63 protein-coding genes and 2 tRNA genes (2 of these 65 cut by a window edge) are annotated in these 56481 nt (G+C 38.0%); 35 read left to right on the top strand and 30 right to left on the bottom strand.

The features are described 5' to 3' along the window. The 3 genes from CSP5_RS02840 to CSP5_RS02850 form a co-directional block, all read right to left on the bottom strand. Positions 1-723 carry the 5' portion of a UbiA-like polyprenyltransferase gene (locus tag CSP5_RS02840; RefSeq protein WP_083705209.1) on the bottom strand. Its footprint begins 213 nt before the window's first position, so 723 of the gene's 936 nt are visible here — the first part of the coding sequence; the start codon lies at positions 721-723; its stop codon lies beyond the left edge, outside the window. Then, positions 642-2087: a menaquinone biosynthesis decarboxylase gene (locus CSP5_RS02845; RefSeq protein ID WP_077076014.1), complete on the bottom strand. Its 1446-nt coding sequence runs from the start codon at positions 2085-2087 to the stop codon at positions 642-644. Before CSP5_RS02845 ends, CSP5_RS02840 begins: the two co-directional genes overlap by 82 nt. Before the next feature lie 72 nt (positions 2088-2159). Then, complete coding sequence (locus CSP5_RS02850) at positions 2160-2729, bottom strand: ribbon-helix-helix domain-containing protein (protein WP_145983923.1); 570 nt, start codon at positions 2727-2729, stop codon at positions 2160-2162. A 178-nt stretch (positions 2730-2907) separates the two neighbouring features. Between CSP5_RS02850 and CSP5_RS02855 the strand changes: the two genes are divergently transcribed. The 3 genes from CSP5_RS02855 to CSP5_RS02865 are packed head-to-tail and all read left to right on the top strand — an operon-like array spanning position 2908 to position 5882. Next, a complete protein-coding gene (locus CSP5_RS02855) occupies positions 2908-3576 on the top strand; it encodes a hypothetical protein (protein WP_021789857.1) in 669 nt (222 codons plus the stop codon). Further along, positions 3563-4930, top strand: coding sequence for a cytochrome ubiquinol oxidase subunit I (locus CSP5_RS02860; protein WP_021789856.1), 1368 nt, complete (start codon positions 3563-3565; stop codon positions 4928-4930). The genes CSP5_RS02855 and CSP5_RS02860 overlap by 14 nt, the downstream gene beginning before the upstream one ends. Position 4931: 1 nt before the next feature. Next, a complete protein-coding gene (locus CSP5_RS02865; protein WP_021789855.1) occupies positions 4932-5882 on the top strand; it encodes a hypothetical protein in 951 nt (316 codons plus the stop codon). A 52-nt stretch (positions 5883-5934) separates the two neighbouring features. Here the strand turns inward: CSP5_RS02865 and CSP5_RS02870 are convergent, their stop codons facing one another. After that, positions 5935-6801, bottom strand: a complete 867-nt coding sequence (locus CSP5_RS02870) for a DMT family transporter (protein WP_172399381.1) — start codon at positions 6799-6801, stop codon at positions 5935-5937. Between the two features lie 111 nt (positions 6802-6912). Between CSP5_RS02870 and CSP5_RS02875 the strand changes: the two genes are divergently transcribed. Further along, on the top strand, positions 6913-8358 hold the full coding sequence (locus tag CSP5_RS02875) for a DNA-directed DNA polymerase II small subunit (protein ID WP_148689589.1): 1446 nt from the start codon (positions 6913-6915) through the stop codon (positions 8356-8358). On the opposite strand, the gene CSP5_RS02880 is transcribed toward CSP5_RS02875, so the two are convergent. Then, the gene (locus tag CSP5_RS02880) at positions 8339-8680 is read right to left on the bottom strand and encodes a hypothetical protein (RefSeq protein WP_021789852.1); all 342 of its coding nucleotides are present in this window, start codon (positions 8678-8680) and stop codon (positions 8339-8341) included. The two genes, CSP5_RS02875 and CSP5_RS02880, sit on opposite strands and share 20 nt — an antisense overlap. Before the next feature lie 318 nt (positions 8681-8998). Then, the gene (locus CSP5_RS02885; protein WP_077076020.1) at positions 8999-9409 is read right to left on the bottom strand and encodes a hypothetical protein; all 411 of its coding nucleotides are present in this window, start codon (positions 9407-9409) and stop codon (positions 8999-9001) included. Between the two features lie 161 nt (positions 9410-9570). Here CSP5_RS02885 and CSP5_RS02890 point away from each other — a divergent pair. Next, positions 9571-9711: transfer RNA gene (locus CSP5_RS02890), tRNA-Trp, on the top strand. Positions 9712-9794: 83 nt separating this feature from the next. Here the strand turns inward: CSP5_RS02890 and CSP5_RS02895 are convergent. Together CSP5_RS02895 and CSP5_RS09680 are read right to left on the bottom strand one after the other, a co-directional pair. After that, entirely contained in the window at positions 9795-10490 is a 696-nt protein-coding gene (locus CSP5_RS02895; RefSeq protein WP_148689590.1) for a hypothetical protein, read from the bottom strand. A 289-nt stretch (positions 10491-10779) separates the two neighbouring features. After that, positions 10780-10935, bottom strand: a complete 156-nt coding sequence (locus tag CSP5_RS09680) for a hypothetical protein (RefSeq protein WP_172399382.1) — start codon at positions 10933-10935, stop codon at positions 10780-10782. Positions 10936-11048: 113 nt separating this feature from the next. Here CSP5_RS09680 and CSP5_RS09685 point away from each other — a divergent pair, with 113 nt between their 5' ends. The 8 genes from CSP5_RS09685 to CSP5_RS02925 all read left to right on the top strand — a co-directional run bounded on the left by CSP5_RS09685 (position 11049) and on the right by CSP5_RS02925 (position 15647). Then, on the top strand, positions 11049-11213 hold the full coding sequence (locus CSP5_RS09685; RefSeq protein WP_172399383.1) for a hypothetical protein: 165 nt from the start codon (positions 11049-11051) through the stop codon (positions 11211-11213). Continuing rightward, positions 11210-12217 carry a bifunctional DNA primase/polymerase gene (locus tag CSP5_RS02900; protein WP_148689591.1) on the top strand — a complete coding sequence of 336 codons (1008 nt, stop codon included), beginning with the start codon at positions 11210-11212 and terminating at the stop codon, positions 12215-12217. Before CSP5_RS09685 ends, CSP5_RS02900 begins: the two co-directional genes overlap by 4 nt. Positions 12218-12395: 178 nt before the next feature. Then, on the top strand, positions 12396-14186 hold the full coding sequence (locus CSP5_RS02905) for a hypothetical protein (protein WP_148689592.1): 1791 nt from the start codon (positions 12396-12398) through the stop codon (positions 14184-14186). 2 nt (positions 14187-14188) lie between these two features. Next, a complete protein-coding gene (locus CSP5_RS02910) occupies positions 14189-14470 on the top strand; it encodes a hypothetical protein (RefSeq protein WP_148689593.1) in 282 nt (93 codons plus the stop codon). Continuing rightward, entirely contained in the window at positions 14463-14762 is a 300-nt protein-coding gene (locus CSP5_RS02915; RefSeq protein ID WP_148689594.1) for a hypothetical protein, read from the top strand. Before CSP5_RS02910 ends, CSP5_RS02915 begins: the two co-directional genes overlap by 8 nt. Position 14763: 1 nt before the next feature. Next, positions 14764-14898: a hypothetical protein gene (locus tag CSP5_RS09950; protein ID WP_277868667.1), complete on the top strand. Its 135-nt coding sequence runs from the start codon at positions 14764-14766 to the stop codon at positions 14896-14898. A gap of 42 nt (positions 14899-14940) precedes the next feature. Beyond that, positions 14941-15180 carry a hypothetical protein gene (locus CSP5_RS02920; protein WP_148689595.1) on the top strand — a complete coding sequence of 80 codons (240 nt, stop codon included), beginning with the start codon at positions 14941-14943 and terminating at the stop codon, positions 15178-15180. Continuing rightward, on the top strand, positions 15177-15647 hold the full coding sequence (locus tag CSP5_RS02925) for a hypothetical protein (protein WP_148689596.1): 471 nt from the start codon (positions 15177-15179) through the stop codon (positions 15645-15647). The genes CSP5_RS02920 and CSP5_RS02925 overlap by 4 nt, the downstream gene beginning before the upstream one ends. A gap of 834 nt (positions 15648-16481) precedes the next feature. Here the strand turns inward: CSP5_RS02925 and CSP5_RS02930 are convergent. After that, entirely contained in the window at positions 16482-17810 is a 1329-nt protein-coding gene (locus tag CSP5_RS02930; protein ID WP_148689597.1) for a site-specific integrase, read from the bottom strand. A 329-nt stretch (positions 17811-18139) separates the two neighbouring features. Here CSP5_RS02930 and CSP5_RS02935 point away from each other — a divergent pair, with 329 nt between their 5' ends. The 3 genes from CSP5_RS02935 (at position 18140) to CSP5_RS02945 (ending at position 20733) form a co-directional block, all read left to right on the top strand. Continuing rightward, positions 18140-18658: a hypothetical protein gene (locus CSP5_RS02935; RefSeq protein WP_077076021.1), complete on the top strand. Its 519-nt coding sequence runs from the start codon at positions 18140-18142 to the stop codon at positions 18656-18658. A gap of 61 nt (positions 18659-18719) precedes the next feature. Continuing rightward, a complete protein-coding gene (locus CSP5_RS02940; protein WP_077076022.1) occupies positions 18720-19685 on the top strand; it encodes a hypothetical protein in 966 nt (321 codons plus the stop codon). Between the two features lie 97 nt (positions 19686-19782). Then, positions 19783-20733 carry a Kiwa anti-phage protein KwaB-like domain-containing protein gene (locus CSP5_RS02945; RefSeq protein WP_077076023.1) on the top strand — a complete coding sequence of 317 codons (951 nt, stop codon included), beginning with the start codon at positions 19783-19785 and terminating at the stop codon, positions 20731-20733. Positions 20734-20753: 20 nt separating this feature from the next. Here the strand turns inward: CSP5_RS02945 and CSP5_RS02950 are convergent, their stop codons facing one another. Together CSP5_RS02950 and CSP5_RS02955 are read right to left on the bottom strand one after the other, a co-directional pair. Then, a complete protein-coding gene (locus tag CSP5_RS02950; RefSeq protein WP_148689598.1) occupies positions 20754-21323 on the bottom strand; it encodes a hypothetical protein in 570 nt (189 codons plus the stop codon). An 84-nt stretch (positions 21324-21407) separates the two neighbouring features. After that, positions 21408-21614 carry a hypothetical protein gene (locus CSP5_RS02955; protein WP_077076025.1) on the bottom strand — a complete coding sequence of 69 codons (207 nt, stop codon included), beginning with the start codon at positions 21612-21614 and terminating at the stop codon, positions 21408-21410. A 277-nt stretch (positions 21615-21891) separates the two neighbouring features. Here CSP5_RS02955 and CSP5_RS02960 point away from each other — a divergent pair, with 277 nt between their 5' ends. Beyond that, the gene (locus CSP5_RS02960; RefSeq protein ID WP_148689599.1) at positions 21892-22485 is read left to right on the top strand and encodes a hypothetical protein; all 594 of its coding nucleotides are present in this window, start codon (positions 21892-21894) and stop codon (positions 22483-22485) included. 466 nt (positions 22486-22951) lie between these two features. On the opposite strand, the gene CSP5_RS02965 is transcribed toward CSP5_RS02960, so the two are convergent. Both CSP5_RS02965 and CSP5_RS02970 read right to left on the bottom strand, forming a co-directional pair. Continuing rightward, positions 22952-23827: an IS3 family transposase gene (locus tag CSP5_RS02965; protein WP_148689600.1), complete on the bottom strand. Its 876-nt coding sequence runs from the start codon at positions 23825-23827 to the stop codon at positions 22952-22954. 1 nt (position 23828) lies between these two features. After that, positions 23829-24098: a transposase gene (locus CSP5_RS02970; protein ID WP_148689601.1), complete on the bottom strand. Its 270-nt coding sequence runs from the start codon at positions 24096-24098 to the stop codon at positions 23829-23831. A gap of 93 nt (positions 24099-24191) precedes the next feature. Here CSP5_RS02970 and CSP5_RS02975 point away from each other — a divergent pair, with 93 nt between their 5' ends. Together CSP5_RS02975 and CSP5_RS02980 are read left to right on the top strand one after the other, a co-directional pair. After that, positions 24192-24386 carry a hypothetical protein gene (locus CSP5_RS02975; RefSeq protein WP_148689602.1) on the top strand — a complete coding sequence of 65 codons (195 nt, stop codon included), beginning with the start codon at positions 24192-24194 and terminating at the stop codon, positions 24384-24386. Positions 24387-24425: 39 nt separating this feature from the next. After that, positions 24426-25217 (top strand): PEGA domain-containing protein, encoded by a 792-nt coding sequence (locus CSP5_RS02980; RefSeq protein ID WP_077076030.1) that lies wholly within the window; start codon positions 24426-24428, stop codon positions 25215-25217. A 593-nt stretch (positions 25218-25810) separates the two neighbouring features. On the opposite strand, the gene CSP5_RS09955 is transcribed toward CSP5_RS02980, so the two are convergent. Further along, positions 25811-25945, bottom strand: a complete 135-nt coding sequence (locus CSP5_RS09955; protein WP_277868668.1) for a hypothetical protein — start codon at positions 25943-25945, stop codon at positions 25811-25813. A 141-nt stretch (positions 25946-26086) separates the two neighbouring features. Then, a complete protein-coding gene (locus CSP5_RS02985) occupies positions 26087-26236 on the bottom strand; it encodes a transposase (protein ID WP_277868674.1) in 150 nt (49 codons plus the stop codon). A gap of 191 nt (positions 26237-26427) precedes the next feature. Here CSP5_RS02985 and CSP5_RS10035 point away from each other — a divergent pair, with 191 nt between their 5' ends. The 3 genes from CSP5_RS10035 to CSP5_RS02995 all read left to right on the top strand — a co-directional run bounded on the left by CSP5_RS10035 (position 26428) and on the right by CSP5_RS02995 (position 29692). After that, positions 26428-26700, top strand: a complete 273-nt coding sequence (locus tag CSP5_RS10035) for a plasmid mobilization protein (RefSeq protein ID WP_077076031.1) — start codon at positions 26428-26430, stop codon at positions 26698-26700. Between the two features lie 181 nt (positions 26701-26881). Then, positions 26882-28264 (top strand): APC family permease, encoded by a 1383-nt coding sequence (locus tag CSP5_RS02990; protein ID WP_077076800.1) that lies wholly within the window; start codon positions 26882-26884, stop codon positions 28262-28264. A 120-nt stretch (positions 28265-28384) separates the two neighbouring features. After that, entirely contained in the window at positions 28385-29692 is a 1308-nt protein-coding gene (locus CSP5_RS02995) for an APC family permease (protein WP_077076032.1), read from the top strand. Between the two features lie 47 nt (positions 29693-29739). Here the strand turns inward: CSP5_RS02995 and CSP5_RS03000 are convergent, their stop codons facing one another. From CSP5_RS03000 to CSP5_RS03010, 3 genes are all read right to left on the bottom strand, one after another. Then, the gene (locus CSP5_RS03000; protein ID WP_077076033.1) at positions 29740-30102 is read right to left on the bottom strand and encodes a hypothetical protein; all 363 of its coding nucleotides are present in this window, start codon (positions 30100-30102) and stop codon (positions 29740-29742) included. A 15-nt stretch (positions 30103-30117) separates the two neighbouring features. Then, positions 30118-30480, bottom strand: a complete 363-nt coding sequence (locus tag CSP5_RS03005; protein ID WP_171970422.1) for an MFS transporter — start codon at positions 30478-30480, stop codon at positions 30118-30120. A 124-nt stretch (positions 30481-30604) separates the two neighbouring features. Next, positions 30605-31546 (bottom strand): hypothetical protein, encoded by a 942-nt coding sequence (locus CSP5_RS03010; protein ID WP_148689603.1) that lies wholly within the window; start codon positions 31544-31546, stop codon positions 30605-30607. A gap of 86 nt (positions 31547-31632) precedes the next feature. On the opposite strand from CSP5_RS03010, the gene CSP5_RS03015 reads away from it, so the two are divergent. After that, positions 31633-32556: an acetamidase/formamidase family protein gene (locus tag CSP5_RS03015; RefSeq protein ID WP_148689604.1), complete on the top strand. Its 924-nt coding sequence runs from the start codon at positions 31633-31635 to the stop codon at positions 32554-32556. Positions 32557-32593: 37 nt separating this feature from the next. Here the strand turns inward: CSP5_RS03015 and CSP5_RS03020 are convergent, their stop codons facing one another. The 8 genes from CSP5_RS03020 to CSP5_RS03055 form a co-directional block, all read right to left on the bottom strand. Next, on the bottom strand, positions 32594-34069 hold the full coding sequence (locus tag CSP5_RS03020) for an APC family permease (protein ID WP_148689605.1): 1476 nt from the start codon (positions 34067-34069) through the stop codon (positions 32594-32596). Positions 34070-34311: 242 nt separating this feature from the next. Continuing rightward, positions 34312-35853, bottom strand: a complete 1542-nt coding sequence (locus CSP5_RS03025) for an aldehyde dehydrogenase family protein (protein ID WP_021789828.1) — start codon at positions 35851-35853, stop codon at positions 34312-34314. A gap of 48 nt (positions 35854-35901) precedes the next feature. Next, positions 35902-36102, bottom strand: coding sequence for a hypothetical protein (locus tag CSP5_RS03030; protein ID WP_021789827.1), 201 nt, complete (start codon positions 36100-36102; stop codon positions 35902-35904). Then, positions 36103-37266, bottom strand: coding sequence for an ArsA family ATPase (locus CSP5_RS03035; RefSeq protein WP_021789826.1), 1164 nt, complete (start codon positions 37264-37266; stop codon positions 36103-36105). It lies immediately after the preceding gene. 1 nt (position 37267) lies between these two features. After that, entirely contained in the window at positions 37268-38248 is a 981-nt protein-coding gene (locus CSP5_RS03040; protein WP_077076037.1) for a polyprenyl synthetase family protein, read from the bottom strand. Between the two features lie 88 nt (positions 38249-38336). After that, complete coding sequence (gene albA, locus CSP5_RS03045) at positions 38337-38612, bottom strand: DNA-binding protein Alba (RefSeq protein ID WP_021789824.1); 276 nt, start codon at positions 38610-38612, stop codon at positions 38337-38339. A gap of 80 nt (positions 38613-38692) precedes the next feature. Continuing rightward, on the bottom strand, positions 38693-39115 hold the full coding sequence (locus CSP5_RS03050; protein ID WP_021789823.1) for an Lrp/AsnC family transcriptional regulator: 423 nt from the start codon (positions 39113-39115) through the stop codon (positions 38693-38695). After that, the gene (locus CSP5_RS03055) at positions 39096-39374 is read right to left on the bottom strand and encodes a hypothetical protein (RefSeq protein WP_021789822.1); all 279 of its coding nucleotides are present in this window, start codon (positions 39372-39374) and stop codon (positions 39096-39098) included. The genes CSP5_RS03050 and CSP5_RS03055 overlap by 20 nt, the downstream gene beginning before the upstream one ends. Positions 39375-39471: 97 nt before the next feature. On the opposite strand from CSP5_RS03055, the gene CSP5_RS03060 reads away from it, so the two are divergent. Further along, a tRNA-Leu gene (locus CSP5_RS03060) sits at positions 39472-39556 on the top strand. 323 nt (positions 39557-39879) lie between these two features. Here the strand turns inward: CSP5_RS03060 and CSP5_RS03065 are convergent. Then, positions 39880-40356 carry a hypothetical protein gene (locus tag CSP5_RS03065; RefSeq protein WP_021789821.1) on the bottom strand — a complete coding sequence of 159 codons (477 nt, stop codon included), beginning with the start codon at positions 40354-40356 and terminating at the stop codon, positions 39880-39882. 296 nt (positions 40357-40652) lie between these two features. Between CSP5_RS03065 and CSP5_RS03070 the strand changes: the two genes are divergently transcribed. The 4 genes from CSP5_RS03070 to CSP5_RS03085 all read left to right on the top strand — a co-directional run bounded on the left by CSP5_RS03070 (position 40653) and on the right by CSP5_RS03085 (position 45288). Then, on the top strand, positions 40653-41798 hold the full coding sequence (locus CSP5_RS03070; RefSeq protein WP_241810774.1) for an acyl-CoA dehydrogenase family protein: 1146 nt from the start codon (positions 40653-40655) through the stop codon (positions 41796-41798). 3 nt (positions 41799-41801) lie between these two features. Then, positions 41802-42818, top strand: coding sequence for a 60S ribosomal export protein NMD3 (locus CSP5_RS03075; RefSeq protein WP_021789819.1), 1017 nt, complete (start codon positions 41802-41804; stop codon positions 42816-42818). Continuing rightward, a complete protein-coding gene (locus CSP5_RS03080; protein ID WP_021789818.1) occupies positions 42818-44074 on the top strand; it encodes an arginine deiminase family protein in 1257 nt (418 codons plus the stop codon). The genes CSP5_RS03075 and CSP5_RS03080 overlap by 1 nt, the downstream gene beginning before the upstream one ends. Positions 44075-44343: 269 nt before the next feature. Further along, on the top strand, positions 44344-45288 hold the full coding sequence (locus tag CSP5_RS03085) for a bifunctional phosphoglucose/phosphomannose isomerase (RefSeq protein ID WP_171970423.1): 945 nt from the start codon (positions 44344-44346) through the stop codon (positions 45286-45288). Here CSP5_RS03085 and rqcH read toward each other — a convergent pair. Beyond that, the gene (gene rqcH / locus CSP5_RS03090) at positions 45281-47089 is read right to left on the bottom strand and encodes a ribosome rescue protein RqcH (RefSeq protein WP_077076804.1); all 1809 of its coding nucleotides are present in this window, start codon (positions 47087-47089) and stop codon (positions 45281-45283) included. The two genes, CSP5_RS03085 and rqcH, sit on opposite strands and share 8 nt — an antisense overlap. Positions 47090-47297: 208 nt before the next feature. On the opposite strand from rqcH, the gene CSP5_RS03095 reads away from it, so the two are divergent. Then, the gene (locus CSP5_RS03095) at positions 47298-47792 is read left to right on the top strand and encodes a hypothetical protein (protein WP_077076039.1); all 495 of its coding nucleotides are present in this window, start codon (positions 47298-47300) and stop codon (positions 47790-47792) included. A gap of 105 nt (positions 47793-47897) precedes the next feature. After that, on the top strand, positions 47898-48845 hold the full coding sequence (locus CSP5_RS03100; protein ID WP_077076040.1) for an NAD-dependent epimerase/dehydratase family protein: 948 nt from the start codon (positions 47898-47900) through the stop codon (positions 48843-48845). Here CSP5_RS03100 and CSP5_RS03105 read toward each other — a convergent pair. Next, positions 48833-49504, bottom strand: a complete 672-nt coding sequence (locus CSP5_RS03105; RefSeq protein ID WP_077076041.1) for a helix-turn-helix transcriptional regulator — start codon at positions 49502-49504, stop codon at positions 48833-48835. The genes CSP5_RS03100 and CSP5_RS03105 overlap by 13 nt on opposite strands. Positions 49505-49589: 85 nt before the next feature. Between CSP5_RS03105 and sufC the strand changes: the two genes are divergently transcribed. The 5 genes from sufC to CSP5_RS03130 are packed head-to-tail and all read left to right on the top strand — an operon-like array spanning position 49590 to position 54673. After that, complete coding sequence (gene sufC / locus CSP5_RS03110; RefSeq protein WP_021789812.1) at positions 49590-50327, top strand: Fe-S cluster assembly ATPase SufC; 738 nt, start codon at positions 49590-49592, stop codon at positions 50325-50327. A 5-nt stretch (positions 50328-50332) separates the two neighbouring features. After that, the gene (gene sufB, locus CSP5_RS03115; protein ID WP_021789811.1) at positions 50333-51775 is read left to right on the top strand and encodes a Fe-S cluster assembly protein SufB; all 1443 of its coding nucleotides are present in this window, start codon (positions 50333-50335) and stop codon (positions 51773-51775) included. A 6-nt stretch (positions 51776-51781) separates the two neighbouring features. Continuing rightward, on the top strand, positions 51782-52993 hold the full coding sequence (locus CSP5_RS03120; protein ID WP_021789810.1) for a SufD family Fe-S cluster assembly protein: 1212 nt from the start codon (positions 51782-51784) through the stop codon (positions 52991-52993). A 31-nt stretch (positions 52994-53024) separates the two neighbouring features. Beyond that, positions 53025-54287, top strand: coding sequence for an aminotransferase class V-fold PLP-dependent enzyme (locus CSP5_RS03125; RefSeq protein ID WP_021789809.1), 1263 nt, complete (start codon positions 53025-53027; stop codon positions 54285-54287). Beyond that, positions 54284-54673: an iron-sulfur cluster assembly scaffold protein gene (locus tag CSP5_RS03130; RefSeq protein WP_077076042.1), complete on the top strand. Its 390-nt coding sequence runs from the start codon at positions 54284-54286 to the stop codon at positions 54671-54673. The genes CSP5_RS03125 and CSP5_RS03130 overlap by 4 nt, the downstream gene beginning before the upstream one ends. Here the strand turns inward: CSP5_RS03130 and CSP5_RS03135 are convergent. Next, a protein-coding gene (locus tag CSP5_RS03135) for an AAA family ATPase (protein ID WP_077076043.1) crosses the window boundary here: on the bottom strand, positions 54667-56481 show its 3' portion. It continues 891 nt past the right edge of the window; the window shows 1815 of its 2706 coding nt (coding positions 892-2706); its start codon lies beyond the right edge, outside the window; the stop codon is at positions 54667-54669. The two genes, CSP5_RS03130 and CSP5_RS03135, sit on opposite strands and share 7 nt — an antisense overlap.

The raw sequence follows: 56481 nt of genomic DNA on the forward strand, positions 1-56481 counted from the left end.
AAGTAGTGTAAATGCATGGGTAATATCTGAAATGATCATTCCCTTTTTGACACCATAGGCAGTCATCACGGTTTTTAAATTATTCTCCCTGTCATAGTCTACATCCGGTATTGTATACACCATGTCAAAACCGCCTATCCAGGTTGCAGTTGTAACCACAAGAATATATATCTCTGGAGATGAAGGAAAGTGAGGTATAACCGCGAGATAACCGGCCATCACTCCCACGCCTATGGTCAATCCCATGAAGAAGTGCCTCCATCTTGTAACTCTCTTTAGCATTGGATCAATTATGAAGAGTGCCAAAACTATAGGAGAAAGAATAAGCACAAAGCGATTTAGAAGAAACGTACACAGCTCAAAGAGTGCTGCTGTTATAACTGTAAAGGTAATGGCACTGGTCATGGAAAGTGATCCTGTTACCAGTCCCCATTTCCTTTTACGTGGATTGATCACATCATATTTTCTTCCAAGCAGTCTGTTGATGGACATACCGGTGGCCCTTGCCAGTGTACCTGCCAGAATTACAAGAATGATGATCCTGGTGCCCGGATATTTTCCTGCCGCAATGAAGCTGCCTGCCACTATAAAGGGTATATCAAAAACAGTATGTTCCAGTTTTATGTAATCTACGAATCCTTTTAATTTTGATTCGTGAACTTCTTTCTCAGTTGATCTACTCTCTCCTGAATATCCTGTTTCATTGAAAGCGTTTCTGGCCATGGCCTGTTAAATCCCTCCGATTTCCATTTCCTTGTGGCATCTATGCCCATCTTCGATCCATAGTTCAAAAGCGAAGAGGCATGATCAAGCGTATCCGTATGAGTTCCCGGGATAATAATAACATCTCTTGCAGGATCAATCCTCGTGCTCATGGCCCATATTACCTGTTTTCTGTCATGAACATTGATGTCATCATCAACAATGAGCACTATCTTGGAGAACATCAACTGACCGGTACCCCACACAGCGAACATAACCTTCTTGGCATGTCCCGGGAAGCGCTTCTTTATGGAAACCACGATCATATCATGGAACACTGCTTCCTCCATTGTATTCATGTCAACTATCTCTGGTATCTGTAACTTCACCAGAGGAAGGAATAGCCTTTCTATGGATTTTCCCATAATCACATCCTCGTGCCACAGCTTTCCAACAATGGTTGTTGGGTATACAGGATTCTTTTTCTCAACTATCTTCCTGATGTGAAAAATTGGAAACACTTCCTGCAGGGAATAATATCCTGTGTGATCTCCGAAGGGTCCTTCTATTCTTGATTCTGATGAGTCAATATATCCTTCAAGAACGATCTCGGAATTCATTGGGTAATGATGATCAACGCTCTGTCCTTTCACAAGATTTGGTCTTTCCTTGCTAATAAGACCCCAGAATGAGAATTCATCCAGAGGGTCCGGTAAGGGTGCAACTGCTGAGAATATTGTAAGTGGATCTGTTCCCAGTGTAACGGAAACATCCATGATCTTTCCCTTCTCCTTATACTCATCAAAATGTTTTGCACCATCCTTGTGTATCTGCCAGTGCATTCCCATGGTTTCTGAATCATATTTCTGCATCCTGTACATGCCTGCATTTTTTCTGCCTGTTTCAGGATCACTTGTAATTACAACTGGTAATGTAATAAAGGGTCCTGCATCATCCGGCCAGGTTGTGCATATGGGATATCTGTCCAGATCTACAGAATCGATTACGCTGTATGAGGACGGTAATCTGTCATGCAACTTTGGTCTGAGACCTCCAAGTTCCTTAAGCATCTCCATGCCCCTGCCGATGAGGGATTCACTTTCCTTTGGTGGCCTTATGAGATTTCGCATTGCATTTCCAATGTTTTCTGGCTTATCCCCAAGAATGGAATTCATTTTCTCCTGGGTTGAAAATATGTTTCCAACAACAGGTATGTCATAACCCTTTACATTATCAAAAAGAATTGTACGTCCCTTTCCAGCCCTTTCCTCCTCACTCAGTATCCATGTGAGTTCCAGTTCGGTGCTCACTTCATCATCAATCTGGATAAAATCATTCTTTTTCTTTCGATCTGAAATGAAGTCCTGAAGATCATCATAAGTCATGCACTCATATCCTTATTTTTGATTTATTGTTTTCTTTAATTTTTTTTGATAAAACATAAAATCCATTAGAATTTACTTTATTTGCTCTGCAATCACCTTTACAAAACCTTCTGATAACTCCTTGCTGACAGATCTGAAATTGAATGCCATAAGGAAACCGTCTATGCCTGCAACTGTGCACTTTGAGGCTTCAAGGCTGTAACCGGCGCCAGAGAGTGTTACAGTAACTGAATCACCATTAAATTCTATATCAAGCATGCTCGCCGGAATTACCTCTTTGTATTCTTTCAGAACATTCTCAAGGTCTTTCAGGTTGTCTGCATACTTCTTCATTATGTCACCGGCCACGAAGCCACGATCATACCATTTCTTCAGTGTAGATTCTTCGGAAAATGACATGGCATTCTTTATCATTCCATCAAGCAATATACTGGGTATTGGAACAGAATCTGTTTCCCTGAGGAATCCAAGCAGATACCCAGCCTTTTCAAGATCTTCAAGCCTAAGACCCATCTTATCTATTTTCATGTAGAATGAAATCGCCTCAGCCACAGTAGAACTAACGGTTTTCCGGCTCTTTTCGCACATATCGTTCAAATCCTTCACAAGTTCGGGTCTGAGGCTCACGTTAATTCTAGACATTGGTACAGTATCCAAGAACACAAAATAAATATTTATAACATATTTGCAATTTCAATTCTAATTTGCTGGATTACACAAATATCCACACTGATGCATAACTTCGTATCCAAATGCTAATTGTTGTGTATTATTATCCATTAACATAGATATATAATCCTCTCATATCTGAATGATCATCATGTTAAACGTATTATTTGGTACTACTGTATTCGTATCTGTTGCCAGTTTTATACTGGCACTTTTCATGACAAGGAATTTCACATCCACCCATGGAAAAAGTCAGCTCTTCTGGTCAATCGGATTATGGTTGTTCTTTATAGATGCACTTCTGGAGATTCTATTCGCCATTGGGGCCGCTGATCAGGTTCTTTTTGATATCTATCTGTTCACAGTGGCAATTCTCGTCCAGTCTTTATCTATAGGTTCTATTCTTCTGCTTAAAAAGCCTAACTATAACAGGACATACTCAATATTTTCCGTCATAGCCGATGTTCTCCTTGCCATAACACTGGTGATGTTTCCAACGGGAAATATTCTGGTTGGTGGTATAGTGGCTGGTGTACTTCCTCTGGCAGTCATAATAATGTCATCAATAATATCATTCCCTGCAGCACTAATACTTATTGCAACAGCCATAATATCATTCAGGAAAACCTCAAATAAGAAGATGATTAGCATAATCATAGGAACAATAATTGTAAGTGTTGCAGGATCACTTTATATTGTATCCTTCCCCGAAACACTTTATTATGCTGAACTTCTCGGAATCATTTTCCTCTGGTCCGGGTTTTTCAATTTCAATTCAATAATAAGGAAAAAGGAGGTAAAAAATTATGCTGTCAGCTAATTTTGATAGATTTTTATTTGCCTACACCATAGGTTCACACATTATCATAGTGAGTGCAAGCATTGCATTAAGCCTAATTCTTGCCATTCTGGAATTCATGATCACAAGGAAAAATGTACCTGAGTACAAAACCATGCTTTTCAAGCTCAAAAGAATGTTTATAGTTTCATTTGGGGTGGGAACCGCCAGTGGAATAGTACTTGCAGTGGAACTGGTGAATCTGTTTCCAGGTTTTATGACCTTTGTGTCGAGCACTGGAGCCATATCACTCTTCTATGCTGAGGTTTCTGCCTTCTTCCTGGAAACCATTGCCCTTGTGATTTACGTTTATTATCAGGACGTTTTCAAATGGAAGTATGCAAATTTTGGGTTATCCATACTGGTGGCACTGGGTGTAATAATGTCTGCCGTATTTATAACAATGGTAAACGCATGGATGAACACACCCAACGGCTTCAACAAATCTGTATATCTTAGCACTGGAAAAATCACCGATGTGAATCCTTTCGCCCCCTTTGATACTGTTTCCACATTTAACGAACTTGCACATGTTCTTACAACAACAATCTTTGTTGGATTTGTTATATTAGGAGCATTCTTTGCATACCAGTATATCAGATCGAAGGACAGTGAAACAAGATTCATAACAAAACTCGGAATAAGAATTTCAGGCTGGATGTCAGCTGTTTTCATACTTCTTGCCGGTATAACAGGAGGAAATGAGGTAATCAGTCTCCTCAAATATCAGCCAGTGAAGTACGCTGCCATTGAGCTTGATCCAAACCCCGGAAGTGGATTTGGTGAACATCTTCTTGGATCAATAGTTAATGGTAGAATCGTGGGCTCAATAACCATCCCTGGATTGCAGGCGTTCCTTGCAAACTTTGAGGCTGGAATAACAAAATTGCCTGGTCTCTCCTCCTATCCTCAATCTGACTGGCCTCCACTGTTTGTTCACACATCTTTTGATGTAATGGTTGGCGGAGGTCTTGTGCTTGGTTTATTCTTTTTCATATTCTTCATTTACGAAATATTCAGGAAGGACATGTTCAGAAACAGGATCATTATGTATTTGGAAATTGCAGTGGGCTTCTTTGCCCTCATCGTATATGACATGGGCTGGGTTACGGACGAGGTTGGAAGACAGCCATGGATCATCTATGATGTGATGACTGTGAATCAGGCTGCCAATTACTCTAATGCACTCATAGTTCCAGGTTATCTCATAATAGCTTTCTATCTCTTCCTTATACCATTCACATTCTATTTCTTCGCAAGGGTTTTCAAGGGTAAATCTGCAACTCATAAATCTACTGAAAGTAAGAGGATTCCAAACAAACAGGGAGGTGAGTGAGTTGAATTACACATTCTATCTGGTATTCGCAATCTTTTCTGCATTCATGGCACTATTTTTATCAGAAGCAATGGGTGCATTCCAGATGCTGTTTAACTGGGAGAAGAGCAACAGCAAGGTTATTTCATATATAACTCCAGTTTGGGAAATAACCGGAACGTTCGCAGCATTCTTTGTTGTAGCAGCTGACTTCGCATTCCCAAAAATAATAATTCCACTGGCATCAATCTATGCGGGAGAGATAATGGTCTTTCTGATCTTCTTTGTGGCAAGGAACGCTACATTTGTCGTGGGAGAATTTGTTAGTTCTAGAGGCTACATGACAAGAAAGAACATGTTCAAGGCATACTCAATAGTTACTCTTTTCATAGGATTTGTTGCACTTCTGGTAGTTGGAGGAATAATAGGAAGTGATGGTGTGAGCATCGCTTCCATGAGTTTCAGTCCTGTAGCATGGTTCCTTAATCCATCCTCATACATACTGATACTATCTGCAGTGTTCCTGATAGCCGGTCTATCCTATGTATTTTATGACACGGGGAATAGAAGCAAGAGTGCAATATTTTCCCTGCTGGGTATAGTTTTTGGAGGAATCGCATTTTATCTGCTGAATAGTGCTGTGTTCTCTGTATTAATCATAATTCCAGTGGTGATAATTGTTATACCGGTTATTCTTTCATACATCAGAAAAATCACTCCCATACTGAAAAACAAGGCATTTCTCGTATCATGGGTTGCACTTGACGTATTCACACTGAATTTTCTGGTATATCCAACAGCATTTAAGGGTGCAATAAATGTACAGAGTGTTACCACCTCAGGGCCTATGGATACAGCTTTCTTCATAATTACTGCATTTGGTCTTGTTCTATTGCTGGCACTTTTCGCAGTGTACGGAAAGGCAGTGAAGAATTCCAGAAATATGAAGAAAATGGAGAATATAACAGAATAAACTCTGTAAGTTTTCTCCATAATAATTTTTAAAATATTTTAAAATGAAACAGTTACTTTTTAATTCCTTTTGCCGAAAAGATAATGCCTATACTTACAAGTAACAGACCTGCTATCTCATAAACCGATGGAATTTCATTCAGTAAGAAAATGCTAAAAATTACAGAGAGTGCAGGAACAAGGAAGAGGAAGGATGAGATAGTAGAAACCCTGTATTCTCTATTAAGATGCAGGAAGGCATAATAGGCTATGGCCGTGCCTGGGAATCCTATAATAATAACAATGATCAGGAAAGTAAGATTTGGTTCAAACAGTGTAATGTTAGGCTGGAACACTCCCGCCACCATCAGAGCAGGAACTATGGCGAAGGCAAACTGATAGAAATTTGTTGTCTCCCGCTCCGTCCCACCGAGATATTTTTTGTAATATATGGTTCCTGAAGCCCAGCTGACAGAACCCAGAAAGGCAATTAACACACCAATTCCCAGACCTGAGATCAATCCATGGAAAAATATTACAATAACACCGGAAAATCCAAGGATAATTCCAAGAATAACGTACCTGTTATACGATTCCTTCAGAAATATAATAGAAAGAAGAGTTGAAATTACCGGATAGGTGTAAATCAGAATTGCAGAGAGTGAAGAGGAGATGGTAGTTTCAGCTATGAACCACAGCTCCATGAAGATGAAAACATTCAGCATTGAAAGGATGAATAGGGGAATAATCTCATTCCTCCTTATGTTGAATCTCAACTTTCTGTTAAATATGATTAAAACTCCAACCAGAGAAATGAGAATTCTGTAAAACAGAAGTGTAAAGGAATCAACATAGTTAAGTGCAAATTTCACCAGAGGATAATTCAAAGCCCAGAATGAAACCATAATCACAAATAGAACAATATCATTTTTCCTGCTCATTCTCATTCACAATTTCTTCAAGGTATTACAAACTACATCTTTAAATCATTCAAAAGTATGTATGGGATCGAAGACGGAAATCCCTTTATAAGACAGTGAAATAGTGTTAATATGGTGTCAGGAATCTTCACAGACAGGAACAAAATACTTGAATTCTTTAATTCCAGAGGTCTCATTGTGGATCCTGCCGCCTTGCAGATTATAATGGAAAAATCTCTGGGTACAATGATTACACACCTTATTGACAATGAAACAATGAAATCAGGCATAGTTGGAAGGCAAAATGTTCTAAATCTTATAGGTGGAAATCAGGTCAAAAACCCTGCCGTTATGAGAGAAATAGATGTAAATGATATCAAGGCAAACAGTTCCGTGGAAGATTTCAGAAAGATGTTTGTTAACAGGTATGAAACATTAAAAAGTATTATTGTCAATGCCGGAAAGTTCAGGGAGGTAGACTCCATTTCTTCCGTAAGGGAAAAGGATTCAAGAGAAGTTAAGATTGTAGGAATGATCAGTAATGTTACAGAAACAAGAAATGGTCATAAGAAATTCAGGATAGAAGATACAGAATCATACATAGATGTGATAATTCTGAAGAAAAACCCCATGGCAAAGGAGTTGCTTCTCAATGATGAGGTCGTAGGTGTAATAGGAAGCAGACCCAGGGCTAGCAATGACAGGGAGAATTCTGAGCCTGTGATATTTGCTAATGAGTTAATAAGACCGGATATTCCAGAAAGAATGATTGATGACACGGGCTTACCACCAGAATATGTATGTTCCATATCTGATATTCATGTGGGAAGCAAGACTTTTATCAAGAACGGTTTCTCAAGTTTTCTTAAATGGATCAACTCTTCAAGTGATGAATCTGCTAATCTGAAGCATCTCATACTGAGTGGGGATGTTGTTGATGGTATAGGTGTTTATCCAAACCAGGAAAATGATCTTGAAATTGTAAATCCAAAGGAGCAGTACGAATATCTGGCCGAATTTGTGAATCAGGTGCCATCAGACATTAACGTTTACATTATGCCTGGAAATCATGATACCGTAAGACTGGCGGAACCACAGCCTGAGCTAAGTCCTGCCATCAGGCAAATGTTCACTGAAAAGGTCACTTTCCTTCCAAATCCATATAACCTTAGAATAAAGAAGAAGCTCATAACACTTTATCACGGGATGTCCCTGAATGATCTAATAGAATTGATTCCAGGAGGTAACATGAACAGTGTTGGAAAGGCCATAGAACTGATGCTTAAGAGGAGGTATATGGGACCTGTATACGGTGGAAGGACACCCATAATTCCAAATCAGTTTGATCCACATATATTCAGGGATGTTCCAGATATATTCATAACAGGGCACATACATGGGCATTATCTTGGAAATTACAATGGCGTTAGATATGTGAATTCCTCAACATGGCAGTCTCAGACTGAATACCAGAAAATGATGAACTATTCTCCTGATCCATGCATAGCAACATTGTTTGATCTTAATTCAAAAACAGTGATTAAGAAAAATTTTCTCCCTAAAGCGTTCTCAGAATAATCTCTTCGATCTCTTTTCTAAAGGTATCCACTATATCCTTGGTTGCTGTGTCCCTCACTGATTGCGGAGCACTCATGAACCCTATTTTTGCCGTTATTTTTGCCATTTTAGCCATGGAATCATATTCCTTGATCTTTGCTTCTAGGTATCCTTCTATTATCCTTGCTAGCTCCTTCTTTAGCTCAGGATCCTCATTAAGTTTCTTCCTTACATATTCCTTAATCAGATCTTTCACTATGTCACGGACAGCTTCCAGATACATTTCTTCAGATGGAAGGGTGCTCATCATATCCTTGATATATTTTTGAATGTCTTCAGGCATATATTCAGAATGTAATGGAATAAATAAAGGTTCACAAAATAAATATTTATAAGAAGTCTTAATATCCTTATACTTTATGTGGGAAAAATAAGTATTGTCTCACGATTGGGGTGAAATATTGAAACGAAGTTCAAGAGATTGGAAAAAGAGAGGAAACATGCGCTGGAAATGGAAAAAGAAGAGAATTAGAAGACTGAAGAGGCAGAGAAGAGCCAACAAATCCTGATTTCACCTTTTTGATCGAATTTTTATATTAATATTACCCGTTTCATGTAAACGGGTGTATAATAGACATTTTTACCTTTTACATTAACCGTTTTAGATTTTATTCAAAATTTCCTCTTCCATAATTTCTTCCTTTTTGGAATTTACAATCTTTTCATTTTTATACACAAGGAATCCACCTACTATTGAAACCAGTGGACCAATATAAAATCCTCCTCTTATGACCAGAATTATCAAACTGGCCAGTATGGCTAGGATTCCTATACCGTAAAAACCCTTTCCCTTTCCGTAATAGCAAAAGATGATCACAATAAAGCTGAGAGCAATCACCGCAAGAGATGCATATGGATTTATTTCTATGGATTTCAGGAATGCGAGTGAACCTGTTGATCCAGGATCAAGACCGAGAATAAATACGATCAGAGCCAGAAAAACTCCGGAGATCATGCTTATCAGTGAACCGGAAAAAGTGAGCAAATATGAAAACCCCAGGGATATTTTCATAGAATTACATTGTTTTAAGTTTTTTAAGGTTTCTCAAACATATGCAACTGTTTGGAATGTTTAGAATTTATAAACAGGTTTCTTTATCACGCCTAAAAAATCCCACTTCAACTGACAGAACAGAGTCACTGTTAAATAGTTTTATCTAATTCAGAACCTACGGGGACATGGGGTAATCAGGCATCCTATTGGGCTCCAGTCAGGTTTTGATTAGAAACGGGTCAACTGATATGGTGATGATTGACTGGAACTATGAACCGGGAAGAGACCCGCAGATCTGGGTTCAAATCCCAGTGTCCCCACTCTATATTGGGTTTGAGTATTATTTTCAAGACTTACTTATTAATTTTTCTTTATATACTAAGGGATGCCATTCTGGAATATATTAATGAACGAATAATATTCTACTGTCTTTCAACTCGTCTTTTTTAAGTTTGTCCTTCCAACCCCCTGGCTTATATGATATTGCCACAGAAGGCCCATAAAAACCATTCTGAAGTTTTTCCATAGAGGAACCTTGCGTTATGGGATTTTCGAATAGGCGTGCCATCTGGGCAACTGCAAAGGCAAACTCGTGATAGTGACCTATTGCCCTTTGAGAAAGAATATCTTGATTAATTAGTTCGTCAGGGTCTTTAAGGATGTCACTTTCGGTTATATTTGTGTTAAAAAGAGTGTTGTACAGCTCCCTAATTGCTTTATCGGTTTTGCTCTCTTTTCTTTGTATGTCCCCCTCATTGAATCTGAATACAAGAGGACCATGCGGGTTAAATTGGTACCTTTCCTCATATTTCCCGGGAATTTTTATTATTTCATTACTCTCCATCAGGTCCTTCAGGGCTTCATTTATAGATTTAAAACGATCTTTCTTTGAAGTGATAAGGTCTTTACATACTTCCCAAAGGTCGTAAGCGTTGTAGGACTTCATCGGGGAGACCGCCATATTTGATAGATGCCAGGATTCCTCAAGGAGGATCCAGACCCTTGCTCGAACTGTTCTCCCAAACTCTTTAGCCATGTATTCAGGCGTAATATCAGGGGGATCCTTTGGCCATAATAATCTGTGTTCTGGGTTGTTCATTATGAATGTATTATGAGAGCATTAATAATAAAGGTTTGTCTTAATAAAAGTCGAGGTAAGATTAAAGATTTTTAAATAGTGCGTCACTAATAGTTGCTAAGTCTACTCATGATTATATGAAAAGGATCAGTAGAAAAGTAACGGACTTTAATGGTTCGAGATATGCTCTGATACCGTTCTTTGTCGCGGAGCTATACGGCATTGAACCTGGCAGTGCGGTAGAAATCGACACATCAGATCAGGACGTCCTCGTTCTGAAAATAAAGAAAGAGGCCTAGAAATGATCGGATCAGAGCTTTTCAACAAGAAGCGACCCGTCATCTCGCAGGGTGATTTTAAGTTGCTCGCCGTGAACAAAAGGCAGGTCCCCTGTAACGCCTTTGGGAACGTAAATCCTCCCGGCGCCGTCTCTGTCAACGTAAAACTTGCATGTGCCTTTCTTCATATTTACATAATCATTCAAACCTATATAAAAGTGTTCATATCCTTACATTTCCGTAAGTTTTATATCCTTATAATTCCTTACGGAAATATACAGAAATATAAGGTGATATTAAAATGACAACGATTAACCTGGCCCCTCTCAAGCAGAAAGCGTTAAACTTCCCTGAACCCGTAAAGTCCTTAATCTTGAGTGAACCTGACATGATCGATGCACAAGACTTCATCTCTAAACTGGGCACTTGGCTGAAACTCGTCAACATGGAGGAAAGGCAAAAATGAAAAAAGAAGAGATTGGTGATTCGCATGAGTACAATTGTCACAGCCTATTAAACTTTACGAAGTCGGTTAAAAAGCCCACTCAACAGGCCTTAGCCGTTGAATATGCAAAGATGGGATTCCCGGTTTTTCCATGTTATTCGAACAAGGCCCCAATAGTGGATCATTTTTTAGGTTTTATGCGTGGCCTAAAAGATGCCACGACTGACCCTAAGGTAATAGCAAAAACATGGCACAAATACCCGAATGCCGGGATCGGCTTTGCTCTCCCGAAAACCCTCATAGTTTTAGATTGCGACGTCGAAAAAAATTCGCAAAAAAATCCAGTACTGTATAATGGAGAACCTAACATTATCGGGCTGAAATCATTCCAGAAGCTTGTTTTGGATTGTAACATTTCTGGATATTATCTTAATACACTTTCGTTGAAGACCCAGTCAGGAGGGCGGCATTTCTATTATAGGATGCCAGATTGTATTAGTTCGTTCAGTCACACAAGAGCCATGGAAGGGCTCGACATCAAGGGTTATGGAGGCTATGTTATCCTTCCAAATTCCCAGGGTCAATACGGTAGGTATGAATTTCTAAACCTGACTGAGATAAAGCCCATACCTGAGGGTTTGCTGAAATGGGTGCTCCGAGTTGGAGGAAAAAAAGAGGCAATTAACAGGGTTTTTCATGAGACTCAGGAAATTGAGGATCCCAGAGTCGAAGAATTTGTTAATGAAATTCTGCCCGCATGGAATAGCGCCATAAGAGCGCACCTTGGAAACGACTTTCGAATGGCAATAGCGGGGACTCTATACCATTACGGATGGCCTAAAACCATGGCTAAACGTGCTATGCGAATGCTAATCGACCACTCTGAGATACCAGGACTTTCAGACAAAAACGCAGTCGAATACACTTATAAAAACGGTGCAGCGGGTAAGCCAATCCGAGGATTTAGCACACTGGAGAAATTAATAAACAAATTGGAAGGTGAAGAACATGACAGCAAAAACTGATACAAAGAAACTGAAAACGATAGCACAGGGCACCAATGATAATGGAAGCAAAGAAGAACGATTTGACCTTATCGCTGAACTTGGGGGAGGGTACTTTTCCACACCCCAAGGTTTAGCCTTTTACTTCGGAAACAATGCTCCGCCAATTGAGATAGAAAGCCCACAATTTGAAGGGTTGATGAGTGAGATAAAGTATAATCGCTTGGGACGTCCAGCAAACGGTGAGGAAATATTAGCAGTCAGGAGGCTAACCCGTTATTACGCAAGCAAGAACGTGAGAGAAGTTGGAGTAAGAGTAGCAAGGATGGATGATGCAATCATCTACGATCCGGTGTGCGAAGATGGGAAGATCTTCAAAATTAATAGCGATGGTATTGTCCTAACTGCGTTGGAAAAACCTGCAACTGTCAGATTTGTGGGAATGCTTCACGCTGAGGTTATGGATGGGATTAGAGAAGATTACCTCAGCCTCATTGACACATGGCGTATGGATGATAATACAAAATTGCTTTCTATTGGTCTTGATTTTTCCAGGTTTATCCCAGGCATTCCTCATGCTATTGAAGTGGTCACTGGGGACCATGGCGCCGGAAAAACAAGCTATACAGTGGCGAAAAGGGAATTAATTGATCCTAATGGAGCCCCCACACAGGCACTAAAGTTTGATGAACGGGACATAAGCATATCTGCACTTCATCAAGGCATACTGGCATTTGATAATGTGAATACCACCATGCCTGACTACATTTCAGATGTCATTTGTAGAATTTCAACTGGCCAGGGGTTCAGGACGCGTGAACTTTACTCTAACACGTCAGAGGTCATTTTAAAGCTCAAAAAGCCGATTTTGATGAATGGAATCAATATACCAGGATACAAGCCGGACTTTCTAGATCGTAGCGTCCCAATACTGCTAAGACCCATATTTGGGGAAGGCCGACTGAGCGAAAGTGAGATAAAACAGAGAGTCGAAAACCTATTGCCCAGTGCCAGAGGGTATCTGCTTTCTGTTGTTCCTAAGGCCATTCAACTGTACCCAGAAGTTGAAAAGGAATTGATGGGCAAACTCCCCAGAATGGCTGATTTCGTTATTTGGGCTGAATGCGGATTGAGGGCAATGGGATTTCCCTCAGGTGCATTTTTTAACGCATATCAACAGGTAAAAAAACGCGAGACTGAGGACCTGGCAAAGGAAAACACCCTGATCATCGCCATACAGGAATTAATGTCAGATCGTGAAGAATGGAGAGGAACCAGCTCAGAGCTCCTAGATAATCTGAACCCATATATAACGGAGAATAAGCGTAGATTTGATTCTAAGCTTCTCCCGAAGGATCCGAAGAGACTTGGAAGATTGATAAAAGAGCACGAACTAGTACTTCGGGAGCTAGGATATGAAGTAGCGACCCTCACGGATGGAAATCGAACAAAAGTGATCAGGCGGATCGGGTCGGTAGATAAAGTTAATGTCAGTGACGTAAGAACTGAACCAGACATCACAAAATACGGGCTCCCCGGAGCTGACATTAACAAAAACACGACTTTAGAAAAAATATCTAATGTCAGTGAAGTGGGGCTCGTAAAAATCGGGTTCCAAAGTAAATCTGACAACACTGACATTAGAAATATGTACGAAGCCTATGAAGAAGACGGAAAAAAGAGTGGTGAACACGCGCCAGATATTGTAAATTCCGCATTCACGAGTGAAGACTCCGATCAAATGTCGTTCACAAAGGAACAGGGAGACGAGTCTGTAAGAATTGTACTACAACAGGGGGTTCACTTAAACGCAGCTGATACCGGTGTTTCTATTTATGGGGACAAGTTCAACATAGCAGTAATAGGTGCATACTACCGTCAGAACACTGAAACCGTGAATCGAATAATGGAAGATCTCGGTTTCAAAAAAGGAAATACTGGAAGTCTTCTAAATGTGTTTTTTAGCAGGACATTAAAAGGAGGTGATTAAAAATGATCCTCCATGGAAATCTTAAAGGTCTTCAAGGATCAACAGCAAGTGTAAATTACATAGGGCCTAAAAACGCCCCTTACAAACTTACTGGAGAGTTTCAGAGAATAGCATTCAACAGGATTATACTTGATGGTTTGAAATCAGGAAGAACCCATAGAATACCACTGGAGAGGGTGATCTCCATCGCTGAGCTTGACTCAGATTTTAAGATCCTAAATTTTTTACAGGATGGCTCAGGGGCAGCCTTAAGCCTCAAGGAGGAAGTGAACAGAAATGAATGAACAGAATTGGGAAATGAAAAAAGGAAAAGGAAAGAGAATAGTGATTTGCTCAGTGCATGATAAGCGCTCAGGAGAGATCGGATCACTGGTCATAGATCGTGACGTGAAGCTCCTTCACTGTGAACTCTGTAATGACTTTATGTGCGGGCACATAAAATATGCAATGTCCATAGAGAAAGTAAGGAAGGATCTTTTAGATGCCATAAACAGGATCTGTGACCGGTGCAGCAGTTACAACCTTCCAGGAACGAATTACTGCGATCAGTGTGGTGCAAAGCTGGAGGTGGGTTGAATTGAAAATAAGTGAAAATGGTGCAGAAACCATAAGAAGAATTTTGAACAACCCACTCACTTATTGTTTTGTATGGATCCTTGTTTGGGCTGGAAAAAAGATATTCAAGGATGAGGTGAATTACAATGAAATCTGATATCGTACCTAATCGGGATATCATCAGAAATGGAGGGAGATCATGATCAAAGCAGAAACAAACCCTCAGGGAAAGCAGGGCAACGAAGCGAGGAATTACAGCAATCCTGAACCGTTTAACACTTCCCAGATCGGGAGGTCAATTACAGTAACGCTAACCAATGGAAGAATAGAGGCTGGCATTCTCAAATCTCTTGGTGCTTACATGATAAGCATTAAGATGCCTAATGGAAGGGAACTGATCATCAACAAGGGTCATATTATAACGGTGAGTATCCTATGATAAGACACAAAGACATTAATCAACCATCACTGTTCGACTTTTCAGGAAAGAATGAAAGGGGAGGATATGATAACATTACCCATGATACTTCAATTCTGACAGCACGGATAAAACAACCAAAGTTAAGCAATGGAACCGAGAAGATGGAGATACTATCCCTTCAAGCAATGAAATACTGTTCAAGGTTCGAATCATGCTCAGCTCCTAAGTGTCCTTTAGACATTCTCATCAAGGCACGATCTGAAGTGGACGGAGATCCAAAATGCGAGATGGCCAGGGCAACCCGCCATAAGCACTGGGAAGCCATGCCAGAGAATCTCAGGAATGAGCTACCATTTCAGGGATATTTCGAAGTGGAATTGAAGAGGATGAACGCAGCAAGGGAAAGATGGGAATCACTTCCCGATGACCAGAAGGTAATTATTAAGGAGAGACTGAGGAATCTCAGGGAGGGAAGATCGCAATGACGCAGTCAAGCTATAAAATAGGAGCTCACAAAATTAAGATATTCCGGCAGTGCAGAAGTGGATCTCATGATACGTGCCCAGTGTCATTAATGGTGGAACCCTCACTATCAGGACCGGAAGGAGAAAGGATACCTTCAGGTCGCCATGTTAGGATATATTGCGAATGCCCATGCCATGCTAAGGTCCCTGAATCTCCCAAGAACCGGTCGAAATGAAAACTTTATTTTCCCGATTTCTTGTCGATTTATCGATTCTCATTTCCATACTTAATTAGATGTGGTATAATTGAATGTAACTGAACTAAAGATAAAGGTCAATGCCAGCTTTGACAGCACTGATCTGCTGATACTGGATATATTTCGCCGGATCCCTTCCAGGTCCTTGAGGGTACATACTATTGTTGACATCTTGGAATATGAAGAAGTAATGCTGAACTCATGGGAGCTCCGAGATCGATTAAGAAGGCTTGTAATACTTGGCCTTGTGGTCCGGCACCAGGGAAAGAGAAGCGATCGTTATTCGATTTCACATGAGTATATGGATCCATGAAAGACCCCCTTCCCCCCTTACTTAAGTTAATGTCCTCATTGTCATTTTCGTGTTTAAATTTCTGGACCGTCCCAAAGTTTTTAGGAAAAATCTCCGCATCTTCATGGCTATGCATTCCCATTTGTTTATGCCTTTATGATGAAATGTAAAAAATGATTCAAATTTTCATTTTCGATTTCTTCACCATCTTTTTCATGTCCATTCTCTCTTAATTATATACGCTCTTATGATGAAATGTAAAAAATGATTCAAATTGATTTTTTCGGTTAGTTAGTTGACCGGTTGTCAGGAAGGCAACTTGACGACTGCCTTATCTCCCTTGGGATATATCTGCACGAGTTCCCATCCCTTGTTGAGATAGATTTCGAGTTCTCTTTCAGGTATGGTCTTATGCCGGTTCCCATTGTTGAGGATCTCCGCCTTCTTATCCCTGAATATCTCTTTCAATCTCTCCTGGAGGTCATCTAAATCGAGTGCCATAAGGTCTTCTTTCTCCTTGTCAGAAAGGTTCGTTCCGTAAGCAGTTTCCAGAATCATTATTGCAGTCTCCTTCATTGTATTGGTAGTTATCTTAGCTACATCCTCTTCTTTGATTCCGTGGTCCTCAGTCTCAAGGAACTTAAGGCATTTGACGTAACTTGACCTCATATCCTCTATTGTGTCGGAAGTAAGCATTTTGTCAAGAGTATATCTATGTTCCATGGATCCGGAATGCCCCATCATAAAAACTCTGTAGTCGTGCATGATAAATCCTTTTGATTCCGCGAGCATCAGTTGGGTGTCAAAATAGCTTCTAAGTATATATGGCCTATTTTCGAATCCGGCCGATCTTATACTCTGTCTTATCAGATCACCTATATTTATAGTGGTTATGTGCTTTTTTCTAAGAGCTAATTTTGAGGGTACAATTATAGGCGATTCTGCCATGAGAACCTCGCCTTCAATCATTCTTTTCTGTAAATAGGCAGACAAATAGCCAGTTCCTTCGGGGCCGATGAATGTAATGTACGGCTTGCGGGTTTTGCTAAGTTCAGGTCTTACCTTGACCATTGTTACTTCATTTTCGAAGGAAACTGTCTTAGAATCAACGTCAACGTGCATCTCGGGAAGATCTCTAATTTCCAGTCCTCCCTTTCCCATGTAGTCGCCTAATGCCTCCAGCCTTAGGCCAGAGAATGCAATTAGCGCGCATGCAGTTTTTGATCTTGCATCGCCAACTGAAAATATTTTCTTTAATGATTGCTGAGAAGGGATACTCTCATTTCCATACCTGGTATTAACTCCCGCGTTTTTGATTTTTAGTTTTCTTATTAGTTTTCTGCCATTGAATGAAAGCCACGATTTAACGGCCTTAACGCTTGAATTTATATAATTGGGAGAAAGTCCCCTATCCTCCTCGGTGCCAATGAAGTCCGTCAGCAGATTGGTTAAGGATTCATCTGATAGTTCCAGAAGATCCATGGGAGTTTTACTGACCTCGTTGCAGAAGGAACCGAGTCTTCTCAAAATTACATCAGCAGTTAGCTGCGACCCTCTTGCGCAGTCTCTAAACCATCTTTCGACTTGTTTTTCCTTCAAGAGATCAATATATTTTTTCCCCCTTCCAGTCACCATGACAAAGAGAATGTAAGATACTATTTAAGTTCTATCCTTAAACCTAATACAGTTCAAATCCCAGTGTCCCCATCTCAGACGAATACTCTGACTTTGTTATTTTTTTTAACTTCTAAACCGCACATATTACTGCCTCCTAAAATTCGGGAAAAAACCGGGGTTCCCGCGCCCATGCGTAAAGCTTTAATGTCACTACCCAGAATATTATCATAGTAAATGAATGTGTTTTTAGACTCCATTACCTCTCAATTTATTTTTACCTCAGATTACGAATTGATAATCATAAATGATAGTATGTATTAATATGCTCCATACTTATTAATTACTAATTGTCAATCAAGAAGTCAGGCTACGAGGATGAAATTTTAAAATTCATCTATACAAATTACCAAGACGTAGAGATTCCAATGACTAAACTTCAAGATATTATAACTTCATATTATACTGTAACTAGCTCAGCGGGTTCATTATATGAAAGCGGGTTGGTCAATAAACGAGAGGTTGTCTCTGGAAGAAAAACGATAATGATCTCTTTGACTAAAAAAGGAAGAGAAGTTGCAGAGCAACTCAAAAGAGCTGAGGCAATTTCACAAGGCAGGAAGCTCTCATCCACAGAAAGGTACGCTGTAATTCTATATCTATACCGAAACGGATCAAAGAATCTGAAGGAAATCAATGAAGATCTTCCAGGATCAACTGAAATTTTAAGGGAGCTTGAAAAACTGAATGTTGTAAAGCAGGAAATCAAAAGTTCAAAATATCCTCAGGAAACAACGTTGAGTTTGACTGAGAAGGGAATGGAGATTGGATTAAGATTTGAGGAATTGGAGAGGATGATGGAAGAATGAACGAAAGTGTGGATAATTCAAAGAGCAATGATTTCCAGAATAGGTTAGGGGTGTATATGTAATGTTGGTAGTTAACTCATACGTCCTTGTAGGAGAAGATTCTTTCAATCCAACATTGAAAATAGTAATAGAAGTAGAAATTAAAGTTGGGTCGGAAGTTTTAATCAATGCGTTCGGAGACTTGAATTATCATGGAAAAAAAATTGGAAGATTGGAACCTTCAACTCAAAACGTTTTTGGTTTCCCCCTCTTCGCAATAAAATCCGAACTAAAGGATCAATCAGTTAAATATAATGTGGGTTTTGAATGCAAATTAGATAAGAATGTCTTAAAATACATAAGCGATGGAAGAAAAGCGGAAAAGAATGGAGACGTAGTATTTATAGCCGAAATAAGGCTAATTTATCTTGAAAATCGAGCCTACATAATAGAATCCAGAGTTCAAACAAATTTAGCAACGAACAACACCGCAAACATGTTATCAACTCTAAATGGTACTTCATACTTGGAAATGAGAACATACAACCCACAAATTCCAATGACAATTAAATCATCGGATTGGATAAATGATTTTGCACCAAAACTAGGATTGGGGGAATATGAAATAATAGAAATCCCTAGATTAAATGCTGTAAATATAAAGGAAAAATTCAGCAATTCACTTTCCGCCCTTGAGGTATCCAGGAAATACCTGTACTCTTTAAACAACGGCTCTGCAATGTCATCACTCCGGAATTCTTTAAGGGAATTCAACGAGGCATTGAAAAATCTTGGATATAGAGACGAGAATGGAAAAAATGTGGATTACGGTAAAATATTCGATAGAAACAAAAACAATGAAATTTTAGTTGAAACATTGCAGAAAAATCTATATAGTTCAAGCTCCAGAGGAGAAGAACCCGCAGCAGCACATATGGGTAATTCGGTTGAAGGATATGAAATCGAATCAATGATATTCATGACCTATTCATTGTACAAGATGGTTTTCGAAAAGCTTCGAGAGAAAGAGGAATCAGAGGGTGATTGATAATTATGAGACGACAAGCATAAGTTTGTCTGAAAAGGGAATGGAGATAGGAGAGATTCTAAGTAAGGTAGAGGGAATGATGGAGGAATGATAAAAAATGAAAATTTATGAATCGAGTTTCACAGAGAAAAAGCTAGAAGAAATGTATAACTTGATAAAAGAGACTGATGGATCAAAAGTACAGCTTTATGCGATTTCAGTAGAGAAAAATAAAGAAAAAGAGAAGATTTGGACCGTTAATACACTTTCAATAACAAAATCTCTCGGGGATGAAATGATTGAATCTGCAAAGGGGTATCTTATCCAAAAAAGCCAACTCAGGATAAAGGATTTCGATTTGAAGAGCGATTTGTCGCCTGAATATTTGATTGGAAAGTTAGCTGACGATCAAGTTCCTGTCTTAAATAAAATAATTAGTGAAATGAAGAGAAGTGATAATTCTCCAATTTCATATGGAGAGTTGTCAAAATCAACTCATCTTATCGGTTTTGCGATAGAAATAGGTGAAAAAATAACTATTTTCAATAAAGTAACAAAAGCCAGATTGTTAAATCCTAAAAAATACTTATATCTTGTAGAATCCCGTACAGGGGAGCTCACACATCTCAAAGAAAACAATTTATTATCTATACCGAATAGCATTGACGCAATTCTATATGAGGATCCTCTGTACATTTTGAACGTCAATCATTTTCTTTCTCTGTTTGATTATGGGGAGGCTTTTACAAAATTTATAGATAATGCAAAAACCAGTTTGGCCAACATAGTGGATGATGTTCAGTATGTGATTGATGAGACCTCCCCACATATAATGGAGTTCAAGCGCCTGGCTTCTGCTTGTGCTGGTTATGTAGATAGAATAGTAAGAGAAAATACTAACCTTGAGCCTATTGCAAAATCATATAACCTTGAAATATCATTTTCCAATGGAAAGATCTCAGTAAAGAATTCAAAGCTTAAGGATATCCTCTCATTATTAAACGGACAGGCTGTGAGAGACGAACTATTCAAAGAAAAATACCTTGCTCGTGAAAAGGAGAAGGTTTGAACTCACTTCAATCACTTTATTTAATTAGAATAGGTACGATATCCAAAAAGGAAGAAATCATCGATTATTAAGTATGCTTTAAATTGTATATTTGATTGTACTTTTTCTCTTGAAATAATTAAAATCTGTCCACCACCGCTTGTTTTTACTTTAAAGAGGAAAGGGAATTTAATTCGAACAGTTATAATTTGATAGATTAAGCTCTCTCTCAGAAAAATAGTAAAGAATAGGATACTGATGATAGGTATTAGAAGTAACACAATTAGTTCAGTAAGATAAGAAGAAGAAAATGCTGTAACATCTAAAGTCATTACTGGTAAAACCGTAATCACAATTGTCAGGATCAATGGCCACATCTCTGAAGCTCCTTCTCTTTCTGTCAATTCAACTTTGAATAATTTTGGATTGAATTCTTTCTTATCGTTTATGAATTTTATAAAATACACATTAATCACTATAGATAGTGCGGTTAAAATGGTAAAAACTGCTATTAGCGAATTTTCTTTTGTTAAAAATGATACGATCATTGAGGCAATAAAAATCGGTAAAGATACTCCAACTGAGAGGATTAAATTTAATTTAAATCCCACTTTATCACACCATGTATATAGATGTAAACTTAGACTTTATCTTTTTCATTTTAATACTTATTTATATATCTTCTCATTTTCAACCTATAATAACTGCATTTCTTCCAGCAGCTCTTTTGCATTCTCATTAGCTATCCTGGATATCACATAATTGAATTTCTCCTCTAACATTGCTATAAGTTCCTCCTTTGTTTGTGCCTCTACTGAGAACTTCTTGAATATGTCATAATTCACATCAAGCTGATCCTTCCTTCTTGAGTTGTATTCCTTGTTGAACGGATTTATCTTCATACATACTGAGTAATTTAATGAGTTCTAAAATTTTATTGTTCAGGGCAACGAACACATCATTTATAATATATATTAACACTCAACGTTTTTAATATCTATCTACATATTAATCTTATAAATCTCATGGGCTCAGATAATGGAACGTTCAGTTTCAATAACGATAGATGCTCTTGTTAATTGACTTATTGAGGCCTTCAAACATCCATATTCTTGGATGTCTTGGTTCCTAATATTTAAGCTACGGAAGATTAATATAAAAGCCACATCATATGTCAAGATGGTAGAAGAAAAAGCAGTATCGTGTATCTTTCCGCATTCAGATATGGAATTTGGCGTAACAACAGATAGAAAATGGACTGAGAAAGAGAAAAAGAGTTTCAATAGGGGGGCGCTCAGGGGATTTTTATCGGATATACTTCCTGAAAGGGAATATGCTTATCATTATGCAATACACTATAAGATGACAGACAAAAACGAAGACAAGATTAAGGCAACATGGGAAGATCATAATAAAATGCTTTTTCCGATACCAAATCATTTAATGGCAAAGGGAACCAGAGTGTATTTCTTTTATAAGAATGAGATTGTTGGAGATGCTATCATAGAAAAAGTGATCTATAATGATCATGAATCTGAACTTTCAGATGAATGGGATCCAGAGATTTACCCAATTATAGTAAAATTCAAAAAAGGTAGTGTAAGGGTATTTCCGAATAATTCCATATCTGAAAAGGTTATGAAAAGGGTACTGACAGATAAAACTAACAAAACTCTCCCTATAGGTTATCCTGTTCTGACTGACATGGAAGATCAAAAACTACAAAAAGAGATAGCAAATGTTGTGAAATCTTACTCAATGGCATTCCTGTAATTTCATCAACAGGATGATAGTCAGCATTTATTATACCATCTAAAGCACATTTTCTCAATTTATTTTATAAGAGCCTATATGTTCTTATTTCTAATGGATTTAAGTTCTCCATCATCTCTTTTGTTAGATTAAGTCTCATTAATCAGACTTTAGAAGAAGCCTTAGCTATTTCTAAAAATTTGTATTACAAATAGGTGTGCAATACGCTAAATTCTTGTAATGACTTATGGAAAAGAATGATAGAAACTGTTATTATATCACTGACTATGGCTTTCTGTGGAAAAATTATGACAGAAGAAAGAGCAGCGGTGTTAATTGACAACTCCTACCTAAGGAAAGAAGTTTTAGACGTTTATAAAGGAAAGCAGGGACGATTCAGATTGGATTATGTAAAATTTTCCAATTCACTATGTAGAGACATAGATGCATCACTGATCTGCTCCACCAGAAATTGGAACACTTCTCTTCAATTTTCATCTAGTTTCACCTCAACTTCTTTCTTCTCGAATCTTTCCCTGAATGCTGAATCATTCAGGAACTTCCTCCTGAACTCCCTTAGGGGGAGATAATCAATGGATGAATGCAGCCTGCATTCATTGTAATCTGTGAATGCCTTTTCTATCTCTATGGAAGCATCATTAAAGTTCCTAAACTCGTTTGGCCATATGTAATCTGTCTTGATTGAATTGTGGAACGACTCAATGTCTCCATTGTCCTCAGGAGTGTGTTTCTGTATATATTCCAGCTTTATCCCCAGTAATTTCATGGCACTCCTGAACTCCTTCGAGATATACTGGGGACCACTGTCTGTTCTGAGCACCAGGCCTTCTGGTACTGATCCATTGAATGCCAGTAGAACAGCATTCTCCACAGAACGTATGGCATCCCTTGCCATACATGACCTGGAATAACGGTATCCCTGCCATTCCTTGGTGAAACAGTCCTTGATGCACATCAGATAGGTCATTCCCGATTCAGTGGGAATGTAAGTGATGTCAGTTTGCCAGAGCTGATCCGGACCATGAGGACGGAAGAGATTCCTGGCCTTTGTTCTACCCCTGTGCTTAAATGCAGGGAGGTTCAGGTTGTTATCCTTAAGAACCTTCCTGACGGTCTTCTGGTTCACTTCTGTACCAGAATTACGAAGAACTGCCCACACTCTCCTGTATCCGTATGTTGTCCTTTCTGATGCAATATACCTGACCTTCTCTTTGATGGCTGGATCAAGCCTCTGAATGTATCTCTTCACAGGCTTGTAATAATATCCGGACAGTGAGATTCCGGATATTCTTGATATCTCCCTGAGAGATATCTGATCCTTCAGATCATCAATAACCATCATTTTATTCTCTTGATCGTTTTTTAAAAGTGTCTATGACCAGTGACTGATCTCCTATGATCTTCTTCAGATTCTCTATCTCATCGTCCCTTGAATCAGAATTCCTTCTCTGAGCCAGTGCTGTCTTACCTCCAAGTATGAACTGTTCCCTCCACTTGCTTAACTGAACAGGATATATGCCATGCCTCCGGCATATTTCAGCCTGTGTCACATTGTCCGTAAAGGATTCCATAACTATCTGGAACTTCTCTTCAGCCGAATATTTTGATTTCATGAAAAAACCTCTATGATTTGATAAACCGCTTTTTGCATGCTCTCCCTGTATCTGTTCTTCTCTATAATATTATTATCATGGTGTTCCAGTTCTATGATGGTGCAGGTCAATGCAATAACATTCACAGAATCAGGATTACCACCAGATTCATCATGGATATTAACATTCAATAATGTAGAATACACATTAACAAACACATCATACACATTCCATGTAATCAATGGATCGTACTCATATCATGCAACATCAACAGATTACATGAACATATCTGGATCTGTATTAGTATAAGGTTCAAACAAACAGGTTAATCTATTATTCAGCTTGCAAATGTACGCATTAACATTTAATGAATCAGGATTACCCCAAGGATCAACATGGTATGTAAATCTATCAAATGGTATGAAGTCTGGAGCAGTATCAGGATCATACTACTCCTTTACGATAACCAATGGATCATACTCATATTCCATATCAACAACAGACAAGATCTACGAACCAAATCCATCTTCAGGTTTATTAAAAGTGAATGGTGCATCTGTATCAGAACCAATAACATTTTCAAAGGTATTATACACAGTAACATTCAAAGAATCAGGATTACCATCCGGAATATCATGGTATGTAAAAGGTGCTGGATCAGGCAATGCTCCAGCAGGTTCTCCCATAACATTCTTATTGACCAATGGAACATACAGATTCATAATCGCAAACACAACTGCATATTATACAACAACAGAACAGTTCTCAATAACCATGAATGGAAGGAACATCACAGAGACAGTCACATATCTCCACTATTCATACATAACAGGAAAGATATCACCATCAGACGGAAAAGTTACAGTAAATGGTCATAAGGTAACGCTGTCTCCCACAGGATCATTGAACCTGTCAGTGGCAGCAGGTTCCTACAACGTGATCATCTCTGCAAAGGGATACAGAACATATTATGACAATATCACGGTTACCAATGGAAAAAGCGTAAACATAACATATGATCTTAAGAAGATCTCAAAACCAGGACTATCACCCATAGAATCAATAGCAATAGCGTCTGGAATCATAGGATCTGCTGCAGTGATTGGCGTAGTTGTATATGTATTCAAATTCAGGAAGTAAAAAAGGTCCATCATTCATTCCTGAATAACAAATACCAGTCACTGAAAGGCAACACACACTGCATACTTATGAACAATCATCCAGTGATGTTGGATCTCATTGATCATTATTTATATCAATTTCACAGACTCATTTAAATCAATTATCTCGTAAATATCATCAGAGGATTTCTAATAACCTCACAGAAAACACCGCAATATATATTCATGAAACACGCATGTTACTGTATGAGCGTTTACAATTATCAAAAGAGTATTCTTATTTCCATAGGTAACAGTTAAGTGAAACATGTGAATCTTGTTAGAAGAAATAAGGATAATGAGAGATAATTATAGAAGTGCGTGACTTAAAGTAAGTTAATTTTCAAAGGAAATCATTAAATTGTCCCATACACCTAAAAAAATAGGGTAAAGAATAGAAATCCTCCTATGTTAATTATTATGTTTTAAATATTAATCTTTTTAATCATTTGCAGTTTTTACATCTGAAAAAACCCGCTTATAGAGCTCTTATATTACATAATTTAGTATGCAGTCAAATAAATTTATAATCATAGTTTGCGTACCGACTATATGTCAGCGTCTCTGTATGAATCATTGGAACAGGAATATTATCATCAACAATAGTATGTCCCTTTTATCCGAAAAGCGTTTTACTGTTATTCTTGTGAATGAACCATCCTTTGATCTTCTTGTTTTACCTTCAGATCTTGTTTCTTCATGTTTCACATGTCCAGGATCTGATGTGATGAATGTTGCATCCTGTGCTGATCCCTTTTTAATCCTTATTCATTTCAGTTCAAGCTGTATCTGTAATTCATTACATATGATCCTGTCCCTTCCAGTCTTTGATAATCTCTCACGAAACAATCATATGGTCCTAGCATCAGGATACTGATATGGATAGTCAAGAAAGTTCATGAATGATATTCTATCCCTTATTTGTGTCTCTGCCTGTTGTTCAACCATGTTGAGCATTCTCTGCAAGAACAGTACTTTTATCATGATCTTTACAGGTATGTTTTTTCTTTAATCTCGATCTGTATCATAATGATACAGATCATTCAACAATGGTGTGAATGCTTCTCAGTCTATGGCATTCTTTACGAATATTAATGGATCATTTATCTTCATGGTGTTGTATTTTTCTTTTATTGCATGATCAAGTAAATCACTCTTACAGTAACGTGCGTATTTCATGAATAAATGTAATGGCGTTTTCTGGAGGGTTATTAGAAATCCTCATTAGAATTTACAGTAAAGATATTATATTATCTTTTCTCAAGTGTAACAAACCTTATAATGTATTAAGTATTAATATTATTGTGTTAAATTCTACAAAATATAACAAGATAAGTGTGTATATTAGAAAAGAAGAAAAAGCCATAATAGAGGAGAAAGCCCTGTTGGAAGGAGTGTCTATATCTAGATACCTTGTACTTGCTGCTTTACATAATGACCTCAATTTTGAGAAGTCTAAATAAATAAAATTCCACATTTTTAATTTTAATAATTTTTGATACGTTTTTTCTTATATTTTCAATAAATTTTAACAAAAAATTCAATTTTTACATAAAATTAATTTATATTGTTAAATTGAATATATATGGTATAGTAACCCATAAAGTATATATATCCCCGATGTCTGTAACCTTAAGAGCAAAAATGGAAAATGTCAAAAATATTCAGGATATAGATATAGAAAGTAAGAGTAAGCTAACAAGAAGTGTTGGATTCGCAGACATATTTTTTATGTCCTTCGGAGGTCAGGCACCTTTTCTTTCGATGTTAACATATGCTACCGCAGCTTTGATACTGACACTGTTCTTCTCTCCAATTGTGCTTATCATAGGGACTCTAGTGGTTTTAATTAATGGCGCAGGTGTTTATTACTTATCAAGAAAACATGATGAGGCGGGGGGATACTTTAATTATGCTTACAAGTCATTATCACACAGGTTTGGATTTGAAACAGGCTGGCTATATCTTTTCTATTCATTACTGTATGCCGGTGGTTACATTACCGGGTCAATATTTGTCCTGACCTATGTTGTTTCACCGTATATAGTGATTCCACCACTGGTTGCATTCCTGATCGTTTTCATTCCAACAGGAGCATTTCTTTTACTGGGTATAAGACCATCCTCAAAATATGCAGTCTTTTCAGCAAGTCTGGAATTAGTTGTTCTAGTGGGAGTTATAGCAGCAGGTTTTTATGGCGCTCATTTCCTGGTATATAATCCATTTACCAGCATCCCATCTCCAGCAATCATATTCCTGGGAATTTTATTCGCCATTGGCATACCTACTGGATACGGTGCTATTACACCAGTTTCAGGTGAGGTAAAGAACGCTAAAAGAAATGTTGGAAAAGCGGCAATTCTTGTAATAATTATAGGAGGAACCCTTGAAGCACTGGTATTATACTCCCTAGTTGACTATGGAATTGCTACACACTCATTTTCAGCACTTGTATCATCAAATTTGCCGGTTATCACCATAGTGGATAAGATCGCTGGACCAATTGCTTTACCTTTATTATTATTCGCAGCAATAAATGATGGGATTCTGGGCTCTCTGGCTTTTCTTACAGCGTTTTCCAGGAATCTATACGCTATGTCAGAAAGAGGAGTCATCAACAAAGCTTTAAGCAAACTGCACAGCAAGAGAGGAACGCCCGTCATAGCTGGAATAATAACCTTAATCGCAGCAGCGATAATACTTATGCCTGTCTTGATATTTGTAAATGCATTTGTCATATTCCTGGCTTTAGGATCAATTGCAGGACTGGGTAATCTGATGGTTCATCTAACAGCAAACTTCTCATTGTTCAAGGAAAATCTTGTTAGAGCTCAAAGAAGAATCAGAGAGTTGGGCATTGGTGTTCTGGGAATAATAGTATCTGGATTTGTATTTATATACTCGCTCCTTACATCTGATACATACGTGATAGAACTTGTTTTAGGCTTTATAATATTAGGATTTATAATACTTGAAATGCTGGATGTCCATCAGTATGTTAAAGCACATACAGAGATTAATAGTTGATATTTTTAAATTTAAACAATTTATAATATATTTGAAGGTGTAAATAAACTTTTGATTTCATATACAGAGACTGAAAATGCAGGTCCATATAATATGGTTTAAATATTAAGGTGAAATGAAATGAAAAATAATAGTAGCACCATTATAAATAAAGGGAAAAATTTAGAAGAGAAATTATCATTTCCTGAACTTTTTTTCATATCATTTGGCGGTCAGGCGCCTTTTATTTCCCTATTAACATTCGGAACAGTTATGATTGCAATGGTTGGAACTGCAGGAGCATTTGCTATGATGATAGCCACAACTGTAGTATTCTTCAATGGAATAGTTGTTTATTTTCTTTCAAGAAGATACCGTAGAAGTGGAGGATACTACATCTATGCCCTTTATGGCCTTTCAGGTGGGTTAGGTATAGAAACGGGCTGGTCGTATCTATTATATGCACTTGCTTACGGTGGAACATTGCTTGCCGGTGGGGCATATGTTTTATCATTTGTTCTCGGTATCAACCAGATAATTACAGTGTTTCTTGTTTCCTTAGTAGCTTCCACAATGGTAATAGCGGGAGTAAAGGTTTCAGCAAAATATGCAATGGTAATGTCAACAATAGAAATAACTATAATAGTTGTATTATCGATAATATTTCTGCACAGTTCAGGCTGGCATTTCTACAATCCTGTAATATATTCACCCTACCTTCTTGCTGCAGTTATATTTGGTCTTGGAATCCCGACAGGTTATGGATCAATTGCTCCACTTGGTGGTGATGCGATGGATAGCAAGGCAATTGGAAGGGCAGCAATCACAGTTGTGATATTCGGAGGCCTGCTTGCAACATTATTCTTTTATTCCTTAGGTTCATTGAATTTTACCGGGAATTTGATTATTTATCTTATAACTCATTTTGGAATACTGGGCTTAATAATAGTACCTATCATAGCACTGAGCGATGGCATTCTTGGAGGTATTGCGTATATACTGGCCGATTCAAGAACCTTTGGTGCAATGAGCGAAGATGGAAGATTTCCAAAAATATTTTCAAGAAAATACAAAGGTAAACCGGTATTATCTGAATTATTAATAGCTACAATATTTGTAATTGTTCTGGGTACAATGACATACTTTATTGGATTATACGCAACATTCCTTGCCATGGGTGCATTAGCGGGTCTGATGAATCTTATAATCCATACATCTGCAGATTTTTCTCTGATAAAAATCGCCACCAGAAAATCAAAAGGGAGAATAAAAGAACTAACAGCCGGTATTGTTGCAGTCTCTATATCAATATTTATATTAATTGACTCATTACCAGGTATATCTCTCACCATACAGTATCTTTTCTTTGCATGGATAATAATCGGCTTCCTCTATGCGGAAACCTTCACTATAGTGAGTGAAACATCAAAGGATATACCTCCCGCATAACCCTATCTAAATTTATTAATCTGAAAAATATATTTTATTTATTATTCTTATCTTGACCTTATCAATTCTAATAATCTTATGTATTTATCACTGGAAATTTTAGAAACTGCACCCTGTGTGGAAATTGTACAATTATTGTCCCGCATTTCTTGAAATGTAATTATATTATTTGTAAGATTGTAAATATCTCTCAAGATATAGTTAATTCCTTTCTGTTTTTTCTCGGCAATACTTTCATTTATTATTTTATCAGTATCTCCAAAGAACCGTATATCCGAAAAATATATCTTTATAAGTCTAAATCCTGCTGGAGTAGATGCACCATCAGAAGGCTCATTTTCAATAATTTTTTTACCAGAAAGTATACCGATTCCAATTATTCCTGATTTTGACAGATTACATATAGCCAAACGAGTTCAAGAACTTTAATGATGCTTCCATAGAGATAGAGAAGGCATTCTCTGATTACAATTACCCAGAACAACTCTGGCGAAAAACAATTGCAGAAATGAATCAGAAATACCGGAAAGAATTGAACAAATTCCAATGAGAGTCATTCCTGTTATTGCCAGTATTCTGGGAGATATTCTGAGGGCGATTAATCCTCCTAATATCTGGAACGGCATTAATCCAATAAAAAAAGCAGAAGCGATCAGCCCAAGATCAAATGGAGAGACATTTATCTGTTCCTGTATGAAAATCAGTGCAGGAGCAATGGTAAACCAGTTAATTGCATAAACCAACCGAGAAGCATAAATAGCAAAGAAAGGTCTATTATTTCGAACCAAGGTTCCGTCTCCCTTTATGCCTTAGTTTGACTTAAAATTTAAAAGGTTCTGTGTTATATTTACAAATACTCCGTCAAAAATACAAGCAAGTGACAGAGATTGAATGTGATTAAACTTTATAATTTTACAGCCATTTCCAAACATCCTCATCATCAAGCGATGAGAAAAACTGGAGTATGGGATGCATTCTTTTATCAGAACTCTTTGAATTCATCATCAGGGAAATGTACTCATCGGCCTCTACAACTGGAACAAATGTTGTATCGCATGGAATGCCATTTTCCACTGTCAGGAAGAATGCCAATCTGGGTATACCTGCATTATTTCCAAGTTTCAAGCCCTCCTCAAGGACACTCTCCTTAACGAATGCCTCATATATGTTATCCTTTAGTGAAACAACACTTACACCCTTATGATCAAGTGGCTTACTTGTGTAAAGGATAACCTTTACTCCCTTATTTGATAGTATACCACCCTGAACCTCTGCTACTGAATCAGGATCGGTGGCCTTAATATATCTCAGGATTGAATTATCATCCTGTGTTCTTAATGTATATTTTATAACAGCCAGGGGTGTTTTTACTGTTAGTTCATCCATTCTTTTTCTTAGACTTAAGGAGTTGGTCATTGACACAATTCTAAATTCCTTAAAATTTCCCATAAATTCTGCCAGAATGTCGTTTATTTCATTCAGTTTTTCATTGTGAAATCTAAAGTCTATGAATATTTCGTTCTTGAGAAGATATGTATTGTTTAGAGCAACCGAAGGAGACTCAATAAGTTTCTTTATAATTTCAATCTGTTCTTTGGATTTTATTTTTTCAGTTATGGTGTAATATGATCTGTTTTCAATAAGGTCTTTCCTTGATAAAATGGGTGAAATGGCAGAATTTGAAACATTATCCTTTAGAAAAAAGAGTCTGAGATAAAGTACATCTTTATCATTAAAAATATACACTGGTGTTGTCTTTTCAGATCTGGCCAAAACGCTGAAAATTCCGTTTGTCTGACTAATGGCAACTATACATCTTCTGTTAAGCCGGTTATGAATCTCACTTATTTTCATCTACACTATAGTCATGATGGTCAAAATAATAACTATTTCCAATGACAATCATGAATTGTATTTATGTAATGATAGGATCATATCCAATGAAAAGTCTGGATGGCAGGAATTTAAATAACCTTCATTTTAAATGGAACAGCACAAATAAGCCAGTTCTTCGTGTAAGCGAGGGCGAAGAGTTTGAAGTTATCATTCCCGATTCTTCCACAATGCAGGTAAAGCGTAACTCCAATTTATCTGATCTAAGGAAAATAGATTCATCCCTCTTTGATGGTGCCGTTGGACCAGTATATGTTGATGGAACAGAACCAGGTGACTGCATTACTGTCAACATAAAGAAAATTGAAACTGAAGACTGGGGCTGGACTGCCATTATGGATAATTTTGGTCTCCTGAAAAATATGTTCAGTGAAACAATGATAGTATGGAAAATAGAAGAAGGTATGATCACATCAGAAAGTGATATTCTAAAAAATGTTAAAATCAGGGAAGAACCATTTCTGGGTGTTATAGGCACTGCACCCGCAGAAGGGGAATACGGGATGATACCACCACAATATTTCGGTGGTAATATGGATAATAAATTCATATGTGCGGGTTCCAGTGTGACTCTTCCAGTTTCTGTAAATGGTGCATTGCTGTCATTTTCCGATCCACATGCTTCCCAGGGAGATGGGGAAATATGTGGAACAGCAGTTGAAACCGGGGCAAGAATAGTTGCAAGTGTTAGCATAGAAAAAAATAGGAAAATAAAGTATCCAGTCGTAAAAAGCAAGAAGAGAATCGTTGAGGACGCAGTAGTATGTACTGGCATAGGTCCTGATCTATACACCAGTTCTCAGAATGCTGCTCTTTCAATGATAGAACTGTTACATGGGAAGGGGATTTCAAAGGAAGAAGCGTATATTTTATGCAGCGTGGCCGGGAACCTGCACATAAGTGAAATAGTCGATGAGCCAAACTTTGTGGTTTCAATGGAAATGCCGGAAAATCTAATTAATATGCTATAATAATATTAAAATTAAAAATTTTATAAATTATAAAATATCATTTCTCCCATGATATTTTTATATGGTCCGCATCGTAGGTACCAGCCTCTGTGGCAATCTTCGGCTTTTTTCTAACATAATAAAATGATATTATTATGGCGAAAATAAATGACCAGATAACACCAACCACAGCGGAACTTGCATAGGCAAAGTTATCAAAGGAAGGCGTACTAATTTGGGCAAGGATATCCTGCTGTACCGTGTAGAAGATAACAACGGCTGCTATTATGGAAGATGCTATGGGAATTAATCCATGCACCAGCCACTTGAAAACCTTCTGTGTTCTTGTGTAAAGCGTAAGACTGATATTGGCGTAAATGTGAGTAAATATTATACCAATTCCTGAACCTGTCAGCAATATCAACGCTCCTGTCTTTGGTCCAAAAAGAAAACCGAAAAGAAGATTGATAACAAGCATCAGAATCATATATGCCCGTATTGCCTTGTGTGGGCTCTTATATTTCTTATGCACCTCAGAAAATGACTTTGGGAAAATGATCTTATCCCTGCTGGCTGAAAACCATACCCTGCTAACTGCATTTGTCTTTGCAACACCGTTGGAAAGATAGCTGTTTATGGTAAATATTACCAGAAGTATGCCACCAATTGGTCCCAAATATCTTTCAAAAACAATAAGACCAGGATCGTTCGCGCTTGCAAACCCACCTATGCCAGATATGCCCCATCCAACCGTAAGCGCGTAGGTTGCAGGAATAAGTGCAAGTCCAGAAAATAAATAGGAAAGAAGAAGGGAATTCTTTATCTTCTTCTTTGGTTCAGTAACCTCCTCTGATATGGTTGTAGATATCCCAATACCGGTAAAATCACTTATGGAGAATATCATGGAAAGGAAGAATACAGGTACAATACTGAAAGGTAGTGTAAAGGGCACAAATGAATTCCCTGGTCCAACCTCTATAATTATTATAATGGAAGCAACGAACAAAAACATCACTTCTGCAAATCCGGTAATAAATGTATACTGAACAGATGGCCTGATCCCAAGATATGGAATTACTGAAACATAAACAATCATTCCAATGGCAAAAATTACCCACAAATACTTCAAGGACGATATTTCCGATGAAAGCAGAAACAGGAATGATGATATTCCAAGCACTGCAAAGGCCGAGGATGTGAGGTTTTCATACAGCCACGAAAAGGCTGTTGCAGGACCATAAAAACCGGATTTTGTGGATGCCGCCGCGTATGCATAATACCCACCTGCATTTGATCTCAATTTTGAGAATTCATAGGGTGTGATCATCCATAAACCATAGATCAGCCATGCAACCAGTACTGCAGTTACTGATCTGAAACCCACATCCCTGAATGTTCCTATCAGGAGTATTGCAATATCTGCCGCCGGCCCAACCTGAGCCAGGGAGTAAAAAGCTCCCTGCCATGTGCCAACTGATCCCTTTTTCAATTCGTTCCTAGTGCCACCTGAATCACTGGAGGTCTTTTTGAACATAGTATGTTCATTAATGGTTCATAATATTTAAGTGGTTTCGGTAATATATTTATATGATAAAATTTTCATTAAGAAAACGAACAATTCATGGGTTTTTATATTATAATCTTATCAATTATATAAATTTCACAAAAAGGGAATATATTGCACACTATCAAATTTATATTTCACATGCTGTTACAAAAAAGGTTAACAGGAAATTAAAATTTTAAAAAAATGTGGTTTAAAAAATGTCTCTTTTTTCAAAGATCGAATGTAACGCCCTGAGACAGTGGCAGTTCGTTTCCGTAATTCTTTGTTATGGTCATTCTTCTTGTGTAAGCTTTCCAGGCATCGCTTCCTGATTCTCTGCCTCCGCCAGTATCCTTCTCACCGCCGAATGCTCCACCTATTTCAGCCCCTGCAGTGCTTGTATTTATGTTTGCTATTCCGCAGTCTGATCCCTTTGATGAAAGGAATATCTCCTCCTCTCTCAGATCGGTTGTGAACATTGCAGAGGAAAGACCCTGTGGAACACCATTGTGAATTTCAATGGCCTCTTTCAGGCTGGAATATTTGAATAGATACAGAATGGGTGCAAAGGTTTCCTCCTTTGTAATTTCCATACCCTTTTTAGCTTCTATTATGGTAGGCTCCACATAATATCCCTTTGATTCATTCTTAAATCTCCTGCCACCAGTGAGAACCTTTCCGCCCTGTTCAACTGCCCTTACTATGGCTTTCTCATAATTGACCACCGCTTCCTCATCTATGAGTGGACCTACCAGAACACCACTTTCGAGAGGATTTCCAATTTTAGCTTTTTTGTAGGCCTCAATAAGTCTCTTCTTGAAATCTTCATATATCTTCTCACTAACAACTGCCCTTCTTGTACTTGTGCATCTCTGGCCAGCAGTGGCAAGAGCTCCGAATCCAACGCCCTTAAGAGCTATATTCATGTCTGCCTTCTCACTCACTATTGCGCAGTTGTTACCTCCCAGTTCAAGTATGGTTCTGCCAAATCTTCCTGATACAACAGATGATATGTGTCTTCCCGTTTTAACAGAACCTGTAAAGGAAACCAGTGGAATCCTTTCATCCTTTGACAGCAGTTCCCCTATGCTTGACCCCCTGCCATTCACCAGTCCGAAGATATTTGGATAGTTTTCTTTCTCCAGTACCTTTCCTATTACATTCATCACGGCAACTGAAGTTAATGCAGCCTTTGATGATGGTTTCCATAGAACAGTGTCTCCAACAGTTGCAGCCAGAAATGAATTCCATGACCATACTGCCGATGGGAAGTTGAATGCTGTAATAACACCAACAATTCCCAGTGGGAGAAACTTCTCATATAATACATGTTCCGGTCTTTCGCTTGCAATGGTATTGCCGTATATCTGCCTGCCAAGTCCGGTAGCATAATATCCGACATCTATCATTTCCTGAATTTCTCCCTGTCCTTCAACATTTGTTTTACCAACTTCAAGGGAAACAATCCTCCCAAGAAGTTCTTTCTTTTCTGAGAGTGCATCGGAAATATTCTTAATCAGGAGACCCCTCTTTGGGCCAGGTATTTCACTCCATTCAGCAAAGGCTTTCTTTAGGGATGCGACGGTTTTGTCATAATTTTCAGCATTGGCCACAGACACTTTTCCAAGTATTGCTCCGTCTATGGGACTCTTTACAGTAATTGCATCTTTTTCAGAGAATTTTTCCCATTTCCCATAAAATACACCAGAATTACTATCGGACAGACCAAGTTTTTCAAAAGTTTCTTTCTTAATTCTTTCCAGATCAACCATAATCAAGTAATTATTACAATGTTAATATGAATAGTGGTTGTTTAAAAATTACTTTATGTTAATTTTTTTAATATCTTTCTTCTCGGTGTTTTTCTTTGAAACGACCTTCTTCCCCACATCAACCATACCGTCTGCCGCTTCTTTAATTAATGAAAGCAAATCCTCGGCAGATTCCTTCAATCCCGGGAGTTCAAGATCCAGTTCAAAGTGTATTTTCCCGTTTTTTCCGCCAATTGTTTTTTCTACCATTTAACTCATCTCTATATTGAGAAAGCCCTTATTAAACTCTGCGTTTACAGGATTAAGATCACTCATACTCTGTGGCAGGAAGAAAACCCTTCTCCAGTTATCTATCTGAACTACCAGCTCACCGCCTCTATTGTGCAACTGGGTGTTTTTCTTATCAGCAAAGGGTATCCTTATCTTTACCATCTTATGATCCCCATCGCTTATAAACTGTACAGGTGGGATTATACTGCTCATAACACTCATGGGATCGGCATCCTCATATAATTTCTTTCCCATTTCCTCAAGAAGTTTCTGTCCGGTTGGTTCATTTGCACTCATTGGAATCTTCATTATTTTTAGATCAGCGAATGCAGTCTCAATTTCCTCCAACACTTCTGTCTGGGATTCTCTCCACTTCTTCAGAAAATCACCTGTATCATCTGCATATATCTTGTTCACAATAACGCTATCCACATTATATCCATACATTAGCAGATATGTGAACGCTCTCTTCGTCTCGTTAAAGGACATCCTGTCAGGGTTGCATACCAGCCTGATGGTTGTCGTTTCAGGATCGGAAAGTATTTCTTTTACCTCTCTCATTTGTGAATAAAGTTCCTCAATACTTCCGAAAACCTTGTCATCCGGAATGGGTACACCAAGGAAAGGTTTCATTAGAGGCCTCATTATCTTTGCTGTTTTTCTGCTTATGGGGAAGATCCTTTCCATGTACCATGAAAATGCTTCAGGAAAGGACAGCAACTTTAAAGATTCCCCCGTTGGTGCTGTATCCATAACAACCACATCGAACCTGTTGTCCTTTGCGTATTCTCTTATGTATAGCAGTTCAGTTGCCTCATCAAAGCCAGGCATGGTTGCAATCTCCTCCGCTGCAATACCATCCACTCCCTGAGATCTCATTAACGCTGTAAGATAAAGTTTCAGGTTATCCCAGTATTTCTTTATGGCTTCAGTTACACTTATCTCCTGAAGAAAAAGATTTTTGCCAACCTCCACCGGCTCACTTCCTATACTCTTCTTAAAAGCATCTCTCAGACTGTGAGCGGGATCTGTTGAAATAACCAGAGTTTTTAATCCTCTCTTTGCCAGTTCGATACCTGTTGCTGCAGAAACACTTGTTTTACCAACGCCGCCTTTTCCTGTATATAATAATATTCTAACCATTTTAAACCCTTATCCTGCTTATGACACTGTATGCAATTTCAAATAAAGTTTGAAGATTTGGACTGATCTTCGCTGTCTTTTCAGATTCAATTGCCATGTCAATAAATTTCTTTGCCTTCTCTATTGAATAATCCACAGAACCTGAATCAATGAGGAACTGCTTTGCCTTCTGAACACTTTCAGGATCTGTTTCCCTTCCCCTTAAAACGCTTTTCAAATGTCTCTTTCCAGCCTCGTTCCCATTTTTCAATGCATAAATCATGGGAAGTGTAAGAGCACTGTGCTTCATATCAGTGAACGGAGTCTTGCCAATGATCTCTTCCTTTCCCACAATATCCAGTATATCATCTGCTATCTGGAAAGCCATTCCAACATTAAATGCAAAATTGAACATGTTATTCTGATCTTCTCCGGAGGATTGTGCAATCATAGCAGCACTCTTAGCCCCTGCTCCAAAGAAGTACGCTGTCTTGTTGGTAATAATATTGAAATATGTATCTTCTGTTATTTTGAAATTGCCCAGATTCATAGATTCTTCTATTTGCCCTTCTGCAAGCTTCTGAGCAGCCTCTGCAACGACGTTTGAAACATCGATGCCGTATGTGGCCCCTATTCTGTATGCCACTGAAAACATATAGTCGCCAGTTACTATAGCATCTCCAAGACCATATTTTCTGTAAAGTGATGGCATGCCTCTCCTTTCTTCTGCCTCATCTATTATATCGTCATGTATCAGACTGGCGCTGTGCATTATCTCATATGCAACTGCCAGATCGATGGCATTTTCCAGGGGCTTTGTCGTGTTTAATTCATAAACAAGTAGTACAATCAGTGGTCTGAGTCTTTTTCCACCTGATGAGATGGTATAATTGGACATCTCATTCAATCTGGGATTGTCAGTCTTTAGAACTTCTACAAGTCTCTTATTAATAAGATCCAGTTTTCCACTCAGATCAACACTGATTTTGAGAACTTCTGACATTGAATCAACAATACTGTATTACATGAAAGCAATTTAACTTTTTTAAGAATTTTTTTGGGAAAATGTATATGTGGTTAAGGGTAAAAAATCACTTCGCAATTGTTATTTCTATGGAGGAAACATTTGATTCTCCTCTTTCTCCTTCAACTTTCTCTGTTGTTATATGGATGTCTGCGTATTTTGCATTTGGCATGAATTTATTCTTGGTAATTTCTGCTATATCCACGGCCTTGCTTATGGATTTTCCTCTAGCTTTTATTACTATTTTCTCCACATTGTTGGTGTTAAACTGAGTAACAACAGCTAGCACATAATTCATTGTCGGTTTTTTTCCTACGTAAATGATGTTATTTTCTTCTGACATTGCAAATCACTTGTGCTGTAAATCAAAAAAAGGTATTTAATTATATCTCAATAATTACGCCTCTTTCTTAAAAGAAGAAATCATTTTAGCCTTATCATGGTTTCTGTATTCTTTATACCTTTAATTTCTCTTATTCTGTCAATAAACTCATTCAATTCTACAAGATTCCTGTATGAAACCATTATGGCCATGTCAGACTTTCCTGCAACCTCATACACCCTGGCAGATATCTTCTTTAATTCCTGCAAAATTCCGGTTTTGCTTGAGGGATCGTATCTTGAAAGGATAATGGCTTCCTTCATTTCTGTTGTTTCTATTGTAAATCTGCTAATAACATTCCTTTCCTGAAGACTTTTTATCCTTCTTCTAACGGTACCTTCAGAAACATTAATTACTGTGGCAATAGCCTTATTTGTAAACCTGCTGTTTATTCTGAGTAACTCAAGAATCTTTTCATCCAGAAGATCTATGTTTTTATTCTTTTTATCTGTAGAGTGTTCCATCCGCCCCTTTTTCCTTTGCTGGATTTTTCTTGATTAATTCCTTCGGAACCTGATTCATTCTAATAATATTGGTTGCCTGAACCATGTATATTGGAAGTCCTGTATTCGGATCATTTCCACCCTTCATGATTGCAACAATCTCCATCTTTATCTGAATTACAGAACCATCTTCCAGCTTTACCTTAACCCACTTTGGTTCTTCTTCTATTTCAAAATTAATTATCTCCCCATTATCTGGAAGACCTCCCTGAAACACCATAGTCATGAATGTATTAAGAATATATAAATCAGATTGGCATAATCATTCCTGCATATCATGAAAATCTATTTTATCCATTAAGACCTACGGAATTTAAGCGAGGGTTGCTGAGCTTGGCCAAAGGTGCTGGACTTAAGATTCAGTCGCGTAGGCGTTCGTGGGTTCAAATCCCATCCCTCGCATCCTATTTAGATTCTAATGCTTAACCTTTAGAAAAGAGTGCATGGCATTATTCACTTGATATCTACAAGTTCAAAATTATGTGTCAGCACTTAATTAACTGCAATAATTAGAAACTGACAATGCAACTCTATTTGAAGTCATTATTTTACCATATTTAGAACGTATCCATCCATTGGACAAACATATGAGTACAGTAACTTTGGAATTTGATCGTTTGCTGCTATTTTTCCAGCACAGGCATTATGCAGATTTCTCACAAATTAACTTTTGATTTCATCGAGTGATCTTAAAAATATCATATAGTATAATTTTTGATAGATTATTAATTTTTTTGCCTACTTTCAATTTCATTAATATTTGTCTCTAACCATTTTCTATCATCTTGTTCCTTTATCTTTTCTGCATAACTAATCGCCATTTTGAGATATTTATCGTATTCACCAAGTTCTCCTTTTACGTAATGCGCTCTGGCTAAAGCCTCACAGGCAAAACCATATTCAAAATCCTCAAGGTTCCCTGATTTGCACAATTCAAGGCATTTGTTTCCGTGATATATTGCCGATTCTGGCATTGATAGGACAGAATACACCCTTGATATTATCCAGTGTCCTCTTGAAAGTTCGAGGTCACCACCACCAGCAAATCTCCAGTGGAATAGGGATGCCTGAGATACGCTTATCATCAGGTCATTTTCATCAGAATTTCTTGACTTTTCAATTAGGTTCCATGTTTGATTGAACAGAGTAGCGGCAATTTTCCTATGCATTTCCTTGTCTATTCCCTTAATATTCATTTCCATCTATCATCATATTATTCAGATATAAAAATACAGGAATCAGTGTCCCACATTAAAATTAGTCTAACAAAACAATAGCAGATGGTCTATGCATCAATATGATTTTAAAACAGTAAAAATTATGCCATATAAATAAAGTCCAATACCATATTGTGCTTTAGTAGCCATTCCTGTTAGTATTAAAATTATTAAAATTCTCATATAATTATATTTTAATCTTTCATATTTATAATCTGCTAAATTCAAATCATGTTTATAAAAGAGAAATAAGGTTATTTTAAGAAATGATTAACCCATTTATGGTTGAAGAAGAAATATACGAAGAATTAAGAAATAATGTAAGGGAATTTGTACAGCGTGAGGTTGAACCTGTTGCCAAGAAAATGGATCTGGAGGACTATTTCCCGGAGAAAGTCTTCAGAAACATGGGGAAAATGGGATATCTTGGCATTACCGTCGGCGAGGAGTTTGGAGGTGCAAATCTTGGTTATATGGGACAGGCAATTATAGAGGAGGAACTGGGTTATTCCTCTCCTTCACTGGCACTCAGCTACGGTGCACACAGTAACCTAACGCTTGATAACTTATACAGGAACGGAAATAATGAACAGAAAGAAACCTACGTTCCAAAACTAGTATCCGGCGAGTGGATCGGTTCACTTGGTCTGACTGAGCCCCTTTCTGGTTCAGATGCCATGAATATGAAAACTACAGCTCAAAAAGAGGGAGACAGCTATATAATTAATGGTTCCAAAACATATATAACCAACGCCCCTTATGCAGATCTGTTCCTTACTTACTGCAGGACAGGAAAGGAACACTCTGCCTTCATAATTCTTTCCACCGATGAGGGATTTTCAAGAGGGAAAAAATTTGACAAAATGGGAATGAGAGGTTCTCCTACAGGTGAAATATACTTTCAGGATTTGAAAGTAACCGGTTCAAGATTAATTGGCAAGGAGAACCATGGGAGACACATAATTCTCAGCGGATTGAATTCAGAGAGAGCTATTCTATCTTTCATTTTTGTTGGGCTAGCAAGAAGGTCCCTGGAAGAAGCAATTAAGTATTCAGTGGAGAGAAAACAGTTTGGTGAATCACTGTATAAGTTTGAAATGATACAGGACAAGCTGGCAACAATGTATACCAGATACAGGGCTGCAAAATTGCTTGCATACGAAACTCTGGAGCATCTTGATAAGAACAAAATGGATGTGAAGAATGCGGCAGCATCAATCCTTTATTCAGCTCAGGTCTCTGAATACATATCAAGGGAATGTATCCAGATTTTTGGTGGAGCAGGTTATATCCATGATACTGGAATTGATAGATTAATGAGGGATGCCATCCTTGGTCAGATCGGAGCAGGAACTACAGAAATAAGAAAAAAGCTCATATCGGGGGCACTGATAAAGGAATTCCGCGAAGGAAGGAAAATTGATTGAATTATGTTATGTATAAAATGTGGAATTCGAGAAGCCATATACAAGGGACTCTGTGAAGACTGTATATGGGAAACACTGGTTATTGAAAAGCCAGGTTCAATAACATTTACCAGTTGCCCAAAGTGTGGTGCAATAAAGGCTGGGAATTACTGGGCTCATCATGATGCACAGGACAGATGGTCAAAGAAAGTTTATGAACTTTTCACGGTGAATGATCCATTTAAGATTAAATCATTCGGACCCATAGAACTGAACAAAATCGAGGATACAGCCTATATCAGGATCAGGATTAGAAGAGATGATGCAGAGGAGAAGGAGTTTCTGCTGGAAATTCCATACAGGAAGGAGTCAATCAGCTGTCCAACGTGTAATAAGGTAACAGGATCATATTACGAATCCAAGGTTCAGCTGAGGGGATTCATGGAAAAAATGAGCCCTGAAATAAATCTAATTCATCAGGAGCTTCTCCGCATGGTTGAGAACAACCAGAAGAAAGACCCTGAATCCTTTGTATCAAAGTCAGTTCAACTGAAGGAAGGTATAGATATATATCTTGGAAAGAAAAAAGATGGAGATACATTTGCCAGAGAAATTCAGTCTAAAACCATATGCAATGTGGTCGTTTCAAGTTCACTTGCAGGAATAAAGGATGGAAAACAATTTTTCAGGTTTACCTATATGATCAGAATTCTTGATATTGAGCCTGGATCTCTAATATTCTTTGACAATACAAAATACATTTATCAGGGAAAAAGGCCAGGTGGCATATATGTTACAGACCTGAAAAATGGTAAGATTACACTCATAAACAAGAGATTAATAGATTTTGATAAACTGAAGGAAACTGGAGAAAAAGCATCCAGGGAAAGGTTCATTGTAATTAACAGGACAGAAAACGAAACGAATCTGATGAATGAGAGAACCTATAACCAGATCACCCTGAAGAGGATTATAAAGGAAGATCAGATCGAACTGTTCTTCTATGAGGACAACTATTATGAAATTTTAGGTGATATTTGATGTTTGTAAGATCAGAATGGGAAAATTTGAAGGAAGTGATTGTTCATAGACCAGGAACAGAGATAGATTATGCGATGATCTCGCCGAGAGCATTTCTCTTTGAGCGACCGTTCAACAAGACGAAAGCATTAAGGGAACATGAGAAGCTTGAGGAGATTATGAAGGAGAATGGGGCAAAGGTAACACAGCTCAGAGAAATTGTTGTGAACAGGTGTAATACTGACAGTAGTTTCAGAAAGTCTCTGGAGGAAAAGTTAGCTTCTGAGGTGCAGTTCTATGGCGATATTTCAGAGGTTGAAAGGCTAAAGAAGGATTTTCAGAGAAATCTTCCATTCATGGATGCAGACACTCTTTTTAACATATCAATCCTGGTGCCATCAATTGACATAACTGTTGATCGTGATAATCATATGTCATATCCCAAAATATTTTCCAATGTACCCCTTACAAACCTGTATTTCATGAGGGATCAGCAGGCTGTGAGTTCTAATGGAGTTATTCTTGGTAGAATGAAACTGCCGCAGAGAAAAATGGAACCTGAAATTACAGGATTCATAATGGAGAAAATCCTTGGTAATGATCACCTGAAGAGGGTTGAGGAGAATTCATATTTTGAGGGTGGTGACTACATTCCATGTGGTGAATTTGGATTAATAGGAACAGGACCAAGAACTGATCTTGCTGGAGCCATATCGGCAATGAATTCAGGAATGATGAGCCATGACGAAATTTTGGTCGTGGAAAATCCCAGATATCCATTTATGGTAAATGATCTTCTAAACAATATGCATCTTGACACATATTTCAACATTGCAGGTAATGGCACTGCCATTGGTTCATTGAGCCTTGTAAAGGCAGCAAAGGGAAAATTATACCAGAAAACAGGAGATGGTTACGTTTATGCATATGATATAGCACTTTATGATTATCTGAAAAAGAAAGGTTATAACATAATGGAAATTTCCCCCATTGAACAGCTTTGTTATTCATCCAATTTCCTTACTGTAAAGAATAACAGAATTATATGCATAGATTCTTTTTCAGTTCTTAAAAAGCTTGAAAGCAACGGTGTCATAACTCAGAAGATAAAGGAAGAAGCAGGGGCAAAAGAATCAGAACTTAAAAGTGGAACCATGTTTCCATCCAGTTCAAAAATGCGGGATTTTGGTATTGATTTTATCAAAATCAATCTGGAAGAAATAACAGGTGGATATGGCGGGGCACATTGCATGACCTATACCCTTCATAGAAATTGATGTAAAAATAAAAACTGTAACAACATTTCCTAATATTAAAAATCACTGTAATACTTAAATCTCTAAATTGTAATAAATATAAGCAAATACGCCATAAAGATAGAAAATTTCATATTTAATTTACATAGCAAAGGTTAATTAAAAATAAATAAATACTCATGTATATGTCAACTAAAACCATGATCTATATTCTTGTAGGACTAGCTGCTTTACTTCCTGCTGTGTGGGGATTCTTTCTCGCCCTAGCTCCAATTTGAGGAATGATTTTTTTGGCAGAAGATAAATTTTACAGTCAGGTTTACTCAATTAAGGAACAAATCAATTTTACTGAGAAGTTTTCCCTGGAAGCACGAAATTTTAAAGCAATTGTAATTTCAGGAATGGGGGGATCAGGTGTATCGGGCAGAATTTTTGCAGAGATATTTCAGGAACTTCCTGTAATAGTTGTGGATTCTTATAAACTTCCAAAATATGTGGACCGCAGCTACTGCTTCATTGCAGTAAGTTACTCGGGAAACACAGAAGAAACACTGAGTACAGTTAAAGAGGCGAAGGCCAGAGGAGTCAGGGTAAATGCCATAACTTCCGGTGGTGAGCTTTCCAAAATATGCGACAATCTGATTAAAATACCGGCAGGATTGCAGCCAAGGGAGGCCATAGGATATCTTTTAATGCCTCTTTTGAACACTTTTGCTGGCATTCAGACGGAAGAGAGAAAAAAAATCATTTCAATTCTTGAAAATCTTGAAAAGGAGCGAAGCCCTATATGGCAGCTTGCACAGAAAATAGTAGACTCAAGAAAAATTCCCTACATTCTATCATGGGAACCTTTCACAAGCCTCAGCTACAGATTCAAGACACAGTTTAATGAAAATTCAAAGCTTTTCGCACTGAATCATAACCTATCAGAGCAGAATCATAATGAACTTGTACCGCAACTAATGAACGGAGGTATGGCCGAAAAATTCATCTTTCTTGTTCTGGAGGGGGATTACAGTTCAAGATGTAAGGTACGCCTGGATATAATGGAAAATAAATTCTCATCAGAGATCATAAGGATAAAGCCCAAAGGTGAGACACAACTGGAAAAGCTGTTCTATCTTCTGCACTATATTGACATCCTTACAGTGGAAGTAAGTTTGAGGTTGTCCTTTGATCCAGAGGATGTAAAGGTTCTGGAAAACCTGAAGGCTGAGCTTTCTAAAATTAAATAATATCTGCGTTTCCGGATGGAAGTATCCTCATTATTTCCTCTGTGTCAGTATCCAGTTTTGTGGCAATCTCCTGTGCTACCTTATCCCTTTTTCTACTGCCAGGAATTATGGTAACACAATCAGAATCATTTTCCCTGAACGGATAAATCATCGCAATTTTTGCTTCCCTGTAATCAATCATTCTAATGCTAAGCTTGAGTGGTAAATTGAAAAGATAGTTTCTTTTTCCCCTTACAATCCATGATCCCTTTCTAACATATTGCCCAGATTCTGGTGTTTTACTTACCTGCAGTGGGCTGACCCAGTAGGCTGATCCTGATGTGAGTCCATTCTGCCATGCCCTTGAGAATGAGACGGCAAATGCTGCAGCCTCTGTTATCTCCTCTTCCGTTATTTCTGCGTTATCTTCATTTCTTATTACCGTACTGGGTGCACCGTACATGTCCGCGTGTATGTAAATATCCTTCTCCCCCATATGTTTCTTTACAACCTTCTCGTTTGTATCCGTATTCTTACCAGAGATAACCAGATGATTGGCAGGGGTGAAAAACCAGTGATAGGTCTCGAACCAGAATCTTGGTCTATCTTTTTTCTTCTTAACCTGCTGTTCCTGTATCCCCTTTATTGAGTTTTCCATTGCTATCTTTGCACCCTCTATCCTTTCCAGGTAATCCTTAGACGAATCAAAATAGGACGTCATGTTTTCCCCAACACTTCTGTCATAGAACAGTTTAAATGTATTCTCGTTGAAAGTAATTTCTGCGCTCTTTTCTGCCTTATTCTTTGATTTCACCTCTATGACAAAACCGTCAAATGAAAGTCTCTCCTGATCAGAGGTCTTCAAATGCTGGAGAACTTTTTTCATGGTTTGAAAGTGAGATGAAATTATGACTCCTATTTCCCTGCTTGTTTCAGAAGCCTTCCTGTATTCCTCAATGGTTTTTTCCTGATTCTCAACAATTCTCCTAATTCTTAAATTCTCTGGTGTATCCTTAATTTCAGTTTCCATCATCATTTGCAGGGAATCGTTGAAATCCTCCATTATCCTGTCAGGTTCTCTGTTAAGAAACGTCAATCTTATTGGGCTTACAAGCTGTTCTTCTTCGTAGAAATATCCCTTATTTTCTTCAGTCTCACGAAGGCACTCATTGAGTTTTTCATCAATTTGCCCGATCAAATCTGTACACTGCTTTGCATCAAGATTCTTATCAATTCCTGCTCTATTTAGAATCTCCTCGGATAATTCACCTCCAAGGTTGAATCTTGTTGCCATAGTTTGAACAATTGATGCCTTGCTCTTCTCAAGTATTTCAATCTTATTTTCAGATTTTAATGATAGGGGATCAACCAGAGATGGTGGAATGTATTTTTCATTCCTTATTATTTTTCTGTTTTTCCATTCCCTTGGATTAAGTGCATATTCAATTACATCATCCTGCAAAACTATCAGATTACCATCTCTGAAGAGTTCCATCACGAAGGATGAACCGTTGTAAAAATCCACTCTGACTACCCTGTCAAAATTTATCTGGTAAATAGCCTTGATTTTCTTATCCATGAATTTCTTTCTGAGAAACATTGCAAGATTCCCAGCATCCTGCCCTCTTTCGGCATCCATAAGACAAATTCCCTTCTTCACGTCAATATAAAATGAACCTTTCTTTAGTGTTGGACTGTGAATCTGGAAGATAAATTTTCCACCACCAAGATCATATATCTTCTTTACAAAGCTGTCCTGAAGATCCTTTCTTTTGTTATTAACAAATGCATAGATATCAACAGAGCTTTCCTTATCTTTCACATATCTATATGACAGATTGCCTATAAAATTTAAAGAAATAAAGCATGGGATAGAAGTATGAAAAATATTCTTTACAGAAAACCTTAATTTTGAGGGAAATAAGGTCTTCCCAGACATTTCTGGGGTGGCTGATAGACAAATACATTAAAATGGCAAGACTATAAATGAATTATGGAAATAAGGATTTAATTTAAAGGGGTTGGATTAATTGGAAGCAATAGATGAAAAGATTCAAAATCTTCAGAACCAGGTAGATTACGAAAAAATGATGCCCATATCCAATTGCGCAAGTCTTGCAAGGATGGAAATAGAGCTTGCCACACTTTATAATAGAAAGGGTGAAAAGGACAAAGCAAATCAGCTGCTGGAAGATGCAAAAAATGCATTAACAGATCCAATGTGTCCCGAATCAAGAGACAAAAGGAGAGTGCTTAACCAGCTTTCATTTATAATGGGCGGTACCAGTGGTGCAGCCCTTCAGAATCCATACATGCAGGTGCGTACATCAATTCCAATATACATACGATTCATGGGTCTAATAATTCTGATGCTTGGATATGCAGTATTGTACATTCTTGGGTATTTTGGTTATATAACCAATGATATTTTATTCAACATTCTTGTTTTTGTGGTATTTATTGTAAGTCTGATTGCAGGCAGCGTAATCCAGAGAATGTACGTAAGGAAGGCTAGGTCAAGATAAATTTTATCATCTCCTGTAGTTTGGTTTGACGAGTATCCACATTACAACTTAATAAAGGCATAAGCATAAGATTATATTTTTTAACCTATAATCAATATACATAACATGACCAACATTTTGATCACAGGTTCTCTGGGGCAGGTAGGTTCTGAATTAATTGATTATCTACTGGCGAGCTATGGAGGAACCATATACGTAACTGATGTACAGAAGGAACCAAAAATTAGGGAAAACAGCAGGATCAATTATGAATTTCTGGATGTTAGGGATAGGGAAGCAGTGGATAATATAATCAGGAATAGGAATATAGATGAGGTATACCATCTGGCATCAATCCTGTCTGCAACTGGTGAAAAAGACCCATACCTTGCCTACAATGTAAATTTAACAGGTACAGTAAATGTGCTGAATGCCTGTGTTACAAGAGACGTAAAAAAGGTATTCATTCCTTCAACAATTGGCGTCTATGGTCCAGAGGTTCAGAAAGAGAATGCCCCAATTAGACACAACTCAATTCCAACAACAATGTATGGCATAACAAAATTTACAACGGAAATGCTGTCACAGTATTATTTCAACAAGTATAATCTTGATGTCAGGAGTCTAAGATATCCTGGACTCCTTAGCTATAAGGTAGCTCCAACAGCCGGTACCACAGATTATGCTGTGGACATGATAAAGCACGCAGCCCAGGGCAACCTTTACGAATGCTATCTGAAGGAGGAGACAAAATTGCCAATGCTCTACATGCCAGATGCAATGAAGGCAACACTTCGGATGATGACATCACCACAGGAGAGCATAAGAATAAGAACATCCTATAATGTGATGGCATACAGCTTTTCACCAAAGGAATTGGAGGAAGAAGTTAGAAAACTTAACCCGGACTTCAATGTAAAATATAATCCTGATTTCAGGCAGAAAATAGCGGACACATGGCCCTATTCTATAAACACAGAAGATGCCGTAAAGGACTGGAATTTCAAGCCAGAATACGACCTGAAGGCCACGGTTGCAGATATGTTTAAAAATTTTAAGAATCAGTCAATCTGATTGAGGTCAACTTCAACTATACACTTGTTGCCTCCGTCGGAGAACTTTTCAACCAGGGTAAAATTATTTTCTCCTGATCTTTGAATAATGTCCTTTCCAAGAACGTCGCATATTACCTTTCCATTGTTCTTGGCCATTTCATAGAATATACAGTTATGCCTTATGATCCTGACAGTTTCCCCGTCAACTTCCATTTTTGCATAATATCCAAGTTTATTTAGAGCGTTAACAAAACTCTGCAGTCTTTGAATTTTCTTTTCCCTACCATCAAGAGTACCTTCAGAATTCTTAAAACCAGCTTTTTCCATTAATCTATCTGCAACATGCCCAAGAAGAAGGTTCAGTTTCATCTCACCGAATTCATTCCTGAATTCATCGAGAAATGTAGCCATGAGTTCTGAATATTTCTTTGGAAATAGTTCCATGCCGGATTGACTGATCTCATAGTATTTGGAAGGTCTTCCAGTACCTTCTTTCTTGAAGAAGGGCTTTACATAGCCCATCTTTTCAAGTGTATCCATGTGTTCTTTTACAGCAGTTTTATTCATATCCAGTGTATCTGCAAGATAAGCCATGCTTTTCTCCCCATTCTCAAGAATCATGAGAATACTTGTTTTTACCTTTCCAAGGAGAGGACTTACTGCAAGTTCATTTTCCATATATAGAGTAGTTAAATTACTTATATTAAGTTTATTGACTTTAAACATAAGTAAGTGTTTAAATAGGTTAAACCAATTTAGTATTATGGTTGAGCTGAAAATTAGCAATCTCTCTGCCAGTGTGGAGGGAAAGAAGATCCTGAAAGGGGTTGATATTGATGTTAAGGGAGGAGAAATCCATGCATTGATGGGACCTAATGGAGCAGGTAAGAGCACATTGGGAAATGTTCTCATAGGCCACCCGAACTATGTTATAGAAGGCGGATCAATTATACTGGACGGTAAAGATCTTACAGATAAAACACCTGAAGAGAGGGCCAGGGCTGGACTGTTTCTTGCTTTCCAGAGCCCGATCTCTATCCCGGGCGTAAAAATTTCTTCATTCCTTCGAACAGCATACAAACAGCTGCATCCTGAAGATAAGGTGACAGTCACAGAATTCTTCAACAGGGTAAAGGAACACCTGAAACTTGTAGGTTTGGATGAGTCTTTCATGTCAAGATCCGTTAATGACGGATTTTCTGGAGGAGAAAGAAAGAGATTCGAAATACTGCAGATGGCAATCCTCAAACCAAAGATAGTGGTACTCGATGAAATAGATTCTGGTCTGGATGTTGATGCACTTAGGCTCGTTGCAGAGGAGATAATAAAATACCACAGCAAAGAGGTTGGTTTCCTGATCATAACGCACTATCAGAGAATTTTAAAGAATATTGACCCAGATTTCGTTCACATACTGGTGGATGGAAAGGTTGTCAGGAATGGAGACAAGAACCTTGCCCTTAAGATAGAGGAAGAAGGTTACGATTGGATAAAGGAGTGATAAAGATGGAAGTTGAGTTAACAAAGGAAGAAGAAATAGAAAGATTAGTTGAAAGTTTGAAAGGTTCCAAGGCTTCAGACTGGGAATTTCATGATAAATTCAGCCCTGTTTATTCCACAGGAAAGGGACTGAATAAGTCTGTAGTAGAGGAGATTTCAGAGATTAAGAAAGAACCAGACTGGATGAGAAGGATGAGATTGAAAGCGTTAGAAATATTTCAATCGAAGCCCATGCCAACATGGGGACCTGATTTGTCCGGCATAGACTGGGAAAACACCACATACTATAACAGACCAGATGAGAGAACATCCCAGAACTGGGATGATGTGCCAGATCAGATAAAGGATACATTCCAGAAACTGGGAATACCAGAAATGGAGCAAAAATATCTTGCAGGATCAGTTGCACAGTACGAAAGCGAGGGTGTGTATCATTCACTGAAAAAGGTATGGGAAGATAAGGGAGTTGTTTTCATGGATCTTGATTCGGCTGTAAAGAACCATCCGGACCTTGTAAAGGACTATTTCTGCAAGGCAGTTCCATTCACTGATAATAAGTTTGCAGCACTTAATGGAGCAGTATGGAGTGGAGGATCATTCCTGTATGTGCCCAAGGGCGTTCATATAGATATGCCTCTGCAGACATACTTCAGAATGAACAATGAAAGCACTGGACAATTCGAACACACCATAGTTGTAGGAGATGAAGGTTCCAAGGTTCATTACATCGAAGGATGCACAGCACCCAGATGGGACAAGGATTCACTTCACAGCGCAATTGTTGAGATATATGCACAAAAAGATTCAGATGTGAGATATACAAGTGTGCAGAACTGGTCAAAGAGTGTATACAATATGCCAACAAAGAGAGCCTGGGTAGACGAAAGGGCAAAAATGGAATGGGTCGGAGGATCACTGGGTTCCAAGATAACAATGATATATCCCTCATCCTATCTGAGAGGACCATACGCATCTACATCAAACCTGAATATTTCACTTGCGGGTGCCGGAACAATAAAGGATACGGGCGCAAAGGCCATACATCTAGCTCCTCACACAACATCAAAAATAATTGCAAAGAGCATAAGTATTGAGGACGGAAAGGCAATATACAGAGGGCTCCTCAGAATGAACAAGGGGGCAATTGATTCAAGAAGCAAGGTACAGTGTGATGCCCTTCTGATAAACGATGATTCTCAGTCACTAACGTTCCCCCACGATGAGATATATGAACCCACTGCAACATTCTCCCACGAGGCAAGCGTTGGAAAGATAGGAACAGAAGAACTTACATATCTAAGATCAAGAGGACTCTCAGAGGACGAGGCAAGCTCTATGATTGTTCTTGGTTTCCTGGATGATGTAATGAAAGAAATTCCAATGGAATTTGCCATTGAAATGAACAGACTGGTAAAACTTGAAATGAACAAACTGGGAGCAGTAGGATGATCTTTCATGGAACAGTTTTCTGATCTTTTAAAAACAAGACTAAAAGATCCTGCCTATGATTTCAGACAGGATTCATTCCTGAATTATCTCAAAACACCAAAAAGGTCGTACAAGGAAAGTCCCACAGTCAAGGATTATGTGGATATTTCCGAAAAAGACCTTGAAAGAATGGCAACAGGATTATACAAACCTCTTAAGCCAGCCTTAAAGGGCAGGGAATACGACGTAATGATAGGCAACGGCAGGATTATTTCCAAGAAGGAAGTGTCCGGGGTAAAAATAAGTAATATTACCGATGTATTGAGTGAACTTCCTTCCGTGGTATGGGAAAAGAAGGGAAAGGAAAGAGAGGAGTTTCTGATAAATGCATCATGGAGTGGAGGCTACTTTGTAAAGATCGATGGCGATAAAAGTGTTAAGCTCACCATAGATGCATACAACGATGGTATGGATTCAGGTTCTGAGAAGAACATTATATTAATTGGGAAATTCTCAAAGGTAAATCTTGTTGAATCCAGGTACACCGAAGGTGAAGCATCAGGCAATCCAACACAGGGGAAGGCTACATACATATTCCTCGATGAAGGTGCATCCCTTGAATATAATTATCTTCAGGACAAGAACACAGCAGTGAATGACATTACATATGTCAGAACATTTCAGGAAAAGTCTTCCAATTTCAAGATATTCCACGTGAATCACGGTTCAGGAAAATTACTGTTTGTAAATGAATCGACACAGGAAGGGGATGAATCTGATTACAGGGTATTCGGTGCAAGCTTTAGTAATGGACATCAGGCCATTGATGTCAGAGACAGCAGCTTCCAGATCGGAAAGAGTACCTCTGCTGACATTGAGGTCAGAGGTGTCGTTAAAGGATCAAGTACAACAATTCACAGGGGAAATATAGATATTGAATTACCAAGCATTCTTTCAACAGGATTTTACGATTCAAAGATACTTTTGCTTTCAAAGGAAGGATATGCAAACTCTAAACCTGCGTTGATCATCAGAAACAATAACACCAGATCAAAGCATGGTTCAGCTATCAGCAGTGTGGATAAAGAACAGATACTTTACTTAGAAAGCAGGGGAATAGATGAGAAAACTGCAACTACTCTCATAACAGGAGGCTTTATAGAATCCATTATAGAAAAATCTAACAACAAAAAATTTGTCGAAACCGTGCAGGAATATTCAAAGGATATAAATTTTTAAAACACATACATTATATATCAAGGCGACTAATTTGATCAATGTAGAAGAAATAAGAAAAGATTTTCCAATTTTCAAAAGATTTGAAAGGGAGAACATAGTCTATCTGGACAATGCTGCCACAACCCAGAAGCCAAAATCTGTTATTGATTCCATAGTTGATTTTTATGAGAATCATAATTCTAACGTTCACAGGGGTGTTTACAGGGTAGGAGAAGAGGCGACAGATCTGTACAACAGGTCAAGAGAGAATGTTGCTAATTTCATAGGGGCATCAGAGAATCAAATAATATTTGTGAGGAATGCAACGGAGGCACTCAATCTTGCAGCATCGGGTCTTACATCCATGCTAAAGGAAGGGGATGAGGTACTAATTTCAAGAATGGAACACCATTCAAACATTGTACCATGGCAGATACAGACGGTAGCCAGGAACCTTAATCTGAAATTTATAGATAATGGGGAGAAAGACAGGATTGACTGGAAAATGGTTGAAGAACATCTGAGCCCAAGAACAAAGGTTGTGTCACTGACCCAGTGTTCAAACATTCTTGGTACAATCAACGATCTAAACGATATGGGAAAACACCTTCACAATCTGGGAATAAAGTTTGTTATAGATGGTGCCCAAAGCGTTCCACATATGCCAGTGGACGTGAATAAACTGCAGTGTGATTTATTGGCCTTTTCCGGGCATAAGATGCTGGGACCATCTGGCATAGGATGTTTGTATGGAACTGAAGAAATACTTAACGAAATGCCACCTTACATGGGTGGCGGAGAGATGATAAAGGAGGTATATGAGGATCATTTTATTCCAGCAGATGTGCCAGAAAAGTTCGAGGCAGGCACACCAAATATAGAAGGGGCAATAGGTCTGTCCGCAGCAGTTGATTATTTAAAAAAACTGGGAATGGAAAATATTCGAGAACATGAAAGGGATATTATTTCATACGTTCTAAAAAGAGAAGACGAATTGAACATGGATGATCTAATAAGCTATGGCCCCAGAGATCCTGATATTAAGGCTGGAATTTTCACATTCAACATCAGAAAGAAGATAGAAAGTGATAAACCATTTGGAAATGAGGTGCATCCCCATGACATTTCACATATGGCCGACAGGATCGAAGGAGTAGAACTCAGATCAGGTCATCACTGTGCCATGCCTATGACCGTTGCTCTTGGTGTTTATGCCACTGCAAGGGCTTCATTCTACATATACAATGACAAAGAGGATGTGGATCACCTGTTTGATTCCATAGAAAAAATAGAAAAGAGGATGATTGTAAGATGAGTGATGATATAGTATACAGCGCAATAATAGATGAGCATTATCAGGAACCAAGGAACTTTGGTAAGATAGAAAATCCAGATGAACAGATAATGGAAACAAATCCAACATGTGGTGATACCATAGCCATGTATGTAAAGATTGGGGAAGGAAAGATAAAGGATATTAAATATGTTGCAAAGGGTTGCCTTATTAGTGTAGCTTCTGCATCAATTCTATCAGAAAATGTTGAGGGAAAAAGCATTGAAACTGTTATGGACATGAAAAAAACCGACGTCCTTGGAAATCTTGGGCTAACACTTGGACCTGCAAGAGAGAAGTGTGCCCTTCTGTCCTATGATGCTCTGATTAAAATGATAAAAGATTATAAGAGTAAAAATTCTCAGTAAGAACTGTTCTCAACAACAGATCTTCCATCAACTTTACTCACATGCAGTGAAATATCTGCAGCGGTTTCAAGTTCTGTGTGATGAGTTATTATGACAATCTGAGGAAATATTCCCTCATCGCTCAGATCCTTCATGGCGTATTGAAGTATTTCGCGCAGGTCATTACGCCTCTCTTCATCGAGGTAAATTGTTGGTTCATCCATCATGATGGTGCTTATATTCCTTCCAAGATATTTGGCTATGGCCAGTCTCATTGCAATGGAAACAGCAGTCTTTTCACCACCACTTAGCTGAGTGATATTTTTTACCTCACCATACTGCATTATATCAACATCCAGATCATCTGATATCCTGATATCTTCCATGTTGAGGTTGAATCTTGAGATTAGGTTCCTTGTTATGGAGTTAATTGACTCCAGTGCCATCTGTCTTATGAGCTGTGGTATTCCGTCTCTGTTGAATGCTTTCCTTACAAGAACTAGAAAATCATGAAGTTTCTTTGTCCTTTCTATCTCTTCAAGATCTCCCTTAAACTTTTCAATATTCTTTTCAAGATCCTGAATGGATGTATTCAGTGATGATTTTTGACCGGTAAGATTTACTCTCCTTTCCACAAGATCGCTATACCTCGAATTTATGTCTGATAACTCTCTGTCTATATCACCGAACTGATTTATCTCTTCTTTTAATTTTCCAATTTCTGTATTAGCATTTTCAATTAAAACTCTCAAAGAGTCCTGCCTTGTCTTTGCATCTTTCAAGGAATCTTCCTGACGCAAATACGACTCTATCTCCACTTTCAGTTCCATAATTGCTTTCTTCAATTTATCAAAATCCTGTGATCTTTTTCCCTGTTGCCAGAGAGAGTATGATTTTTGGTTGGATTTAATATCCGTTTCGATTTCATCAATCTTTTTTCTCCTTGCATTAATCTTTTCAGGTATATCCTGTTTATTTAGAGATTCAACAGTACCTTTCAAGCCTGACATTTTGCTTTCCAACTCCCTGAATTCTTTCTTTATTTTTTCGCTATCCTTCAAGAATGATAAAATTTGTTCGTACTTTATATGCGCATCTCTTGTTCCATTAAGATCATTCTGCATAGAGTTTATTTCTTTTTCAGTTCGACTAATGTCATCATTTATCTTGAAATAATTTCTCACGTAATTTGATGAAAATGCTTCAATACTAGCATTAAGGTTTTCTATCTTTTTTCTGAGTGCACTCTGCTTACTTTTATTTGAGTTTATCTCCTCCTCTGATTTCTCAATTTGGGTTCTGTATTCTTCCATAACTCTTGACCTGTGCTCCTGGGTGAGTTCCTGACCACACAGTGGGCACTGTCGTTCATTCTCCAGTTCATCTATTTTCGCTTTTAATTTAGTGATTTCATCTGTCAATCTTTTAATTACTGTACTGCAGGTAGCAATTTCCGATGCCTTCTCACTTTCTTCAGTTCTGAGTTTTTTTATTTCCTCTTCAACATCATCAAATGACATTTTTTGAGACACAATCCTCTCAGGTAGGCTTTTTTCAATTTCTTTTAACATTTTTTTACTTTTCTCAACTTCAGACAATTTTTTCCCAACTTCCTTCTCAAGGTTTATGTATTTGTAATTTCCCTCTGAAGTCTGTTCTCTCTCCTTTTCCTTTTCTTCTATTTCCTTTATTTTAGAATTCAGTTCGCTATACCTTTTATTTAGCGAATTTATTTCTTTCGCGGATTCCCTTAAACTTTCAAGCTCTTTTTCCAGCTGATTTATCTGATTTTTTTCATCCTCAATTTGCCTTAGGCTCTGTTCTATAAG

It is taken from the genome of Cuniculiplasma divulgatum, assembly GCF_900083515.1.
In the GTDB taxonomy this organism is placed as follows: domain Archaea; phylum Thermoplasmatota; class Thermoplasmata; order Thermoplasmatales; family Thermoplasmataceae; genus Cuniculiplasma; species Cuniculiplasma divulgatum.

What these genes read in the sequence shown, in the direction of transcription:
- CSP5_RS02955 (WP_077076025.1), bottom strand. Translation starts at nt 21,614, where the DNA reads ATGAAGATAAATCCGTTCAACAAGGAATACAACTCAAGAAGGAAGGAT.
- CSP5_RS02915 (WP_148689594.1), top strand. Translation starts at nt 14,463, where the DNA reads ATGAATGAACAGAATTGGGAAATGAAAAAAGGAAAAGGAAAGAGAATA.
- CSP5_RS02905 (WP_148689592.1), top strand. Translation starts at nt 12,396, where the DNA reads ATGAGTGAGATAAAGTATAATCGCTTGGGACGTCCAGCAAACGGTGAG.
- CSP5_RS02885 (WP_077076020.1), bottom strand. Translation starts at nt 9,409, where the DNA reads ATGAAAATATCCCTGGGGTTTTCATATTTGCTCACTTTTTCCGGTTCA.
- CSP5_RS09680 (WP_172399382.1), bottom strand. Translation starts at nt 10,935, where the DNA reads ATGAAGAAAGGCACATGCAAGTTTTACGTTGACAGAGACGGCGCCGGG.
- CSP5_RS03100 (WP_077076040.1), top strand. Translation starts at nt 47,898, where the DNA reads ATGACCAACATTTTGATCACAGGTTCTCTGGGGCAGGTAGGTTCTGAA.
- CSP5_RS02875 (WP_148689589.1), top strand. Translation starts at nt 6,913, where the DNA reads ATGGTGTCAGGAATCTTCACAGACAGGAACAAAATACTTGAATTCTTT.
- CSP5_RS02900 (WP_148689591.1), top strand. Translation starts at nt 11,210, where the DNA reads ATGAAAAAAGAAGAGATTGGTGATTCGCATGAGTACAATTGTCACAGC.
- CSP5_RS03055 (WP_021789822.1), bottom strand. Translation starts at nt 39,374, where the DNA reads ATGGTGTTTCAGGGAGGTCTTCCAGATAATGGGGAGATAATTAATTTT.
- CSP5_RS02970 (WP_148689601.1), bottom strand. Translation starts at nt 24,098, where the DNA reads ATGAAATCAAAATATTCGGCTGAAGAGAAGTTCCAGATAGTTATGGAA.
- CSP5_RS02930 (WP_148689597.1), bottom strand. Translation starts at nt 17,810, where the DNA reads ATGGTGACTGGAAGGGGGAAAAAATATATTGATCTCTTGAAGGAAAAA.
- CSP5_RS02855 (WP_021789857.1), top strand. Translation starts at nt 2,908, where the DNA reads ATGTTAAACGTATTATTTGGTACTACTGTATTCGTATCTGTTGCCAGT.
- CSP5_RS02965 (WP_148689600.1), bottom strand. Translation starts at nt 23,827, where the DNA reads ATGATGGTTATTGATGATCTGAAGGATCAGATATCTCTCAGGGAGATA.
- CSP5_RS02880 (WP_021789852.1), bottom strand. Translation starts at nt 8,680, where the DNA reads ATGCCTGAAGACATTCAAAAATATATCAAGGATATGATGAGCACCCTT.
- CSP5_RS03020 (WP_148689605.1), bottom strand. Translation starts at nt 34,069, where the DNA reads ATGTTCAAAAAGACCTCCAGTGATTCAGGTGGCACTAGGAACGAATTG.
- CSP5_RS02940 (WP_077076022.1), top strand. Translation starts at nt 18,720, where the DNA reads ATGTTGGTAGTTAACTCATACGTCCTTGTAGGAGAAGATTCTTTCAAT.
- CSP5_RS02995 (WP_077076032.1), top strand. Translation starts at nt 28,385, where the DNA reads ATGAAAAATAATAGTAGCACCATTATAAATAAAGGGAAAAATTTAGAA.
- CSP5_RS03075 (WP_021789819.1), top strand. Translation starts at nt 41,802, where the DNA reads ATGTTATGTATAAAATGTGGAATTCGAGAAGCCATATACAAGGGACTC.
- CSP5_RS09685 (WP_172399383.1), top strand. Translation starts at nt 11,049, where the DNA reads ATGACAACGATTAACCTGGCCCCTCTCAAGCAGAAAGCGTTAAACTTC.
- CSP5_RS03010 (WP_148689603.1), bottom strand. Translation starts at nt 31,546, where the DNA reads ATGAAAATAAGTGAGATTCATAACCGGCTTAACAGAAGATGTATAGTT.
- CSP5_RS03080 (WP_021789818.1), top strand. Translation starts at nt 42,818, where the DNA reads ATGTTTGTAAGATCAGAATGGGAAAATTTGAAGGAAGTGATTGTTCAT.
- CSP5_RS02960 (WP_148689599.1), top strand. Translation starts at nt 21,892, where the DNA reads ATGGTAGAAGAAAAAGCAGTATCGTGTATCTTTCCGCATTCAGATATG.
- CSP5_RS02920 (WP_148689595.1), top strand. Translation starts at nt 14,941, where the DNA reads ATGATCAAAGCAGAAACAAACCCTCAGGGAAAGCAGGGCAACGAAGCG.
- CSP5_RS02860 (WP_021789856.1), top strand. Translation starts at nt 3,563, where the DNA reads ATGCTGTCAGCTAATTTTGATAGATTTTTATTTGCCTACACCATAGGT.
- CSP5_RS02980 (WP_077076030.1), top strand. Translation starts at nt 24,426, where the DNA reads ATGTACGCATTAACATTTAATGAATCAGGATTACCCCAAGGATCAACA.
- CSP5_RS03070 (WP_241810774.1), top strand. Translation starts at nt 40,653, where the DNA reads ATGGTTGAAGAAGAAATATACGAAGAATTAAGAAATAATGTAAGGGAA.
- CSP5_RS02945 (WP_077076023.1), top strand. Translation starts at nt 19,783, where the DNA reads ATGAAAATTTATGAATCGAGTTTCACAGAGAAAAAGCTAGAAGAAATG.
- CSP5_RS03040 (WP_077076037.1), bottom strand. Translation starts at nt 38,248, where the DNA reads ATGTCAGAAGTTCTCAAAATCAGTGTTGATCTGAGTGGAAAACTGGAT.
- CSP5_RS02845 (WP_077076014.1), bottom strand. Translation starts at nt 2,087, where the DNA reads ATGACTTATGATGATCTTCAGGACTTCATTTCAGATCGAAAGAAAAAG.
- CSP5_RS02975 (WP_148689602.1), top strand. Translation starts at nt 24,192, where the DNA reads ATGATGGTGCAGGTCAATGCAATAACATTCACAGAATCAGGATTACCA.
- albA (WP_021789824.1), bottom strand. Translation starts at nt 38,612, where the DNA reads ATGTCAGAAGAAAATAACATCATTTACGTAGGAAAAAAACCGACAATG.
- CSP5_RS03025 (WP_021789828.1), bottom strand. Translation starts at nt 35,853, where the DNA reads ATGGTTGATCTGGAAAGAATTAAGAAAGAAACTTTTGAAAAACTTGGT.
- sufB (WP_021789811.1), top strand. Translation starts at nt 50,333, where the DNA reads ATGGAAGTTGAGTTAACAAAGGAAGAAGAAATAGAAAGATTAGTTGAA.
- CSP5_RS10035 (WP_077076031.1), top strand. Translation starts at nt 26,428, where the DNA reads ATGGCGTTTTCTGGAGGGTTATTAGAAATCCTCATTAGAATTTACAGT.
- CSP5_RS02910 (WP_148689593.1), top strand. Translation starts at nt 14,189, where the DNA reads ATGATCCTCCATGGAAATCTTAAAGGTCTTCAAGGATCAACAGCAAGT.
- CSP5_RS03120 (WP_021789810.1), top strand. Translation starts at nt 51,782, where the DNA reads ATGGAACAGTTTTCTGATCTTTTAAAAACAAGACTAAAAGATCCTGCC.
- CSP5_RS03050 (WP_021789823.1), bottom strand. Translation starts at nt 39,115, where the DNA reads ATGGAACACTCTACAGATAAAAAGAATAAAAACATAGATCTTCTGGAT.
- CSP5_RS02990 (WP_077076800.1), top strand. Translation starts at nt 26,882, where the DNA reads ATGGAAAATGTCAAAAATATTCAGGATATAGATATAGAAAGTAAGAGT.
- CSP5_RS02925 (WP_148689596.1), top strand. Translation starts at nt 15,177, where the DNA reads ATGATAAGACACAAAGACATTAATCAACCATCACTGTTCGACTTTTCA.
- sufC (WP_021789812.1), top strand. Translation starts at nt 49,590, where the DNA reads ATGGTTGAGCTGAAAATTAGCAATCTCTCTGCCAGTGTGGAGGGAAAG.
- CSP5_RS03015 (WP_148689604.1), top strand. Translation starts at nt 31,633, where the DNA reads ATGAAAAGTCTGGATGGCAGGAATTTAAATAACCTTCATTTTAAATGG.
- CSP5_RS03030 (WP_021789827.1), bottom strand. Translation starts at nt 36,102, where the DNA reads ATGGTAGAAAAAACAATTGGCGGAAAAAACGGGAAAATACACTTTGAA.
- CSP5_RS03035 (WP_021789826.1), bottom strand. Translation starts at nt 37,266, where the DNA reads ATGGTTAGAATATTATTATATACAGGAAAAGGCGGCGTTGGTAAAACA.
- CSP5_RS03065 (WP_021789821.1), bottom strand. Translation starts at nt 40,356, where the DNA reads ATGGAAATGAATATTAAGGGAATAGACAAGGAAATGCATAGGAAAATT.
- CSP5_RS02850 (WP_145983923.1), bottom strand. Translation starts at nt 2,729, where the DNA reads ATGTCTAGAATTAACGTGAGCCTCAGACCCGAACTTGTGAAGGATTTG.
- CSP5_RS02895 (WP_148689590.1), bottom strand. Translation starts at nt 10,490, where the DNA reads ATGAACAACCCAGAACACAGATTATTATGGCCAAAGGATCCCCCTGAT.
- CSP5_RS03105 (WP_077076041.1), bottom strand. Translation starts at nt 49,504, where the DNA reads ATGGAAAATGAACTTGCAGTAAGTCCTCTCCTTGGAAAGGTAAAAACA.
- CSP5_RS02870 (WP_172399381.1), bottom strand. Translation starts at nt 6,801, where the DNA reads ATGAGCAGGAAAAATGATATTGTTCTATTTGTGATTATGGTTTCATTC.
- CSP5_RS03130 (WP_077076042.1), top strand. Translation starts at nt 54,284, where the DNA reads ATGAGTGATGATATAGTATACAGCGCAATAATAGATGAGCATTATCAG.